The organism is Pseudarthrobacter sp. NIBRBAC000502770, assembly GCF_006517815.1.
GTDB classification, from domain to species: domain Bacteria; phylum Actinomycetota; class Actinomycetes; order Actinomycetales; family Micrococcaceae; genus Arthrobacter; species Arthrobacter niigatensis.
This window is the reverse complement of the sequence record NZ_CP041198.1, coordinates 4,135,373-4,191,622: the sequence shown is the minus strand read 5'-3', so window position 1 is coordinate 4,191,622 and position 56,250 is coordinate 4,135,373. Positions and strand designations below refer to the sequence as shown.

Below are 56,250 nucleotides of genomic sequence, written 5' to 3'. Positions count from 1 at the left end.
ACGACGACGGCGGAGGGGGGACCGCCGTCGTCGTACCTTTTGCCGCAAGGGCAGGAGGGTGGCTTATCAGGTGCGCTGGGCTACTTGGTGCGCTTTGCCGGCGCGACCACCTTGATGACGGCGGAGTCATCGGCGGCGGCGAGGCCCTGGGCCTGGCCCAGCAGGTAGAGCTGTTCGGCGGCGGCGGCAACGGGGGCTGCCAGGCCTGCGGCGCGGGTGGCCTTGCCCACGATGCCCATGTCCTTGACGAAGATGTCCAGGCGGGACAGCACCTCGGCGCCTTCCTCGTCGTAGGCCTCGAGGATGCGCGGGCCGCGGTTGGAGAGCATGAAGGAACCTGCCGCGCCTGCTTCCAGGGCGGCGAGGGTCTTGGCCTGGTCCAGCCCCAGGGCGTCGGCAAGGGCCAGGGCCTCGGCAGCGGCGGCAATGTGGACGCCGCACAGGAGCTGGTTGACCGTCTTCAGCGCTTGGCCGTCGCCGGGGTTGTCGCCCACCACGGTAAGCGTGGAGGCGAGCAGGTCCAGGGCGGGCGCGGCCTTTTCCCGGGCTTCGGGGGAAGCACCCACGACGATCAGCAGGTCGCCTTCACCGGCGCGCTTGGGACCGCCGGAGAGCGGGGCATCCACCAGGTCCACGCCGTATTCGGCCAGCTTGGCCACGGTGGCGGGGATGGCGTCGGTGCCCACCGTGCTGCCAAGGATCACCACGGCGCCGGGCTCCAGCACGGAGGCCACGCCGTTCTCGCCGAAGAGGACGTCGTTGAGCTGCTCGCCGTTGCGGACTGCCAGGAGGACGGCGTCGGCACCCTTGGCGGCTTCCCGGGCTGTGGTGAAGGTGGCAATCCCGGCTTCCCGGGCCAGCTCCAGGCGGGGCTCGGCGATGTCGAAGCCGTGGACGGTCAGCTGGGAAGCCAGGCGGGTGGCCATGGGCAGGCCCATGGCCCCGAGGCCTAGGACGGTGACGGTGTAGTTGCTGGTCATGGTGTTCTCCATTGAATTCTTGCGGGGCTTCTAGAAAGTACTGCTGAGCTTGCGGGTGACCTGGGCCAGGGAATCGTCGTCGCCCACGTTGCCGGCGAAGACGATGTACGGGATGCCCTTGGCGGGACCGTCCACGGGCTCCCAGAGGCTGACGATGCCGGGCAGCATGGGTCCGCGCACGATCGCGTGGCGGATTTCCAGTCCGTGGGCTGCGACGTCCGAGGACGTGATGCCGCCCTTGGCGATGACGAACCGCGGCGGGAAGGTCTTCAGGGTCCGGTTGACCACGGCGACGACGGCGGCGGACACCGTACGGGCGATCCGCAGGCTTTCGGCGGGGTCGTCGGTCTTGATCAGCAGGCGGCTGGTGTGGACGATGACGTCCCCGGCGTGGAGGGCCTCGACGACGGCGTCCACGGTCTGGTCCAGGTGGGCTTTAGCGTCCGGTTCGGCACCGAGGAGCTTCTCGACGTCGATCTCAATGATCCGCGCGGAGCCGTGCTCCGCGGTGAGGACGTTGAGCTGGCGCGTGGTGACGCCGACGTGCGAGCCCACCACGATCAGGCCGCCGGCCCCGGACGGGGTGTTGCCGGCGTAGGCCTCCCCGGCCGTGAGTGCGGTGCGTACTTCCTGGCCGATGCGGCCGCGGACGAACGGCGGGCCAACGCGGTACAGGAGCTTCTTCCCGCGGCGCTCGGCTTCTTCCAGGCCCAGGGCCAGCGCGCGGAAGTCGTTCTCGGTGACAATGTCCGCGACGATGGGGGTGGAATCGGTGGCCGGCTCGATGGCATCGGCGATCGCCTTGGCGGAGATGGCCGGGTCCTGCGCGGAGGCACCTGCACGGATGATGTTCAGGTCCAGGACGATCACGGAGTCTGCCGGGAACCGGCCCTGTGACTTCTCTGCGATGTAGTCGGCCATGACGGACGTAGTGAAGCCGAAGGAGGCGTCCTTGGCGAACTCCGTCTCGGAGACGGGGACCAGGGTTCCCGCCGCGTCACCGGTGCCGCGCATGTAATGGACGCCGCCAATGGTGAGCCGGCCGGCGTCGGGGAAGGCGGGGACCAGGACGACGCCGTCGGTCTTTTCGCCGCTGACTTCGGCAACCGTGGCTGCGATGACGTCCGGCTCCAGGGGGAAGTGGCCGCGGAGGGTGGAATCGCTCCGGCTGACGAATCCCAGCCGAAGACCGGAACCGGCGGACTCCGCCGAACCTGCCGCTTCAAGCGCGTTGCGGACCACTTCCTCGTTGCGGGCTGCAGCCTCGGCCGGGTCGAGGCTGCGGGTGTTGGTCAGGACATACACGGCGGGCTTGCCCTGGCCGAAGGCCCAGGTGAAATCTTCCACGTCCCAGCGGGTGAGTACCGGCAGGTCAGCCACGGACTGCGTGCCTGTGGGGTCGTCGTCGAGCACTACCAGGACGCGGGGAACGTCCGCGTTGGAAGCGGCCAGCGTGGCAGCAACCAGCCCGGCGGGAATCTCGAGGTCTGCCGGATAGGCGGCCAGAACGTCTGCTTCATGCGTCACAGTGCACTCCGTTGTGTAGCGATCCGGCTCGCGGATCCTGATGTAAAGAAAACTGTAAGATGTCAGACATCTTGCATTCGAAAATTAGTGTGGCACACGGCATACGGACGCGCAAGTACACTTGTCTGACATATCCGCCAGGAGTCGGCCGGACAGAGTGATCGGGGGGAACATGGCAAGGAAGTCGCTGGTGGGCGTGGTGGCCGATGAGCTGCTGGACCGCATCATCGAAGGCGAGTTTCCGCCCGGTTCCGTCGTTCCCGGCGAGCATGAGCTGAGCGCCCGCCACGAAGTCAGCCGCATGACCGTGCGCGAGGCCATGAAGACACTGCAGGCCCAGCGCATCCTCAGCGTGGAGCGGGGCAGGGGTACCTTCGTCAATCCCTTGAGCCGCTGGGCCTCGCTGGAAGCCGTACTCCGGGCCGCGTCGGAGGGCAAGAACGACGCCGATGCCTCCATCCAGCTCATCGAGCTGCGCAGGATGCTCGAAACGGGCGCCTGCGAACTGGCGGCCGGACGGATTGTCGAGGAGGACATCACATCCCTCTTCAACTACATTGCGGCGATGAAGGCCGCCCATGGCATTAACGACGTCGCAGCCTTCGTGGAAGCCGACCTCGCCTTCCACGACGTCATCCTGCGCGCCTCCGGCAACGTGTTCGTCTCTGTCCTCTTCGAGCCGCTGCACCGCGTCCTGGAAAAGCGCAGGGCCGAGACCTCCGCCGTTCCGGCAATCCAGGAGCACGCAATCGGCCACCACCAGAACATCGCCGAAGCGCTGGAGTCCCGCGATGCCGCCCGCTCACGCCAGGCCATGGATGCGCACATGCAGCAAACGCTCGATGACCTGAAGCAGCTGGTCCTGGACGCCAAGTAGCCGCTGTGCCCGCGGTTCCCGTTGCCATGGGACCCTGTTCAACGCTCCCGCAGGCCCACTAGGCTTCAGGGACGGCCCGCAACCGGGAGCATCGACGATCACGAGGAGCGAAGTTGTCCAACCACACTTACAGCATTTCTGAAATTGTCGGCACCTCTACCCAGGGAGTGGACGACGCCGTCCGCAACGGGATTGCCCAAGCCTCCAAGACCTTGCGGAACCTCGACTGGTTCGAGGTGAAGGAGGTCCGCGGCCACCTTGAGGACGGGAAGATCGCGGACTGGCAGGTGACCATCAAAATCGGTTTCCGGCTGGAAGAACACTAGGCCACGCAAACTGACCCGCAGCCGGCACCTTTCCAGCGCCGGCTGCGGGTCAGTCCTGTTTCAGGCGCCCCTAGTTCGCGGTGCCCGGGCTGCGCCGCCGCCATACGGTGGGCACGCCGTCAAACGCCGGAAAGACATGGCCTTCGAAGAAGGACAGGACGGTGTGTGGGTCCAGGTCCGGGCTCCAAAGACCCGAAGCCGGGCAGTGCGAACCGGTAGCGGTGGACGCGGCGCCGGCGGATGCCTGGCGTTCCTTCAGCAGGGCGATGCGTTTCATCGTTGAGACCATCCTGGGTGTAAAAAATGGGCGTGGGTAAGCATGTACTCCCACCCTAGGAAAAGGCCGGCCGCCCACCAATGGGCGGCTGGCCAGAATCAACCCACTTCGATGGACGAATGTACAGTGGCCCACACCCGGGTCCCGCCAGGACGGACCGCTCAGCCCGCGGCTTCGGCCTGGGTGGCGGCAGCGGCGTCCCGTTCCGGGTCCAGGTCCGGCCCGGCGCCGAGGCTTCCCAGCAGGGCCAGCGCGTCCGACGACGGCGACCCCGGCCGGGCGGAATACACCCTCAGCGTCTGGTCGGGATCCTCCGGCAGGACCAGGTTTTCAAAGTTCAGTTCCAGGTCCCCCACGGACGGATGATGCAGCCGGATGGTCCCGGCAGCCCGCGTGGCCACACGGTGCCCCGCCCACCACTGGCGGAAGTGTTCGCTGTGGACAGCCAGTTCGCCCACCAGATGGCTGGCCTGGGGATCATTGGGGTGCCGGCCCACGTCCAGCCGCAGGGATCCTGCCGCTTCGGCGGCAACCGTCTTCCAGTCCCTGAACAGCTCCCGCGCCGCGGGGTCCAGGATGGTCCAGCGGGTCAGGTTGCGCTCTGCGGGGGGCAACGAAGGGAAGTCGGTGAACAGGAGGAAGGCCATCCGGTTGCCGGCCAGGACATCGTTCCGGCGGCCCAGCACCATGGCGGGAACCTCCCCCACCGCGTCCAGGAGCTGGCGCAGCGCGGGCCGGACACCCTGAGCAGCGTTGGCACCGGGCTCGCGGGGAGCACCGGCGCAGTTCTCGAGCAGGTCCAGCATGTGCGCGTGCTCGCTGCTGTCCAGCCGGAGGGCCCTGGCTACGGCGTCCAGGACCGTGCGGGACGGGTGGATGTTCCGGCCTTGCTCCAGCCGGACGTAGTAGTCGGTGCTGACGCCGGCAAGCCGCGCCACTTCCTCCCGCCGCAGGCCCGGAACCCTGCGTGCCCCTGTGGTGGGTCCCGTCCCGGCGACATCCGGGCTCAGCCGGGACCGCATGGCTTTGAGGAATTTTCCGAACTCGGCGCTTTGACCCATGCAGACCATTGTGCCTGCGTGGGACGGCGCGCTCTACCACGAAGGTAGGACTGGCAGTCCTAGGAAAAACAGGAACAGCCTTGCCTGCTGACTTGCTGGACCGAAATGCATAGGCTCAGGAATGAGCCAGTGGAAACCGATTTCTCTTCCGCGGGGCAGCCGGCAGCAAACTCCGGCACCACCTTCCAAAAGGAGCACTCCCATGTCAGAGCTGACACTCAACAACGGCGTCACCATCCCCCAGCTTGGCTTCGGTGTTTTCCAGGTCCCGCCGGAAGATACCCAGCGGACCGTGGAGGACGCCCTGGAAGCGGGCTACCGCCACATCGATACCGCAGCCGCCTACCGGAACGAAGCAGGAGTCGGGGCAGCCCTCGCCGCCACAGGCATCGCACGCGAGGACATCTTCGTCACCACCAAGTTGCGCAACGGCGAACAGGGCAGGGCGCAGGAGGCATTCCAGAACAGCCGCAAGGCACTGGGCCTGGACTTCATCGACCTCTACCTCATCCACTGGCCGGTTCCGTCGCAGGGCCTCTTCGTCCAGGCATGGAAGGAGATGGAACGGCTTTACGAGAACAAGGAAATCCGCGCCATCGGAGTCTCCAACTTCCTCTCCGACCACCTGGACACCCTGCTGCAATCCACCGAAACCGTGCCGGCCGTCAACCAATTCGAGCTGCACCCCAGCTACCAGCAGGCAGACCTTGCCGCCAAATGCCGCGATTTGGGAATCGCCGTCGAGGCGTACAGCCCCCTGGGGCAGGGCGGGGACCTCAATGGAAACGCCGTCACCGCGATCGCCGCCGCCCACGATGCCACCACCGCCCAGGTGGTGCTCGCCTGGCACCTGGCCAGCGGCAACATCGTCATTCCCAAGTCCGCGAACCCTGCCCGCATCCGGGAAAACTTCGCGGCTTCGTCCCTGAAGCTGTCCGCGGACGAAATCTCCGCCATCACCGCACTGGAGACCGGCGCGCGCATTGGCTCCGATCCCGCCGTCGCCTCCTTCACCCAGATGTAGGTTCCAGCCTGCCCAACCACCGGCTTGGCAGGCTTACCCGTTGAAAGGATTTTCCATGCAGTACACCCATCTGGGCCGCTCCGGCCTGAAAGTCTCCCGCCTCTGCCTGGGCACCATGAACTTCGGACCGCAGACGGAGGAAGCGGACGCCCACAGCATCATGGACTCGGCCCATGAAGCAGGCATCAACTTCTTCGACACCGCCAACGTCTACGTCGGAGCCGACCACCGCGGCTGGACCGAAGAAATCATCGGGCGGTGGTTCGCCAAGGGCGGCGAGCGCCGGGAGCACACCGTCCTGGCCACCAAGCTCTACGGCACCATGACGGACCGCCCCAATGAGTCGAAGCTCTCCGCGCTGAACATCCGCCGCGCCCTCGATGCCAGCCTCAAGCGCCTGCAGACTGACTACATCGATGTCTACCAGTTCCACCACATTGACCGCGACACCCCGTGGGATGAGATCTGGCAAGCCATCGAGGTGGCAGTGCAGCAGGGCAAGATCCTGTACTCGGGGAGCAGCAACTTCGCCGGCTGGCACATCGCCCAGGCCCAGGAAGCAGCGCGCCGACGTAACTACACCGGCCTGGTCAGCGAGCAGTCCATCTACAACCTGTTCATGCGCCAGGTGGAACTGGAAGTCATCCCGGCGGCACAGCAGTACGGGCTGGGCCTCATTCCCTGGTCGCCGCTGCAGGGCGGACTGCTGGGCGGGGTACTGAAGAAGGAACGCCAGGGCGTCCGCCGCACCGAAGGACGGGCCGCGGAAACGCTGAAGAAGCATGAGGGCCAGATCCGCGAGTACGAGGACTTCGCGGACGAACTGGGCCACGAACCCGGCGACGTGGCCCTGGCGTGGCTCCTGCACCAACCCGCGGTGACGGCGCCGATCGTGGGCCCACGCACGCAGGAACAGTTGGACGCCGCCATCCGCGCACTGGATGTCACCCTTGGCGCCGACGCCCTCAAGCGGTTGGACGACATCTTCCCCGGGCACCGTACGGCACCGGAAGACTACGCATGGTGAGCCCAACCGCCACGGAGACGGTGGCGCCGAGGAGCATCCTCTTCATCGGCGGCACCGGGGTCATCAGCGCGGCGGCGGCAGAACGCGCCGCCACGCTGGGCCACCGGCTGACAATTTTGAACCGCGGCCAGTCAGGCAGGCCTGCCCCTGAAGGCGCGGAAGTGCTGCACGCGGACGTCCGTGACGCAGCGGCTGTGCGGGAGGTGCTGGGCGGGAGGGAGTTCGACGCCGTGGCGGACTTCATCTCCTACACTCCGGACCAGGCGCAAACCAGCATGGAGTTGTTCCGGGAGCGGACGGGCCAGTACGTGTTCATCAGTTCGGCCTCCGCATACCAGAAGCCGCCCACCAGGCTCCCGATCCTCGAGTCCACGCCTTTGAAGAACCCCTTCTGGCAATACTCCCGGGACAAGATCGCGTGCGAGGAGCTACTCTTCAGGGCCTACCGGGAGGACGACTTTCCGCTGACGGTGGTGCGTCCGTCGCACACCTACGACCGCACCAAGATCGCCATGGTGGGCGGCTGGACTGACATTCACCGGATGCGCGCCGGGCTGCCGGTCATGGTCCACGGCGACGGCACTTCCCTGTGGACGCTGACGCACAGCAGGGACTTCGCCAAGGCGTTCGTGGGCCTGCTCGGCCGGCCGCAGGCAGTCGGTGAAAGCTACACCATCACCTCCGACGAGTACCTGCCCTGGAACCAGATCTACCGGCTCTTCGCGAGGGCGGCCGGCGCCAAGGAACCCGAACTGGTCCACGTGGCGTCCGAAACCATCGCCGCCCACGACTCCGAACTGGGTTCCAACCTCCTGGGCGACCGGTCCCATTCGGTGGTCTTCGATAACGCCAAGATCAAGTCCCTGGTCCCGGACTACACGGCCACGATCCCGTTCGCGGACGGTGCACGGGAGATTGTTGAGTGGTACGACAGCCACCCGGAGCTGCAGCAGGTCAACGAGGCCTTCATGCAGCTCTCGGACAAGCTCACCGGCTGGGCGCGGCAGGGCGCCTGAGCCTGCGCTGCAGTCACCGCTGGGTCCTCCCGCATCCAGCGGTGGCCCGGCGGCGCCTGCCGGCTGTGCTAATTTCGGCGCATGACGTTGCCCCCTTCAGAACAGCCCGTCGACAAACCTGTCGCCGCCGCCATCGCGCTCCTGGCCGGCCAGGGTTTCGATGCAACGTCCGTTGAGGAACTTGCCGAAGCCTCGGGCATGAGCCGCAGCACGTTCTTCCGACGCTTCGGGTCAAAGGAGGACGTGGTCTTCGCCGACCACGAACGGATCCTGCGCCAGGTGAATGACCGGCTCGCGGAATCCAGGCTCGAGCCCCTGGCCGCCGTCGCGGACGCGGCACTGCTGGTCTTCGAACACCATGTGCGGAACCGCGATACGTCCCGGGCCCGGTATGGGCTCCTGCAGGCGGTTCCGGCCCTCAGGGACCGGGAACTGGTCACGTCGCACCGGTACGAGCGGGCATTCCTGCAATACCTGAACGAACGGCTGCCGCAGGACGGGCGGAGCGGGTACAAGGCCGTGGCCTTCGCCGCAGCCGTGGTAGCCGTGCATAATGCCTTCCTCCGGCAATGGCTCCGCGCCTCGCCCGACCCCGCGGATGCTGGGGATGGGGACCGGAAAAGGGCCGCAGCCCTCGCCGCCGAACTTCGTACCCTGGCAGAAACCTTCCGGCCCGCACTCCTTGGTGCCGCCGCCGCCGCACAACCCACGCCGACCGTCGTCGTCACCGTTCTCCCGGGCCAGGCCGGCAGGGAAGCGATCGCCCAGGCCGTCCTCGACGCCCTTCCCTAGCTCGCTGCCGCCGCCGTGGTACTCAGTTTCTTGACGTGGAACTGCGTTTCATAGCATCCTTGAACCGTGTGGTGCACGCCACACGGCCCCGGCCCCAGCGCCGCCGCTGATTCAAAGGATGCAGATACATGACGACGTCGTCACCCAGCCTCGCGCCCACCGGCACCGGAGACCCTGCCGGCTTCCCGTCCGGGACGGTAGAGCCGGAGTATGTCCTGACCGAAGCCCTCGGGACGGACCCCGCATCCATCCTGGCCGGCGTCAGCGACGAGGACCGCAGGTACTGGGACCGAGCCCGCAGCTTCGTCCAGGATGAGGTCCTCCCTGTCATTGACGGCTACTGGGAGCGCGGGGAATACCCGCTGCACCTCCTCCGCCGCCTGGGCGAACTGGACCTGCTCCGCGACGGCATCACGGTGGAGGGCTTCGCGCCCATGAGCAGCATGGCCGCCGGCCTGGTGAACATGGAAATCAGCCGGGGCGACGGATCCGTGGCCACCATGATTGCGGTCCAGGGCGGCCTGGCCCTTCGGTCGGTTGCCGAGTGCGGATCCGCGGCACAGCAGGAGCGTTGGCTGCCCGCGATCGCCAAAGGCACGGAATACGCGGCGTTCGCCCTCACGGAACCAACCCATGGCTCCGACTCGGTGGCCCTGGAAACCACTGCCACCCGCACGGAGGGCGGCTTCCTGCTCAACGGCGAAAAGAAATGGATCGGCAATGGTTCCGTGGGCGGCGTCAGCGTCGTCTGGGCCCGGGGCGACGACGGCCAGGTCCACGGCTACCTGGTTCCACAGGACTCCCCCGGCTACACCGCCAGGAAAATCGAGGGCAAACTTGCCCTCCGCGCCATCTGGCAGGCCCACATCCGCCTGGAGGCCGTCTTCGTCCCGGAAGAAAACGTCCTGCCGGGCGCACGTACCTTCAAAGACACAGCCCGGGTCCTGCTGGCGACCCGCCTGGGCGTCGCCTGGTCCGCCGTCGGCCACGCCACGGCCTGCTACGAAACGGCCGTCCAGTACGCCAGGCAACGCAAGCAGTTCGGCCGTCCGCTGGCCGCGTCCCAGATCGTCCAGGAACGGCTGGCCCGGATGCTCAGCGAACTGGCAACCATGCAGCTGATGGTGGTGCAGATGACGCGCCTGGATGAGGCCGGGACGCTCACGCCCGAGCAGGCATCGCTGGTGAAGTACACCTGCACCCGGACCGCGCGCGGTATCGCCTCCAACGCCCGTGACCTGCTGGGCGGCAACGGCATCCTGCTGGAAAACCGGGTTGCCAGGCACCTTGCCGACATTGAAGCCATCCACACCTACGAAGGCACCGAAACCATGCAGGCGCTCATCATCGGCCGCGGCATCACCGGTACCTCCGCCTTCGCCTGAGCCTTGACCACCCGGCTCCGCCACCCGCCATCCCCCCGAAAGGACTGTTCTTGAACCAGAACGCCAACATCCCCGTCATCCTGGGCGGCGCCCGCACCCCGTTCGGCAGGTTCCGCGGCGGCCTCACACCCTTTTCCTCCAGCGAACTGGGCGCCCATGCCATCCGTGCTGCGCTGGAACGCACGGGCGTGGCGCCGGAGCAGATCGGGGCCGTCATCGTCGGCCAGGTGATCCAGGCCGGGGCGGGCCAGGGCCCCGCACGCCAAGCCAGCCTGGCCGCCGGAATCGGTTGGGACGTCCCCACCATCACCATCAACAAGCTCTGCCTGTCCGGACTCACCGCCGTCATCGACGCTGCCCGGATGATCCGCACGGGGGAAGCCGACTTCATCGTAGCCGCCGGCCAGGAATCGATGACCAACGCACCGCACCTGGTCCCCGGGCTGCGCGCCGGCGTCGTCATCGGCGATGCCCCCATGCTTGACTCCCTGAACCACGACGGACTGCAGGACCCGGTCAGCGGGAAGCTGATGGGTGAGGCCACCGATTCCGGCAACGCCGAACGCGGAATCACGCGCGAAGAACAGGACGCCGTGGCGGCCCGGTCCCACCAGCGCGCCGAAGCCGCCCGCGCGGCCGGGATCATGGCGGAGGAGATCGCACCAATCGACATCCCGCAGCGCAAGGGACCTGCCGTGACGCTCGAACACGACGAGGGCATCCGTCCGGACACGACAGCGGAATCCCTGGCCCAACTCCGCCCTGCGTTCTCCAAGGCCGACACCGCCACCATCACGGCAGGGTCGTCGTCGCCCCTTTCCGACGGCGCCGCGGCGCTGGTCATTGCCAGCAAGGCAGCCGCGGAAGCAGCAGGCCTGGAGTGGATTGCCGAGATCGGCGCCCACGGCCAGACCGCAGGCCCCGACGGCTCCCTGCACTCCCAGCCGGCGCGGGCCATCGAACGCGCGCTCAAGGACCAGGGGCTGACCGTCCAGGAGCTGGACCTGGTGGAAATCAACGAGGCCTTCGCGTCAGTCCTCATCCAGTCCGCCAACGATCTCGGCATCGACGCCGAAACCGTCAACGCCGAAGGGGGCGCCATTGCGCTGGGCCACCCCGTGGGCGCCTCGGGCGCGCGCCTGGTGCTGCACCAGGCGCTGGCGCTGAAACGCCGCGGCGGAGGCATCGGCGTCGTGGCCCTCTGCGGGGGCGGCGGCCAAGGCGACGCCCTCATCCTCACCGCGTAACCATCCCAACGAAGAAGCAGGACATGACCAACACCAACTCCGCCGACGGCTTCGCCACCATCTCCGTCGCAGCGATCCTCGCTGAATCAGCCAAGAGGACTCCCGGCAGCATCGCCCTGGTTGTCGGTGAAGACCAGGTCAGCTACGGCGACCTCTGGCGCCAGACCCGCGCCTACGCCGGTGCGCTGCGCGCCCGCGGCGTTGGTCCGGGAGACGCCGTCGCCGTCCTGATCCCCAATGTGCCGGACTTCGCGCGGGTGTATTACGCCATCCTCTCGCTCGGCGCCATCGTCGTCCCGGTGCACGCCCTGCTGAAGGCCCGCGAAATCGAATACGTCCTGCAGGACAGTGGCGCCCGGCTGCTCATCTGCGCCGCTCCCCTGCTCACGGAGGGCGCTGCCGGTGCTTCGGCCAGCGGGGTCGATGTGCTGACGGTCATGGCGCCCGACGACGGCGGGTTTCCACGGCTGGAAGCGGAGGCGGCCGCCGCGGAGCCGATCCGGACGTACGAACCCTGCCGCCCATCGGACACGGCCACCATCCTGTACACGTCCGGCACTACCGGCAAACCGAAGGGTGCGCTGGGGACGCACTTCGCCCTGGTGGAGCAGACGTCGGTCCTGCTGACCAGCGTGATGGACTTCCGGCCGGGCGACACCCTCTTCGGCGGGCTGCCGCTCTTCCACACCTTCGGCCAGACGGTGGTGCTGAACACGGGCCTGCGCGCCGGGGCCACCATCGTCCTGATGCCCCGGTTCACGGGCCCGGATGCCCTGAAGCTGCTGGCACGGCACAACGTCAACATCTTCCTTGGCGTGCCCACCATGTATGTGGCGCTCCTGGAAGCTGCCAAGACCGTGGCGGAACGGCCCACCGCGCTGCGGTACGGCATCTCCGGCGGCGCATCCCTTCCACTCGCCGTGATGGACCGTTTCCGCGACGTCTTCGGCGTGGAAATCCATGAAGGGTATGGCCTGACGGAAACTTCGCCGGTGGCGGCCTTCAACCACGTGGGCATGCAGCCGAGGCCGGGCACCATCGGGATTCCCATTTGGGGCGTCGACATCGAGATCGCCCGTCCCGAGGTGACCGAGCGGATCGAGCTGCTGCCCAACGGGGAACTCGGCGAGCTGGTAATCCGGGGGCACCTGCTGATGAAGGGCTACCTCAACCGGCCCGATGCCACCGCCGAGGCCGTGGTGGACGGCTGGTTCCGCAGCGGCGACCTTGGCACCAAGGACGACGACGGCTACCTCACCATCGTGGACCGCAAGAAGGACATGATCATCCGGAACGGCTACAACGTGTACCCGCGGGAGGTGGAGGAAGTCCTGCTGACCCATCCCGCCGTGGTCAGCGCGGCCGTGTACGGCGTCCCGCACGACGTCCACGGCCAGGAAATCGCGGCCGCCATCGTCCTGGACGCGGGGGCGACAGTCACCGAGACCGAGCTGATGGACTTCGCCAGCGCCCGGCTCGCGGCCTACAAGTACCCGCGCGTGGTCAGGATACTTTCCGAACTCCCGCTGGGGCCCAGCGGCAAGATCCTGAAGCGGAAACTGGCGGAGGAACCGGTTTAGGCTCCACCGGCAGTAACCTGCGGGCCGTCCCGAATCGCGGGCACCGGGAGCCGGGACGGCCCGCAGGGGGCAGACTGGTCGCATGACACTTGCACCGCTCATCGACCTCAATGACGGCAACAGGATTCCGCAGCTGGGGCTTGGCACCTGGCCGCTGGACGACGAACAGGTGGCCGCCGCCGTCTTGCAGGCTGTTGAAGCCGGGTACCGGCACATCGACACGGCCGTGAAGTACGGCAACGAGCGCGGCGTGGGGAACGGCATCCGGGCCTGCGGCGTGGATCGTGGCGAGCTCTTCATCACCACCAAGCTCGACGGCGAGTTTCAGGGCCTCGACCGCGCGGTGGCCGGCCTGGAAGGGTCACTGGGGCGCCTGGGCCTGGATTACGTGGACCTGTTGTTGATCCACTGGCCGCTTCCCGGCAGGGACCAGTATGTTTCCACGTGGCAGACGTTCGAACGCCTGCAGGCTGAAGGGAAGGTCCGCTCCATCGGCGTGTCCAACTTCAAGCCGGCGCACCTGGAACGACTGATGGCGGAGACTGACGTGGTGCCGGCGGTGAACCAGATCCAGCTGAGCCCGGCTATCACGCGGCGCGCGGAACGGGAATTCCATGACCGGCATGGCATTGTGACAGAGTCCTACAGTCCGCTGGGCGGGTCGGGGGCAGGTTTATTGGCTGCTCCCATCCTCTCCCGGCTGGCGGAAAAGCATGGCAAAGCCCCTGGCCAAGTGGTCCTGCGGTGGCACGTACAAAACGGATTGGTAACGATTCCCAAGACGGCTTCCCCCACCCGGATGGCCGACAATCTGGACGTGTTCGATTTCGTCCTTGACCCGCAGGATCTCGCTGATTTAGCGGCCCTGGACGAGGGCCCAGGGGCAGGCAATGACTCGGACACGACGGGGCACTAAAACCGTCCTGAACTGCACTTTTTTCCAGAAACGGGGTTGGCAAAAAGATAGTAAGCATGATTACTATTGAGCCAGAAGGATGAAGTGCCTCCGGGACCCGGAGGCCTCCTTTACTTAGGAAGAGAGCTTCAAATGGGATTTATTGCATTTCTGATTCTCGGACTTATTGCCGGTGCGATCGCTAAGGCGATCCTCCCGGGACGCCAGGGTGGCGGCTGGATCATCACCATGGTGCTGGGCGTCGTCGGCGCTTTCCTCGGTGGCTGGCTGGGCGGGATGATCTTCGGCAGTGGACTGCAGGAGTTCTTCTCGATCCAGACGTGGCTGCTGGCGATCGTCGGCTCGCTGATCGTCCTTGCCATTTACGGCATGGTCACCAAGCGCAGCGCCCGCGGATAACTGCACGGGCACGCCAGGAAGCCGGCCTGGGGACATCATCCCCGGGCCGGCTTTCATTTTCCCCGGCAACTGGCGTCACGCCCCTTGCCGGGACTGACAACCTTCTCGCAGAGCAGGAGATCATCGTGAAAAACAAGCTTCTTTTGGGTGTAGGCGTTGCCGTGGGCTACGTCCTCGGATCGCGGTCAGGCCGTGCTGCCTACGACAAGCTGAAGGCCCGCGCGGCTGGCATCTGGGACAGCAAGCCGGTGCAGGACAAGGTCTCGGTAGCGACGGAAACCATCAAGGAAAAAGCACCTGAAGTGGCCGACCAGCTTGGGGAAGCCGCCCGCAGGGCAGGCACAGTGATCGGCTCTGCAATGCACCGCGACACTTCTGCGGGCCATGCTGCAGCAGGCACTTCTGCCGGGCCTTCAACGGGTACCGGCACCGCCGACGCCCTGGGCGAAGACCACATCCCCGCCCACAGCACCCACCCGGAGACCACCAACTTTGGTACCTCCGATGGGACCGCCACGAAGTCCTAATCGACGCTTCACCGGTCATCCATGACGCTGGTCCCGCCGCATGACATGGGAATGACCAGCCTTTGTGCTACAACTGAATCGCCTTGCCGGCCGTCGCGATCCTTGGGGGACGCGGCGGCCGGCGGTTTTTAACTGGCACACCCATCGCAGTTTCCCCGTTTTCCACATAGGGGTTGTGGGGTCTCTTCATTGTCAGTGGCGGCTGGCAGTGTGGTCATGGAGGCAGTTGGGGAGCAGCTGGATGAGTCGTTCGGTGTGTTGTACGGCGGGCTGTTCAGCGGGAACGCGGACGACGCCGGCAGCCGGCGGACGGGTCCGGCCCGCCTTCGCGCCGTCCCCGGCGGGGAGGGATCCGGCCCTGCCATCCTCGGGGCGCTTGCCGAAGAACTCGCCACCGCCGCCCTGGCCGCCCCCGGCCTGCTGGCCATCGCCACCTACAGCGAGGCGGCCGATTACGCCGGCCACGCCGAGGAACTGGCCCGCACCGTGGAGTATCTTCAGCTCCTGGCCGCCGGTGCCGTGGAGCGGACCCGTACCCAGGCCATCACCCAGGCCGCGGCCCGGACCACCCACGCTACCGTGCCCTCACCGGCCGATGACGGGTGCCGGAACACCGCAGAGTTCCTCCGCCTCCGGCTTCGGATCCCCATCCGCGAAGCCCGCCGCCGACTCACCCTCGCACAGCACACCCTCCCCGGCACCACACTGACCGGCGAACCACTCCCACCACCCCGGCCCCACCTCGCCGCCGCCCTCACACCCGGCACGGACTCCATCGACCCTTCCCGGATGATTCAGGGCACCGCCGTGTCCTCCCACGACGCGACCCTCATCACCGCCACCCTGGACCGGCTCCAACACCACACCACCCCAGAGACCCTGGACCGGATCGAAGAGCACCTCACCACCGCAGCCACCACCACCGACCCCGACTTCCTCACCCGCCTGGCCCAACGCTGGACCGACACCATCGACGCCGACGGCACCGAACCCACCGAAGAAGCCCTCCGCAACACCCAAGGCGCCTTCATCCGCAAACCCCGCCACGGCCTGCACCACCTCGAAATCTTCGCCACCACCGACCAATACGAACACCTCCTCACCGTCATGAACACCGCCACCAACCCCCGCACCACCACCCCAGCCACCAGCACCGGCGACTCGCCCGGCACCGGCACCGAACACAGCAGGCGAACAGCCGAAACAGCAGCCCTGCCCGACCTGCCTGACCTGGACCGGCGCACCCGCGCCCAACAACAACTCGACGGCCTCATCACCGCCGCCAAAACCGCCCTCGCCACCAACACCCTGCCCACCACCGGCGGCAACCGACCCCAAATCATCGCCACCATCCACTACCGGGACCTCTTCCCCACCCACGCCGCCACCTCCGCAAGAAAAGACCACAGCGCGGAAACAGGGACAGGAACCTTCGCGTTCACCGGCCCCGTCGCCGCGGCCACCCTGCGCAAAATCGCCTGCGACGCCGACATCATCCCCGCCCTCCTGGGCACCAACGGCGAAATCCTCGACCTCGGCCGCAAAACCCGCCTCTTCACCCCCGCCCAACGCACCGCCCTCACCGCCCGCGACCAAGGCTGCGCCTTCCCCAACTGCACCATCCCCGCACCCTGGTGCGAAGCCCACCACATCACCTACTGGTCACACGGCGGACCCACCACCACCCACAACGGCGTCCTGCTCTGCAGCCACCACCACCACCTCATCCACAAAGAACAATGGACCATCACCACCACCGGCACACCCGCCTTCATCCCCCCACGCCACCTCGACCCCACCCAAAAACCCCAACAAAACCACTACTTCAAACCCCCACCACCACCCCATCAACACGAATAGGGAACGCAGCCTGGTAGGGCGCAGCCTGGCGAACTGGGGTTTTCCGGACGGTTTAGAAGGATCGCTACGTGCGGTCCACGGCTGCTGTGCCTGGTTGGCTCGATCCTCCAGGCGGCAGGCCGGATACTGGGGAGGGGGAGGACGGTGTCAGTGGGTTCCTGCCGCCACGCGCCCGACGACCACGGTGCCGTCCACTTCCTCCGAATGGACTGTCCGTGTGCCGAACCCGGCGGCGGCCAGGATTGCGGAGGTGCCGGCAGCTTGCCGCTGGCTGGTTTCGATGATCAGGTGCCCGCCGGCAGCCAGCCATCCAATGCCCCCGGCGGCGACGCGTCGGTGGAAGTCCAGTCCGTCAGGACCGCCATCGAGGGATGCCGCAGGTTCGTACAACCGCGCTTCGGGGGGCATGGTTCGGATTGCCTCCGTGGGCACGTAGGGAGCATTGACCACGAGCACCCGGATTCGGCCACGCAGTTCACGCGGCAGGGCTGCGAACAGGTCACCCGCATGAACCTGGCCACCCAGGGGCTCCAGGTTCCGCCGGGCGCACCTTACGGCAGCAGGCTCGATATCCGCTGCATGCAGTTCCACGTGCGGGGCGCTTCGCAGGATGGCCGTTCCCACGGCCCCGGATCCACAACAGAGATCCACCACTACCGGAGGCGCCGGCAGTGCGGCGTCCGGCGGCAGGCCCAAGGCCTCGCCAAGCAGCAGATCCAGGGCCTCGCTGACCAGAAGTTCCGTGCGTCGCCGCGGCACGAAAACGCCGGGCTCAACCACAACACGGCCGCCGGCAAACTCAGCCCATCCAAGGATGTGCTCCAAGGGGACGCCTTCCACCCGCCGCTGGACACTGAGTGAAAGTTCCGCGGGGCCGGCGCGCCCAGCGAGGAGGAGCCGGGCCTCATCTTCGGCGAACACACAGCCGGCAGACCGCAACCGGGACACGATCTGGTTGAAGCCCAGCGGCGCGGACTGGCCATGGACAGCGCGCGAGCCGGGAGGAGGCTGAACACCGCCCTCCGGGCAGCCCATGGTCACCTCCACGCCGGTCAGGCCCAGGGCTCCGGAGAGCGCCCGGTGCGGACAATCGACATCAATTCAGCCTGAACCACGCCCGCCTCCGCTCTTACACTGCCGGAAACCCCATGCTAATCGGCCGCCCGGGGTACGGGAATAGGGGGTGAAACCTTGGCAGGATTGGACCATGACCAACGGCGCAGCCAACAACAGTCCAGCCACCAATATCCTGTGGATCGGCGCGTACACGCCCGACGGCGGCGGCCGCGCGGACGGTATCGGCGCCGTCCGCGCGCACCTGGACGGCAGCCTGGAATGGTTGGGAACGGCCGTCGAAGCACAATCGCCGTCGTTCGTTGCCGTACACCCAACCCTGCCGGTGGTGTACGCGGCGGCCGAACAGCGCGGGAAGGTCCAGGCGTACCGCCGGCAGGGCGAAGCCGCTTTGGAGGCCCACGGGGAACCGCAGCTTGCCGGCGAGGCGACCTGCCATGTTGCCGTTGACCCGCACGGCCGCTTTGTTACTGCCGCCTGCTGGCGCGACGGGCAGGTCCTCCTCTACGAGCTGGATTCCGACGGCGGCATGACCCGGCGGTTTCCCGCCGCACCATCGGTTGATCCCCACGCCGCCCTCCCGCCCGGAAGCCCCAGGCAAAGCCGTGCCCACGCCAGCCTGATGCTGTTGGACGGACGCATCATGACCACCGACCTGGGCCACGACACCCTCCGTATCTGGACCTACCAGGCAGGCGCCGGACTGGTGGCGGACCACGAGGTCGTCCTCCCCTATGGCAGTGGCCCGCGGCACCTGGTGCAGCACCCGAACGGGAACGTCTTCATAGTTTCGGAGTACTCCGTGGAAGTCTTCGTAGTCCGCCCCGAGGCCGGCACCTACGAGCTGGTATTCCGCGGACCCGCGACGGCGGGCGGAAGCCAGCAAGGCGACTCCGCAGCCGAGATCTGCCTGGGCCCGCAAGGAACCTTCGCCTATGCCGGCGTGCGCGGGTCCAACCTCATCAGTGTCCTGGAAGTCGCCGGGGACGGCACCGAACTGATTCCCGTCAAGGACTTTGACAGCGGCGGGAACTGGCCGCGCCACCACATGATCCGCGGGAACTTGCTCCACGTGGCGCATGAACGCTCACACAACATCGCCACGTTTGAGCTGGATCCCATCACCGGCCTCCCCGGACCAATCAGGCACACCGTTCACGTCCCGTCGCCCACCGCAGTGGTAGCCGCGGGATAGCGCTTCTGCCCCGGCGGATCCACCCAAAGGCCCCTTCCCTAAACACTGGAGTAATTCAGTGCAAGCGCTTACAGTTGTGACTCGGTTCACAGGGCAGCATGCTGTCCTTCGAACCCTCCTGCCGCATCCCCATGTCAACGGCAAGCCTGTACAGCAGCGCTGCTTCCCAGGAAGGTCTCACCCTTGCTATTCCGCACCCCTACCGGCGCTCCCCCACGCGCCCACCAGCCAGCCAGTCCAGCCGGAACAATGCACCCCTCAACAACCAAGCCAACCCGGAAACGCGTTGCATCCCGCTCCGCGGCCGGTCTTCTTGCAGCCGCCGTCGCCGTCTCCGCTGCAGTCCTCCCCGCCCATGCCGCCCCTAACGGCCCGGGTTCCAAGGACCCCGGCACCAAGAACCAAGGCTCTGCAGGAGCCCTGCATTCGCTCCGCGGTCCCGTTACCGACGAAAACTTCTACTTCGTCATGGCGGACCGCTTCAGCAACGGCAGCACCGCAAACGACCAGGGCGGCCTGGGACCCGACCCCATGGTCTCCGGTTTCGATCCCACGAAGAAGGGCTTCTACAACGGCGGCGACCTGGCCGGCCTCCGCAATAAGATCGACTACATCCAGGGCCTGGGCACCACATCGATCTGGCTGACCCCCAGCTTCAAGAACAAGGCAGTCCAGCCGGAGGACAAGTCTGCCGGCTACCACGGCTACTGGGTCACCGACTTCACCCAGATCGATCCGCACCTGGGAACCAATGACGAACTGAAGGGCCTCATCAACGAGGCCCATGCACGCGGCATGAAGGTGTACTTCGACATCATCACCAACCACACCGCTGACGTCATCGGCTACCAGGAAGGCGACCGCAAGGGCTACGTGTCCAAGGACACCGTCCCCTACAAAACAGCTTCCGGCGAACCCTTCGACGACCGCGATTACGCCGGCACCGGTGCCTTCCCCCAACTGGACGCGAACACCTCGTTCCCCTACAGGCCCGTCCTGGCACCGGGCGAAGAAAACCTCAAAGTCCCGGCCTGGCTGAACGACCCCACCCTGTACCACAACCGTGGCGACACCACCTTTACCGGCGAGGACTCCATGTACGGGGACTTCTTCGGCCTCGATGACCTGTTCACCGAAAACCCCAAAGTGGTGCACGGCATGGAGGACATCTACAAGTCCTGGATCGGCGATTTCGGCGTGGACGGCTTCCGCATCGACACCATGAAGCATGTGAACAACGAGTTTTGGCAGGAATTCGGCCCCAATGTCCTCACCTACGCCAAGGAGCACGGCAAGGACGATTTCTTCATGTTCGGCGAGGTCTTCGATACAAGCAAGAGCTTCACCTCGCAGTTCACCACCCGCAACAAGATGCAGGCAGTCCTGGATTTCCCCTTCCAGGACGCGGCCCGCAACTTCGCATCCAAGAGCCAGGACGCGGGGGCCCTGCAAACCTTCTTCGCCGGAGACGACTGGTACACCGACGCCGACTCAAACGTCTACGAGCTCCCCACTTTCCTGGGCAACCATGACATGGGCCGCATCGGCAGCTTCATCAGCCAGGACAACCCGGCAGCCAGCGACGCCGAGAAGGTTGCCCGCGACGAACTGGCCCACGAGCTGATGTACTTCTCCCGCGGCAACCCGGTGGTCTACTACGGCGATGAACAGGGCTTCACCGGCCCCGGCGGGGACCAGGACGCCCGCCAGACGCTCTTCGCCAGCAAGGTGCCGGAGTACCTTGACGACGACCTGCTGGGCACCGATGCCACACACGCCACGGACAACTTCAACCCGAGCCACCCGCTGTACGCCAAAATCCGTGAGCTGGCTGCCCTGACCAAGGAGCACCCCGCACTGCGGAACGGCGCCCACCAGCACCGCTACGCCTCGGATGGCCCCGGTATCTACGCCTTCTCCCGCACGGACGCCCAGGACCAGCGCGAATACGTTGTCGCGCTGAACAACAGCGCCCAGCCGCAGACAGCCCCCATCCCCACCTACATCGCCAAGCGCAGCTACACGCGGATCTACGGCGAAGGACCCGACGAGGCCAAAACCTCGGAGGATGCCAAGCTGACGGTCACCGTGCCGCCGCTCTCCGCCGTCGTCTACGAATCCGCAGGCCGGATCCCGCACTCGAAGGCTGCGCCCGCCGTCGCCCTCCAGCAGCCGGCCGCAGCCCCGGGCGACAACGGGCGCATCAACGTGACGGCCGACGTCGACGGTTCTTCGTTCAATGAGGTCACCTTCGAAGCACGGACGGCCGGCGGCCAATGGCAGCCGATCGGCACGGATGACACCGCCCCGTACCAGGTGTTCCACGACGTCGCGGCCCTGGACGCCGGCACTCCCCTGGAGTACCGCGCCACTGTGCTGGACAACGGCGGCCACACCGCCACCAGCCAGAGCCGCCAAGCCAGCGTCCCCGCGCCCGTCCTGACCCTGCAGAAGCCCGCCGAAGGCACCAGCGTGGAAGGCAAAGTTGAGCTGAGCGCCACCGCCGATCCCGAGAAGGCGAGCAACGTCGTGTCCTTCGAGCGCAGCGTCAATGGCGGGAACTGGAAGGCGGTGGGCACGGATTCGTCGTCGCCCGTGTACTCGGCAACCGACGATGTCTCCGCGCTGGCTGACGGCACGAAAGTCCAATACCGGGCCGTCATGGCCGGCACGGGCTTCAACGTCACCAGCGGCACCCGGACCGTCACCGTGGGCCAGGCCCCGCAACCCGATTCGGTCACTGTGGCCGGATCACTGAACCAGGCCATGGGCTGTACGGCGCAGTGGGATCCCACATGCCAGCAGGCAAAGATGGTCCTGGACCCGGCGGACCGCATCTGGCGGCTGACCGCCGACCTGCCGGCCGGGAAGTACGAATACAAGGCAGCGCTCAACGGCGGCTGGGACGAAAACTACGGTGCCGACGGCCAGTTCAATGGCCAGAACATCGTGCTGGACCATCCCGGCGGACCAGTCACCTTCCGCTACGACAACAGCACGCACCTGCTCAGCGCCGTCTACGCCTCACAGCAGCCGTCCGCCGTGGCGGCGGCGGGAAGCATGGACAGCGAGCTGGGCTGCGCCACCGACTGGGAGCCGGCCTGCCAGCAAGCCCAGCTGGCCCTGGACCCGGCAGACCTCGTCTGGAAGCTCACCGTACCGGACCTGCCGGCAGGGAGCTACGAGTTCAAGGCGGCCCTCAACAAGTCCTGGGACGCCAGTTACGGGGCCGGCGGCGCAACGCCAGGGGCCAACATCGTGTTTGAGCACGACGGCGGCCCGGTCACCTTCCGGTACGACCACGTCACCCACGTGATCACCGCAGGCTAGGCCAGCGGAAAAAGCACCATGGCCCCGCCGCTTGAGGAAGTGGCGGGGCCATCGTTCCCTGACCAGCTGCTCAGGATCCGTGCAGGGATCCCTCCACCGCGGCGAGCAGCGCGTTGAACCGCTTGTTGCCGGGAAGGTCGTCAAGGTAAACCGGCCTGCCGTCCGGGCCGCCCAGCGGAACCTGCCAGTTGGGATACAGGGCTTCCGTGGTACCGGGCTGGTTCTGGAGCCGCCGCTCCCCCACCGCGTCCACCAACGCCACGCCCAGCAATACCGACGGCGACTGGGCCAGCAGGAGGTGCAGCGCCTCGATGGTGTGCTCCTCCGCGGACTGCTGGCCGGCCCCGGCAGCAGTCCCCTCGGAGAGGTAGCCCCGTTCACGCAGCATGGCGAACATTTTCTCCAGGGATGCGTTGTGCTCGGCCCGCTCTTCCTCTTCGGACCGCTCGAGCAGGCCAAGACGGCTCCGCAGGCCCACATGGTCGCCGGCAAGGTAGCCGGCCGTGGGCGGAAGATCATGGGTATTTACGCTGGCGAGCGCCTGTGTACGGTACTTTTCCGGCGCAAGGGGCGAATCGCCGTCGTACTCGAACCATAGGATGGACGTGCCCAGGATGCCGCGGTCCGCGAGGTAGTCACGCACCCAGGGCTCGAAGGTGCCCAGGTCCTCCCCGATCACCACGGCGCCGGCACGGTGCGCCTCAAGGGCCAGGATGCCGATCAGGGCCTCGTGGTCGTACCGGACGTAGGCACCGTCCCCCGGCGCATTTCCGATGGGGATCCACCACAGCCGGAACAGGCCCAGGATGTGGTCCACGCGGATGCCGCCGGCGTGGCGCAGCACGTTGGACAGCATGTTGCGGAACGGTTCGTAGCCGGCTTCGGCCAGGCGGGCCGGGTGCCACGGCGGCTGGCCCCAGTCCTGGCCCTGTTGGTTGTACATGTCCGGCGGCGCGCCCACGCTGGTGTTTGGGGCCAGTACACGGCCCAGTGTCCACGCGTCGGCACTGTTGTGGTCCACGCCGACTGCGAGGTCGTGCACCACGCCCAGCCGCATGCCGGAGCGGAGCGCCGCCTGCTGCGCGCTTTCCAGCTGCTCGTCGCAGATCCACTGCAGCCAGCGGTGGAACCCGATCCGGTCCGCCAATTGCTCCCGCAATGCCTCCGCGGCCGGTGTTCCGATGGCGCACTCCGGATCCGTCCACAACGGATCGGCGGGAGCAAGGTCTTCGCGGATGGCGGACCAGAGCGCAAAATCGTCCAGGCCGGGGCCGGAGACGCGGCAAAACTCCTCGAAGGCGGCCTGCCGGGAGGGCGAACGCCGGGTGTGGTAGAGCATCTCCAGTGCCTGCAGCTTGGCCGCGTAGACGGCGTCACGGTCCAGCCGGGTGCCGTCCCTGTTCAGGCCGGCCACCTCCTCGTGCAGCTTTTCCAGGGCCGCGCGCTTCCGTGGCCGGAGGTATGCCAGCTCGGGGATAGCCTCGATCCGGATGTAGAGGGGGTTGAAGAACCGGCGGGTGGACGGCGAGTAGGGCGAGGGCTGGACGGGCGGGACGGGCTCCGCGGCGTGCAGCGGGTTGACCAGCACATAGTCGGCCCCGCGTGCGCCGCTGACGGCCGCCAGGTCCGCAAGATCCGCAAAGTCGCCGATGCCCCATGACCGCTTGGACCGGACCGAATAAAGCTGCGTGGCCAGCCCCCAGCCGCGGCGGTCCTCAAGGGGCTTGGTCGTGTCCAGCCTGGCAGGCGTGACCACCAGCGCGGCAGTGGCCGCGGCACCCTCCGACTCCGCGTGCAGGGTGTGCCACCCCAAAGGCAGGTCCTCGGGCAGGGAGAACGTGGCACGCCCGGTGGAAACGCCGTCCACCTCCCGGGGCTGGATCCAGATGTCCTGCTGGAGCGCCTCCCGCGATCCGGTTCCCCCTTCAAGGGTGATGGTGAGGCTCGCGGTGGCACCGTCCCGCACGTGGACCGGAACCTGGGCCGGTTCGCCCTGCTTGATGACGACGGCGGCCGGCAGCATCCGCCGCCAGGGCGCCAGTTCCACCTCGGCGAGGGCGGCTTCGATGTGCTGGTTGGTGTGGGCCTCCACCCCCAGCGCGGCAAGTACCTTGATCAGCGTGCCCTCGGCGACGGAGTGCGGCAGGCCGTCCCAGCCCTGGAAGGACGTACCCACGCCATGCGCGTCGGCCAGCTGCTGCAGCAGGTGCGGATCCACCGTCCCGGGGACAGCGGCAGGAGGATCTTCGGGCATCGTTGGCCGTGCTGCGTGCTGCTGGTCTGCTTCCGTCATGGGTGTCCGCCTCGTCTGTGATGGTCCCGGAACTTACAGTGCTGCCTGTCGTGCCGGGCGCTCACACCCCCGCGCACAACCGTTGGTTCAGATTATTGCAGGGCGGCGCAGGGGCGAAAGCCACGCAGCATGCAGCGGGGCGGGGAAAAGCTTGAGGGCGGATCCGGCCGGCTACGGATCGAAGTGCGTGGTCACCGGCCCGTCGCTCACCCGGCCAAGGACTTCAGCGGCCAGGTCCCGCAGCTTCTGGTTCCGGTGGCTGGAGGCCTTGGTGAGCAGGGCCATGGCTTCATCCTGGGTACACCGGTTCTGCGCCATGATCACCCCGCACGCCAGGTCGATCGTGGTGCGGTTCGCCATGGCGGCCTTCAGGTCATCCGCCAGGTTTTGGGCGTCGGCGATCCGCAGGGCCAGCCTCAACGCCCTGCCGGCGAGGTCGGCAAACCCCTCCGCCGTGCGGAGGACGTTGGGGGCAAAGACGCCGGGTTCCGCGGCAAAGAAGTTCAGCGCGGCGGCCTGGTCGGCGTCCAGCGCCAGGGGAACTCCCAGCACGCTGCGGCACCCGTTGTCAGCCAGCACTTTCTGGTATTCGGGCCACCGGGTATCGGTCTCAACGTCGGACAGGATCATTGGCTGCATGGCGTCCAGGGATGCGATGCACGGCCCCTCCCCGAGGACCTGCTCCAGTTTGTCCAGCACGGCTGCCCGTTCACTGCTGCCGGCAATGGTGGCGCTGCGCTTGCGGCGGCGGAGCGTAACCCCGCATTCGATGAAGACGCCTGCGGCATCGCTGAGCGTTGACGCGGCAACAGCCGAGAGTTCGGACAGGAAGTCAGCAACGTTGCTGCTGCCGATGATGAGGTCGTGCAACTGGACGAACGGTTCATCGTTATTGAGGGTGCCCATGCCTCAATATAAGCGCTGTTTCCGGCTGTTTGGGCGCCACAATTCGTCATCCCCGCTGCTCTGGTTACTCCGTGCGACGAAAAGAGAAGGACTAAAACGGAAATCTGTGCCGGCCTGCCGAATCTGTGTAGCGTCGTGACGATCCAGGGCATGGCCACTGAATGGAGGAGACCGGAGATGAGCCTGAGTGAACTGCGCGTGTTCGGGCGGTCGGGAACCCCCATCAGCCCCCTCACTTTGGGGACCATGAACTTCGGCGAGGGGACCGGCAACGGCCAGGGTGCCCCTACCGGCGCGGAGGAAAGCATCCGGATCATCCATGCGGCGCTGGACGCCGGCATCACCGCGGTTGATACCGCCGACGTCTACTCGCAGGGCGAATCGGAGCAGGTGGTGGGGCGGGCACTCCGGGGACGCAGGGACGACGTCTTCCTGGCCACCAAGTTCCATGGCCAGATGAGCCCCAACCCGGCCCACTCCGGCAACTCGCGGCGCTGGATCACCCAGGCCGTGGAAGGCAGCCTCCGCCGGCTGCAGACAGACCGGATCGACCTCTACCAGGCACACCGGCCTGACTACAACACCGACGTCCTGGAAACCATCACCACCTTGAACGACCTGATCCGCCAGGGCAAGATCCTGTACTACGGCACCTCGGTGTTCACGCCGGCCCAACTGGTGGAAGCACAGTGGCTGGCCACCACCAACCACCTGATCCCGCCGATGGGCAACCAGGTTCCGTATTCCATGCTGGTCCGCGGCAACGAGCGCGACGTACTGCCGATTGCCCAACAGTATGGCGTGGGTGTCCTCGCGTACGGCCCCCTGGCAGGCGGCTGGCTTTCCGGCAGCTTCGTCCTGGAATCCGGCCAGCCCGCCACCCGGGTGCACACGCTTCCCGGCCGGTACGACATGTCCGGGCCCACCAGCGAGCGCAAGCTGCTGGCCAAGGATTCGCTGGCCCGCCTGGCAGACAAGCTGGAGCTGTCCCTGGTGGACCTGGCCGTAGGGTTTGCCCTGACGCATCCCGCCATCAGCAGCGTGATCATCGGTCCGCGGAGCGAAGAACACCTCCAGGCGTACCTTCGCGCCGCCGACGTCCAGCTGGGCGAGACGGTACTCGACGCCATCGACGACCTGGTGCCCCCGGGTACCAACTTCGTGGAGCGGGACGCGGGCGCCATCGTGCCATCCATCGAGTTCGCGGAGTTACGACGACGTTAGCCGGCTTCCCGGAGCCAGGCGCCCGCCACGCGGCGGCGCCGGGTACGGCGGCGCCGCACCTGCCTATGATGGCCGGGATGGAGACGCTGTTCACGATCGGCCACGGCACTGGATCCCAGGAGGACTTCACAGCGCTGCTGCAGACCGCCGGCGTGACGTCCCTGGTAGATGTCCGGATAGGCCCGGGCAGCCGCAAGTATCCGCATTTCGGAAAGGACCGCCTGTCGGTGTGGCTTCCGGAGGCGGGGATCGGCTACCGCTGGGAGAAACGGCTGGGCGGCTTCCGCAAACTGCTCCCGGACTCCCCGGACACGGCCCTCCGGAATGACTCTTTCCGAGCCTATGCCGGCTACATGCGCAGTGAAGACTTCCTGGCGGCAGCTGCAGAACTGGCGGCCGGATCCCAGGTGGCCCGGACAGCGATCATGTGCAGCGAAACCCTCTGGTGGCGCTGCCACCGCCGCCTCATCGCCGATCATTGCGTGCTGCTGGCCGGGCTGCCCGTTAAACACCTCATGCCACCCGGCAAGGCCGTACCCCACGTACCCACCCATGGAGTCCGGGTTGTGGGCGATGAGCTGCGCTACGACGTCCCGGCATGAGGGCAGCCCGGGGGCGGCTGAAACTATTGACTAAGTGGTAGAAGGCTCCTACGGTTTGATACCGAAACCGCCTCCCAGGGAAGCAGGGGCCTGCCATGCCAATGTCCGACGAGGAGCGACGCCTGCTCAAGGAGCTGGAAATGGGGCTGATCGTGGATGATCCCCACCTGGCCATGGAACTGCTCTCCGGCTATCCGGCACGTCGTCTTCCTGCAGGCCTGTTCCCGGGCATGGCGGCGGCCCTGATCGGCGTGGTGCTCATCCTCGCCGGGGCCGGGATCCCCGCGCCGGGGGCAGTGGTGCTAGGGATTTTGCTGCTGGGGCTGGGGGCATGCCTGCTGCTGGGGCCCACGGTACTGGCCCGGAGCGCCCGGCGGCAGCACACCGGTTGATTCTGCCGCCGGAGGTCCTGCAGCACGCGGCTGCCCCGCTGGAACTTTTGCCGGGCGGGGGCGCGGCGCCAGGATGAACAGGCTGGCCAGGACGACGGCGGCGCCAAGCCACCCGGGTGCCGGGAGCCTTTCGCCCACCACCAGCACGGCCAGGACGGCTGCCACCGCGGTTTCCAGCAGGGAGATGCCGGTGGCGGTGCTTGCCCCCACCCGGGCCAAGCCCCAGCCGAACAGGAGGTACCCGGCAAACATGGGGACCACAGCCATGTAGGCACCCACACTGACGTTGCCCCAGGACTCCAGCAGCGGGCCGCCCGTCACCGCAAGGACGGGCATCAGCAGGAGTCCGCCCAGCCCGAAAATGCTCCCCATCGCAGCCCTGGACGTGACCCCGGTGGCCGCCAGGCGGTGCGCCGTCCAGGAGTACAGTGCGTAGGTTGTGCCGGCCAGCAGGCCAAGGAGGATTCCCGCCGTCGGACTCCAATCCGCGGCTGCTTCCGCAGCAGCCGGTGCGGCTGCTGCTGGGGCAGGCCCTGCCGGCGTGTGCCCGGCGAAGGAGAGCAGCGCAGCGCCGCCGACTCCCAGCAGTGCCCCAAGGATCCATTGCCGGCCCAGCCGTTTCCTGTCCGCGAAGCGTTCAATCAGGGCTGCCGCCACAGGGGCGGAACCGATTGAGACGACCGTTCCCACTGCAACGCCGGAGAGGTGCATGGAGCTGTAGAAGGCCAAGGGGTAGACGGCCACGGCCACGGCACCGAGCGTCGCAAGGCGCCACCGGCCGAGCAGGCTGCCCGCCTGGGCCGCGATGTGCCGTGCGGCGAAGAGTGCCTGCAGCAGGCCGCCCAATCCCATGGCCACGGCGCCAATGGCGAGCGGGCTCACGCCGGGGGCGAAGGTGGCCGCGGTCCCGGTGGTGCCCCAAAGGACGGAGGCCGCCACCACGCACATTGCTCCCCGGAGTTGGGCTTTGGGGTGGTGCGTGACGTTCACAGGGCGTCCAGCAGGTGCCCGGCAATGCTCCTGGCTTCCTTCAGCGGACCGTCATCGCCTTCCAGCCCGGCCCTGGCCATGGCACCCTCGAGCAGGAAAGCCAGGTGCGCCGCGGTGGCGGGGGCCAGCTCTTCCCGTCCCGGCAACAACCCCGCCACATGCGCGGCCAGGAGCTCCTGGACCTCCTCCTTGTGGCGGCGCACAGCTTCCCTCCCGGGATCGCCGGCCGGGAGTTCCGCGGCGGCGTTGAGCAGGCCGCATCCCCGGAAGCCGTGCCGGTAGGCGAAGTTGGCGTGGTCCAGGTAGGCATCGAAGACCGCCAGGGCCTGGTCCCGCGGCGTTTTCGCCGTCTCCAGCCGCCGGCGGTACAGGCCCAGCCATTCCTCATGCCTGGCCTCCAGGTAGGCGGCCACCAACTCCGCTTTGGAACTGAAGTTGTTGTAGAGGCTCTTTTTGGCCACTCCGGCCTCGGCCGTGATGGTGTCGATCCCGGTGGCTGCGACGCCGTTGGCATAGAAAAGCCGTGCGGCAGCTTCCAGCAGCAGCTCGCGGGCCGGGCGCCGTGCCGGGGCCGGGAGGCCTTGGGTTGGGAGGCCTGCTGCAGCCATGGTTCACTCCTCGCACGTTGGTAGGTAGACCAGTCTACCTACCAATGTGCGAGCGTGAAACCCCTGTCCCGGCCGGCTCGCCGGCGGTGGACTTGCCGCAACCCGAGACTCCCACCACGACCAAGGGTGGCAGTTGCCCGCTTATTGGGCCTGCCCGGCGTTGCCGAAGGAGAGGAGCACTTTGCCGGAGCGGGTGGAGTCCTTGGCTACCTCGAAGGCGCGGAGGGCATCGGCCAGCGGGAATTCGTGCGTGATGACGGGCTCGATGTGCAGGGACCCCTCGGCGAGGGCCGCGATGACGTCATCAATCTCGTCGTTGAAACGGAACGAGCCGAGCAGTTGCAGTTCGCGGGTGATCGCCAGGGAGATGGGCACCGGCTGCATGCCGGTGGGCAGCAGCCCCACCATCACCACGGTGCCCCCGCGCACCGCGCCGCGGATGGCAGAGGCCAGCCCATGGTGGTTGCCGGAGGATTCGATCACGACGTCGGCCTCCACGGCGGCGATGGCTTCGGCGTCCGCGGCGTTGATCACCTGGTCCGCACCCACGGCCTTGGCGATTTCCAGCGGTTTGGGATGGAGGTCGACGGCGGTGATATGGGCTGCGCCCGCGCGCTTGAGGACGGCGACGGCGAGGGCGCCGATGGGGCCGGAGCCGATGACCAGCGCGGTTTTTCCGCGGACGTCCCCGGCCCTGGACACGGCATGCCAGGCGACGGATGCGGGTTCGATCAGTGCTGCAGTGCGCAGGTTGAGGCTGTCCGGGAGCGGGCGGAGCATCCGGACGGGCAGCGTGACGTAGCGGCTGAAGGCGCCGTCCTTATGCGGGTAGCGGGCGGCGCTGCCCAGGTACGTGCAGCCCGGGGAGAGGTTGGGACGGTCCGCGGGATACCTGGCGGCGCCTGGACCGGGCGTTGCGGGGTGGACGGCGACGGCGGTTCCTGGCTGCGGCCCTGAGCCGTCCGCGGCCTGGCGCACCACCGTGCCGGAGATCTCGTGGCCCAGGACCAGAGGCGCTTTGAGGATGGACTCCCCCGCCGCGCCGTGCAGCCAGTAGTGCAGGTCTGAGCCGCAGATGCCGCCGTAGAGGACCTCGACCACCGCTTCGTCGGGTGCGGGCTGGGGCACCGGGACCTCGTCGATCCGCAGGTCGCCGGCGGCGTGGGCCACCAGCGCAGGACCCGTGGCCGGCAATGCGATATCAAGGGGCGTTGCCATCAGACCACCACCGTCATTCCGCCATCGATGAAAATGGTCTGTCCGTTCACGAAGTTGGAGCCATCCGAGGCCAGCCACACCACGGGACCGGCGAGGTCCTCCACGGTGCCCCAGCGGTGGGCGGGTGTCCGGCCGAGGATCCAGGAGTTGAACTCCTCGTCGTCCACCAGGTTCTGGGTCATCTCGGTGTGGATGTAGCCGGGTGCGACGGCGTTGATCTGCAGCCCGGAGGCCGCCCATTCGGCGGTCATGGCCCGGGTGAGGTTCCGCAGCCCGCCCTTGGCCGCGATGTACGGGGCGATGGTGGGGCGGGCCAGGTCGGTCTGCACAGAGCAGATGTTGATGATCTTTCCGCGGCCCCGGCCGATCATGTGGCGGGCCGCCTCGCGGCCCACCAGGAAGGCACTGGTGAGGTCCGTTGAGAGGACGCGTTCCCAGTCCGCCACATCAAGATCCAGCATGGGGACCCGATGCTGGATGCCGGCGTTGTTCACCAGGATTTCCAGCGGGCCCACGTTGTCCTCGATCCAGCGGATGCTGCGGGCGGCGGCGTCGTCGTCGGTGACGTCGAAGGCCACACTGTGGATCCGGCCGGGCGGGAAGCCTGCCGCCATGGCCGTCTCGGCGTCCTTGAGCCGCTCCGGGTTTACGCCGTTGAGCACTACTGTGGCACCGGCGTCGGCCAATGCCTTGGCAAGGGCCGAACCGATGCCCCTGCTCGAACCCGTGACCAGGGCTACGCGCCCCGTGAGATCAAAAAGCCCTGTCATGTCCTGGTTACTTCCTCTTCATTGTTGTGTCGTGCCGCCGTATGCATTAAATCCCGGCAGCCGTTTAGACCGAGCCCTGCTCGAAGGGTCCCTGCTGCACCAGGTTGGCCGGGGTTTGCCCGGCCGCCAGGGCCTCAAGCTGCTGTTTCAGGAGTTTCAGGATCCGGGGCTCAAAGGCCGAGGCGTTCCCGCCCACATGCGGGGTGATGAGGGCGTTCCCGGCGGACCACAGCGGGTGGCCGGCGGGAAGCGGTTCGGGATCGACGACGTCGATGGCGCACTGGAGGCGGCCGGAGACCACTTCGCGGGTCAGGGCCTCCGTGCTGATGACGGCGCCGCGGCCTACGTTCACTACCAAGGCACCATCGGGCAGGGCGGCCAGGACGTCCCGGCCCACCAGGTGGTGGGTGTTACCGTTCAGGGGCAGGACGGAGACCAGGATGTCGTGGTTGGCGGCGAGGGCCACCAGTTCGTCCGGGCCGTGGACCTGCCCTTCGGCGTCCGTGCGGGCCGTGCTTCCCACCCGGGTGATGGTGACTTCGAAGGGTGCCAGGCGGCGGGCCAGTTCCTTGCCGATTCCGCCGATGCCCAGCAGCAGGACCTTGCGGTCGGCCAGGGACTGGCGGCGCTGCGGCTTCCAGCTTTCAACCTGCTGGTCCCTGACGGCCTGGTCGATGCCGCGCAGCTTGGCGAGGATGAGGCCAACGGCCAGCTCTGCGGTGGCAGCTGCATGGACGCCCGAGGCGTTTGCCACTGCGGCGCCCGGACCGGCGGCCTCGCAGACGCCGTCGTACCCTGTTGACTGCGTCTGCACGAACTTGAGGTCCGGGACCTTGCCCAGGGAGCCCAGCACTGCCCCGGCGTTGAGGTAGGGCAGGATGACGCCGTCGATGCCGCCCAGGTCCACGCCGGGTGCCTCCTTCATGTCCCAGACCACCCCGCGCAGGCTGCCGGGAAGCGGCGACAGGTCGGCCAGGAGCTGGGAATCGGGAAAGCTGACGGTGTGCACGTGCTGCATTGGTGGGGACCTATCGGTTGGTGGTAGGTGGACGGGGCGGGTGTCAGGCGGTGGGCTCGCGGCGGTCGAAGGTCAGGCCGCCCGGGACCTGGAACGTGGGCATAAGCTCAAGCATGCCAACATTCACGTGCCGCGGGGTCTCAATGGCGTAATCAAGGGCGTTGACAATGTCGTCGGTAGTGAGCGACTCGTAGCCTTCGTAGAACGTCTTCCAGGCTTCTTCCATGGCTGCGGGGCTGCCACCCATGTTGCGGCCGAAGATTTCGGTTTCCACCCGGCCGGGGCAGATTTCGGTGACGCGGATGCGCTTGCCCACGGTGTCGTTGCGGAGCTGGCGCGAGATCTGGTGCACCGCGGCCTTGGTGGCGTGGTACACGGTGTGGCCGTAGAAGTTGTACACGCCCGCGATCGAGCTGATGTTCACCACGTGGCCCAGGTCCCGCTCCACCATTCCGGGCAGCACCAGCCGGGTGAGCTGCAGCAGCCCGCGGAGGTTCACGTCCACCAGTTCGTCGATGTCCTGTTCGGAGGAGTCTAGGATGTTGCCGGGCCGGGACACGCCGGCACAGTTCACCAGGACGTCCACCTTGAGGTCGCGGACGACGGCGGCGAGCGCAGCAGTGTCTGTCAGGTCCACCACGTGCGGGACTGCTCCCGTGCGGTCGGCCAGTTCGGCGAGGCGTTCCTCGTTGCGGGCCACCGCGTGGACGGTGAGGCCCCGCTTGGCAAGCCGTTCGGCGATGGCGGCGCCCATGCCGGTGGAGGCTCCGGTGACCAGGGCTGTGGTGTAGTCGGAAAAAGGCATTTGATACTCCAAAGTGGGAATGGACAGGCTCTTGCGTCCGGCAATGGGCTGGACGCAGTGGTGGGCAGGGGGTTAGGGATCGCGCAGCACTTTGTGGGTGCGGTCCTGGGCGGTGGGACGGGCATTCATGACGTTCAGGCTCCTGACGCCGGGCTGAGTTCGTACCAGCGCTCGCCGGCGCCGACCCCGAGGAGTCCGAAGACTGTGTTGATCGTCTTCCGGAGTCTGTCCAGCTCCAGGCAGGCAGTGCGGTGCATGGCTGTTGCTTCAGCCACGGTTGTCTTTCTGAAGGTGACGGTGTGTCCAGGCCTGGACTGTGCCAGGACATCCAGGGAGCGGCTCGTAACGACTCCCAGGACCGGATAGCCCGCGGTAACGCCGCGTCCCCGGTGCAGGACCAGCAGTTCGTCCCGGGACGGAACCTCGATGGCCCCCACCGGGACACCGCGGGACAGGACCTCGGAGGTGAGCTGGCGTTCGGGCAGTGCGCCGCCGAGCCGGAGTCCTATGTGGTTGCTTCGGGGGCTCACGGTGTACTGCGAGGTGAAAAGCAGGCCTGCGGTGTCGCCGAATTCGGCTACGTCCGGCCCGTCGGTGACGTCGATGACCGGGTGGGTGGTGAATTCCGGCTTTGCCAGCCCCAGCCGGAACAGGGGCAGGCCGAAGTATGGCTGGGTGAGGGGTGCGGTGGTCTTTTGCGTTGCAAGCCGGGTGCCCTCAACAAGTTTCAGTCCGAAGCCCACCACCGTGTCCGGTGCGCAACTGCCCAGCAGCGTGGGGACAGTGAAGGATCCGCGGACGGCGATGTAGGCGCGGAGACCGGTGCGGATTCCGCGGACCGTCACTGTTTCGCCGGCCCGGACGGAGACGGGCTCCCACTGGGGGCAGCCGCGGCCGCCCACAGAGAGGTCCAGCGGCGCGCCGGTCACGGCGATCAGCAGGTCCGTGGTGGCGCGCATCCTGAAGTCCAGGGCGGTGAGTTCCAGCAGCGGATCGTTGTCGCCGTTGCCGGCCAGGATGTTCGCGGCCTTGGCCGAAAACTGGTCCAGGGCGCCGTTGACGGGAAGTCCGAATGCAGGACCCTTCGTCCGGCCAAGGTCGGTGACGACGGAGTGTCCGGGCTGAAGGACGATGAGTGACCCGGTCATGGCCGGGCCTCCAGGAACTGCCCCTCGTACTTTCCGAAGTCCTCCTGAGGAATGCGGTAGAAGCGCAGTTCATCGCCGGGGACGTAGGGCACCAGGGGTTCGCGTGCTGCGTCCAGGACCGTCAGGGGGGTCTGGCCGATGACGCACCAGCCTCCTGGTGCGACGGCGGGCGCGATCACGGCTTGGCGTCCGGCCACGGATACTGCACCGGCGGGTACGGACAGCCGCGGGTCCTTGAGCCGGGGGACGGGGACCGGGAAGTCTGGTCCGTCCATCATGGGCGAGCCTGCCGGCGCTCCGAGGCAGCGGATGACGTAGGTCTTGGCCGTGTGCCGGGTGATCACGTCCTGGACATCCAGGCCCTGGTGGTCTGCCACGCTTTCCAGGTCCGGCCCGTAGCTGCCCCCGTAGACGACGGGTACTTCGAAGCGGCGCGGCTCGCGCAGGGTGGTGCCCACGAAGTCCAGCTGGCGCATCCCCAGGAGGATGAACGCCCTGACCTGGCGGGCGGAGGTGAGGTAGGGGTCGTATTCGACCAGGACGGAGTCGTAGGTGGGAACGGCGCCGTGGATGCCTTCGACACCGACGGTCGCCAGCCAGCCGGCCAGGGCGTGGACCGTGGCCCAGTTGGCTTCTGCGTCACCGGACTGTGCCACCACGCGCAGGGCGGCGTCGCCCGACTCGTAGATGTCCAGCATTGTCCGGCTGGTTGTCGTTGGGGCGGCCATGGTCAGGAAACCTTTTGCTTTGCGGCGAGCACTTGCGCCAGCGGGGCAATGGTGACGCCCGCGGCGATCAGTTCGCTGCGAACCAGGCGGGCAAGTTCGACGGCGCCCGGATTGTCGCCGTGGAGCAGCACCGTGTCGGCATGGACGGCGATGTCGCTGCCGGAGACTGTTTCGATGAGTCCTTCGGTCACCATCCGCACAGTGCGCCGGACAATGACGGAGGGGTCGTGGATCACGGCGCCGGGCCGGCTGCGCGGCACCAGGGTCCCGTCATCCTGGTAGGCGCGGTCCGCGATGCCAACGATGGCCACCCGCAGGCCGCGCTCCGCCGCCGCAGTGGCGAGTTCACCGTCCTGCGCCAGGATGATCAGTTTCGGGTCCACCCGGGCGGCGGCATCCGCTACGGCTCGGGCGTAGTCCGCGCGGGTGGCCACCAGGTTGCCCAGGCGGCCGTGGGGAGCCAGGTGGGAGACGGTACCGCCGTGGTAGGCGGCAAACGCCGACAGGGCACCCAGCTGGTAGATGACATCGTTGCGGACTTCGTCAGCCGTGAGGTCCATGGCCCGGCGGCCGAAGCCGCGAAGATCCGGGAAGCTCGGATGGGCGCCGATGCCGACTCCCGTCCTGACACATTCAGCCACGGTGGCGTCCATGATGTCAGGGTCCCCTGCGTGGAAGCCGCAGGCGATGTTGGCGCTGGACACGATGTCCAGGAGGGCGTTGTCGTCGCCGATCGAGTAGGCGCCAAAACCTTCACCAAGATCCGCTACGAGATCAACTGTGGGCATTGCGGGCCTTCCTCTGCTGGTGCTGCGGGTGTAAATCAGTGTGGCATCGGGATTGGAGCCACACAAAGACGAATGCGGTATCACGCTATAGGGAACAGTTATGACCTTTAGAGGCGCTATTGGTGACCCAAAAAATGCAAACGGCCCTTATTTCGTGACAACAAGACTGGCTTTTCCAATAAATTGTTTCCCTGCTTATGCACAAAACATATGCCGGCATCAAAACCGGCGATGGCTTAGGTCGGGATAGAATGCTCTGGTCATTGGAAAGTCATCTGCAATTAACCTATGCCCGAGACTCGGATCACACAAAGACGTATTGCCTGTCCCGCCATAGCGCCAACGTATGACCCCGCAGGCTGTGCCGTCCCCGGCTGGAAAAGAGGAGCGCTATGGACACCCGGAAGCTGGCGTACTTCGTGAAGATCGTCGACTCAGGAAGCATCACGAAGGCGGCCGCCGCCCTCCACGTCGCCCAGCCGGCGCTGAGCCAGCAGGTGTCGGCGCTGGAAACGGACCTGAAGCAGCGGCTCCTGATCCGGAGCAAGCAGGGCGTGGAGCCCACTGCGGCGGGCCATACCCTCTACCGGCATGCCCAGACCATCCTGCGCCAAGTGGAGCAGGCAAGGATCGATGTGGCAGCTTCAGGAGCGGCACCTTCCGGGCGCGTCTCCATAGCAATCGCCCCCTACAGCATGGCCTCAAGCCTTACCCCTCGGATTATCCGCGAAGTAGGGCGGCGCTATCCCGACATCGTGCTGCACCTGACCGAGATTTACGGCGGCGTACTCAGCGAGGCCATCAAGAACGGGCGGCTGGACATGGCCCTCATCTATGAACCGGGGCCCATTCGGGGTGTGCAATTCACCACCCTCATCGTCGAGGACCTGTACTTGGTGGTCAACGCCGCGCGGGAGCTTCCGGTGGACCCCGGGGCCGGCACCATCGCCCTGGAAGCGGCGGCCACGCTGGGCCTGTTCCTGCCCGAACGGATCCACACCCTGCGCCAGGTGGTGGAGGCGGGCTTCGACAGCAGGGGCCTCACGCTGCACCTGGTGGGGGAAGTGGAATCCGTGCCGTCCCTGACCAGGCTGCTGCGCAGCGACCTGGGTGCGACCATCCTGCCCAAGTCGGCCGCGGATGCCCTGTTCCATGAGGAGGACTTCCGGGTCCTCCGGATCACCGGACCTGCACTGCAGAGCAAGATCGCGCTGTGCACTCCGGACCACGAACCGCTCTCCGAGGCCGGTTCCGCCGTTCTGCTGGTACTGAAGGAAATGCTCCAGGAAATGCTGCGCAGCAAATACCAGCCGCTTTCCAGCGGAACACCCTCAGCTGGCGCGGATGCATCATAAGCGGGCCTTATCAGGTCACGCTCCATTAGTCTTATCCATAGATTTTGCTGCGTCCTAGGATAAAAGCCATAAAGGTTCGCCAACGGCGTTTACCCGGCACAAATGATTCCCTTGGAGCCCAGCATGAAAAAGATCACCAGCCTGCAATACCGGAAATCCTCGGAACGAAGGATCCAGCTTAAGGCCAGCACCGGTTCGCATTGCCCTACCAATGGTTTCTGGCGGGCCGAGGACGGCGCTGCCTCGGATCCGGTGTTTGTCTTCGAGGGCAGCATGATGCCGCCGGGCAAGCGGGGATCCACCATGTGGTACCTGGACGACTGCCAGGTGGGGCCGCCTGCGTACCTTCTTCCCGGGATGAACTGAGGTGGCTTGAACCACCGCACCGCCGGCGGCCAAGAGAAGGCCCGGAGTTCCAGAAGGAACGCCGGGCCTCTGTGGTTTAACCCCATCGGCGTGAAGCTACAGCGCGGGCTCCAATTCGGCGTCTTCCACCAGCAGCCCCTTGGCCTTCAGGACCTCAGTCAGCTTGCACAGCTCGATGGTGGTGCCACCCTCCTTGTAGCGGCGGATGAGGTCGTCCTCAGCGTCCACGCGTGCCTGCGACAGCTTGATGACTTCCTCGATCTCATCCTTGCGGACTACCACCACACCGTCGGCATCACCCAGCAGGACATCGCCCGGGTAGACAATTTCGTCGCCGAACACCAGGGGATGGTTGATCGGGCCAATGGTTTCCTTGACGGTCCCCTTGATGCAGACACTGCCGGAGAACACCGGCAATCCGAGTTCAATCAGGTCCTTGGTGTCGCGGACCCCTGAATCCGTGACCATACCGGCCAGGCCTTTCGCCTTCATGGCGTTGCCCAGCACGTCGCCGAATGTCCCGGCTTCCTCGTACTCACCGGCTGCCACCAGGACAACGTCGCCCTTCCGGGCGTAGTGGATGGCCACCTGAAGCATCAGGTTGTCCCGCGGTGCACAGACCACTGTGACGGCGGGGCCGCAGAAGGACATGCTGCGGTCAATCGGCTTGATCTTCGAATTCAGGGCACCTTTGCGGCCCTGCGCTTCATGCACTGTGGCAGAGGAGAACTTGGAAAGTCGCTGAACGGCATCTTCGGAAGGCCGGTCGAATTTCGTTTTGACATGGATCATGAGGTGCTCCTGTTTTGTAGAACGCGTGGGCAACGTGGTGGTTTGGTCAGGCCAGCGCCCTGACGGCCTTTTCGATGGCAGCGATGGCATCCTCGATCACCGGCAGCCCGGTGGCATAGGAAATCCGGAAGTAGGGGCTTAGTCCATACGCCGACCCCTGGATGACGGCAACAGACGCCGCTTCCAGCAGGTACAGCGTGAAGTCCTCGTCGTTGCTGATCTGCCTGCCATCGGGCGTCGTCTTGCCGATGACCCCGGCGCAGTTGACGTACGCGTAAAAGGCGCCTTCCGGCGTCGCGCACTGCAGGCCGTTGACCGCGTTCAGCCCGGACACTGCCGCGTCACGCCGCTCGCGGTACACGTCAACACTTTCGCGGACGAATGCTTGGTCTCCGGTGAGTGCCGCGGCGGCAGCTGCCTGGCTGATCGAGGACGGGCAGGAGGACATTTGGGACTGCAGCTTGTTGATGGCAGCCACCAGGGGGGCCGGTCCGCCGGCGTAACCCAGCCGCCATCCGGTCATCGCGTAGGCCTTGGAGACCCCGTTGGTGACCAGCACACGGTCCTTGAGCCCAGGGGCAACGGCCACGAGACCCGTTATGGGCTCTTCGCCGAAATGAATCCCGTCATAGATCTCATCGGTGAGGACATAGACGGCAGGGTGGTCCATGAGGACGGCGGCCAGGCCTGCCAGTTCTTCGCGGGAGTACACCGCTCCTGTGGGATTGGAGGGCGTGTTGAGGATGACCCATTTGGTGTGCTCCGTCAGTGCGCCTGCGAGTGCCTCAGGGGTTAGCTTGAAACCGGTGTCCTCACCACAGGAAACGATGACGGGGGTGCCTTCGTTGGCGAGCACCATGTCCGGGTAGGAGACCCAGTATGGCGCGGGAATGACGACCTCGTCGCCCGGATCGAGAGTGGCCATGAACGCGGTGAAGATGACCTGCTTGCCGCCTCCCCCGATGGTGATTTCGCCGGCGGTGTATTGCTGGCCGGTTTTGCGGTGCAGCGTCTGCAGGATGGCTTTTTGCAGTTCGGGCGTCCCGGTGACCGATGTGTACTTGGTTTCACCACGGTCGATGGCCGCGACGGCAGCGTCCTTGATGTGCTGGGGCGTGTCGAAATCCGGCTCGCCGACCGTCAGGTCCAGGATCCGGCGGCCCTCGGCCTTGAGCTCCCGGACACGGGCCGCCGCGGCAACGCTGGGTGAGGATTTGATACGGGTTACGCGTGACGCGGGCACGAATTCAGGCATGGTGTCTTCCAGGCTTCCGGTAAGGATGAGGGTGGTTCATTCGAGCCTAGGGAAGGAGCCTGCCCCTTGGATAAGACCTAAAGTGCGTGGACAGATAAGCAGCCCTTATGACGGAGCACATAGAACTTTCGCCTATTGCTCCACGCACTTTTGGTATTGCCCTGCCGGCTTGCCTGAGGCGTAGCCTGCAGGGTGGATAACTGGCCCAATGAAGGCACACCGCCGGCCCCCGCGGCGCCTCCAAGGCCGACGGGCCGGCCCGCAGGAGGGGTACGCCTGCCGGCGGGAAGCCGCGCGGGCAGTGAAACACTAACGGAGACAAGGAGCAGAGGTGCCCGGCAGAGAAATTCACGTTCGGATACCTCCGCGTTCAGCCAGCACCGGGACGGGTGCGGCCGGCGCGGCAGCGTACCGGTACCGCGGCGTCCCGAAGCCGGACCCCGCCACGGCCCGAGCCCAACAAGCCCTGGCCATGCTGGCCCAGCTGAGGACGACCCTGGCACTTCGGTCCAGCAGGGTACGTGCCCTCACCGCCGAGTTGGGTGATTGCCTTGCCCAGGCCGTGTGCGATGGCGTGAAGGTTGCCGCTGTCGCGAAGGCCGCCGGACAGCCGGCAGCCAGTATCCGGTCTGCCACACTGGCACGCGGCGAGCTGTACCCGTCCGGCCAAACCCGAAGCGGGCATCTTCACCTCATTGCGGGATTGGCTTCGGAGCTGGCGGCAGCAGAAGGCGCCCGCAGTGACGCGGAAGAACAACGAACGCAGGTACTGGCCCTGGCCAGGAAGTCCCGGCTCCTTGACGACTACCAACTTGCCGGGGCAAGCGGTCTCAAGTCCGACGAAATCCGCAAAATGACCAGGGGCGTCGGCTTGCGTGTGGCTCAGCCCAGTAATCGTCCCGCCTGATCCCCTGCCGGCGGCCTTACGCTCTGCCATCCCCGTTCCAAGGCGAGCTTCCTGTTGTCCCAGGTCCCCGGTTCTTCTACTCCAAGCCATAACAAATCGCTATGTAGGTACATAAAAGCGGACTTTGTGTGACCCACACCGCAAACGTTAACTTGATGTTTGAGGCCGGTCCGCAAAGCCGTAAACACGATTTGCGAGAGAGCTCACAGCAGGACCAACAGGACATTCCACTCAAGATCTCTTTCCGAGAGCCCGGGTTTAGCGGCAACCGGTGTTCACCCATCACCCACGGAGACGAAATGACAGAAACCACACTTCCCAGGAAGACCCCGGTCAAGGCCGCAATCGCGGCCTGGATCGGTACGACGTTGGAGTACTACGACTTCGCGGTGTACGGCACCTCGTCGGCGTTGGTTCTGAACGTGCTCTTCTTTTCACCCGAGCTTCCCCAGGGCCTCAGCGTACTGCTCGCCATGATCACCTTCGCGGTCGGCTACGCGGTGCGCCCCCTCGGCTCCCTCATCCTGGGGCCGCTGGGCGATCGTCGCGGCCGCAAGTTCGTCATGATGATCACACTGTTCGGCATCGGCGGCTGCACCTTCCTGATCGGGTGCCTGCCCACATACGCCCAAATCGGTCCTCTTGCTCCAGTCTTGCTCGTGCTGATCCGCGTCATCCAGGGACTGTGCCTTTCCGGTGAGCAGCCCAGTGCCATCACCATGAGCCTGGAGCATGCTTCCGAAGGCCGGCGCGGGTTCCTCGCGAGCTTCACCACCTTGGGTTCCTCCTCCGGCACGCTGCTTACCCTGTTGGTCTTCATCCCGATCGCCGCCATGCCCTCGGAGCAGTTGCTGAGCTGGGGTTGGCGGCTGCCGTTCTGGGCCTCCGCCCTCGTAGTCGTAGCTGCCTACCTGATCCGCCGCCACATCGAGGAGCCGCCGGAGTTCGTAAAGGCCCAGGCCGCCAAGGTGAACGTTGCTCCCCTCCGGCATCTTCTGCGCTTCCACTGGCGTGCGGTGCTGCGGATCGTGTTCTGTGCCCTCATCGCGGGCACGAGCTACATGATGCAGACCTTCTCGGTGGCATTCGGTACCGCCGGATACAAGCTGGATAAGCCGACCATGCTCCTGACGACCACGGTCTCGGCCGTAATCGCGCTCGGCATCACGCCCCTGGCAGGATTCCTTGTGGACAAGATCGGCCGCAAGACGATGTTCCTCATCGCAACAGGCGGCGTGGGCGTCACGATGGTCCCCTACCTGTGGTCAATCACGACCGGGAACTGGTCGCTGATCTTCCTGTTTGGCATCATCAACTACTCCCTCTTCTACTCAATGGTGAACGCGTCCTGGCCGTCATTCTTCGCGGAGATGTTCCCCGGCCGCCTGCGCGTCTCCGGGCTCGCTCTTGGCACCCAGGTCGGCTTCGCCATCTCGGGCGTCATCGGCCCCGTTCTCTCGACAGCACTCGCCGGCCCCGACCTGAAGGACTGGGTCGGACCGTCCATGGTCGCGCTCGGGTTCATGGTCCTGGCAGGAGCCTCAGCCCTCACCGCCAAGGAGACCAGGAAGTTCACCCTCAAGGAGCTCGACGAGGTGCAGCAGAGCGAGCGGGAAACGTCCGTGCTCACGGCCGCGGCCATGTCCCCAAGCCCAGCTGCCCGCGGCCTCGCTGGTTAGACCCAAGAGCGGGATGACGGGATATCTCTCTTGAAATGATCACGGACTCGCGGTACGTCCCACAACGTTGATTCCGTTGTGAACAAGTGAAGACCTCTTAGTGACGGCACCAACAGCCAACCACTAAGAGGTCTTCCTGTTGCCAGGGCCGCCGCACCACCAATACCCGCGTACCCTGGTTCCGGTCCGGAAGACCCTGGCCAGCCGCCCCGAACAGGTGCTGGGATAGTGTCGTCAACTGCTGGCGATGTGGAGGCGATGGCATGGCACGGCTGGACGGGCGTATTGCGTTGGTGACCGGTGCCACCGGTGGGATAGGGCGGGCAGTAGCTGCCGGCCTCGCCCGCGAAGGTGCAACGGTGGTGGTCGTGGGCCGGAGTGTGGCGCGGGCCCAGGCGGTGATGGCGGATATCCGCACCCACGTTCCGGGAGCGGACCTTGAGCCACTCGCCTGTGACCTGTCACTGCAGTCTTCGATTCGCTCTGCCGTGGACCAGTTCCGCTCCCGTCACGGCAGGCTGGATGTGCTGGTGAACGCGGCCGGCGTGTTCCGCAAAGAACGCCACGAAACTGCCGAAGGGCTGGAACTCACCTTCGCCACGAACGTGATGTCCTACTACCTGGTCACCGGGCTCCTGCTGGACGACCTCAGGAAGGAAGCGTCCGCCGCGCTGCCGTCACGCGTCATCAATATTGCGTCCAAGTACGGTAACGTCCGGATCCCCTTCGATGACCTGCAGACAGCGACGGGGAAATACAGCTTCCTGCGTTCCACGCCGCCCACCATGCTGGGCCGGGTCCTCCTGACCCAGGAATTCGCCGCCAGGCTGCGTGGAACCGGGGTGGTGGTCAACGCCGTCCATCCCGGACTGGTGAAGAACACGGGGCTGTTACAGGACGTGGGCGGCCCGTTCCGGTGGATCACGAACACCTTGGGAAAGTCGGCAGAGAAAGCTGCCGACACGCCCCTCTGGCTGGCAACCTCGCCCGAAACGGCGGGGCTGACCGGCAAGCTGTGGGCAGGCCGGAAGGAGCTTCCCACCCCCGGCATGGGTTCTGACCCGGAGGCGCGGCGGCGGTTGTGGGACGCCTGTGCCGGGCTGGCAGGGAACGACTTCCGGTGACCAACGCCGTTCGCGCCCGCCTCAGGGGGCCGGATGCCGGGGCACGGGAATTAGTTGCGCCCATCCGGCGTTGTCGATCTGTTCAGAACAATCTGGACAACTAAAGCTCGACAGGAGAAAACACCACATGTCAGTTGACTACGACGCTCCGCGGGTGGCTCCCGAGGAGGAGCCGAATGTCGCCCTGGAGGAGCTGAAGTCCGATAAGTCCGGCCGCCGGGAGGCCGCTCCCGACATGGATGAAACGGACCTCGCGGATAGCTTTGAGCTGCCCGGCGCCGATCTCTCCAACGAGGAACTCCTCATCCAGGTGGTTCCGGTGCAGGCCGACGAATTCACGTGCATGTCCTGCTTCCTGGTGCACCACCGCAGCCAGTTGGCCCGTGAGAAGGACGGCAAGAAGTACTGCAAGGAATGTGAAGGCTAGCAGGGGGACAATGGCGGCCAGGTTTGGATTTCAACTAATGGAATCCGGGCTCGTGGCCCGGGCGTGGGACGGCCATGCTGGAACTCACGCTCCGGCAAGGCCGGCCGACTGGAAAGAAGGAAACCATGTCCCTCAGCGTTGAGGAAATGAACACGCAGCTCCCGGTGGCCAACGCGCTGCCCGGCGAGGCAGTCCCGTATTACATGGCGTCGGGCGAAGGCGCGCGCTACGAAATCAACGGCCAGTTGGTCACGGTCATTGCCCGCACCGCCGACACCGGGGGCATCTTCAGCGCTGCCTACATCTCCGGCGGCATGGGAGCCGAATCCCCGTTCGTCAGCCACAAGGTGGAGCACAAGACGCTCTACGTTTTCGACGGGATCCTGCATGTCTGGCTGCCGGGCGAGAGCCGCATCCTGACCCCCGGCGATTCGGTGGTCATCCCGCCCAACACCCCGCACGCCTACCGGATGGCCAGCCACTACACCCGCTTCCTGAACTGGATGACCCCTGGCGGCGGCGAGGCTTACTACGAGCGGGTGGGCACGCCCATCGATTCGCACGTCCCGCCGGTGCGCGCCGGCCACAAGGCCAGCCTGCAGGAGCAGGCAGAGGTGGGCGCCGAGTTCGGCATCACGTTCCCCGACGTTGAGCGTGTGGCGCCGTCGTTCAAGCACGACGCCGGGCTGCCGCCCACACAGAGCCCGTACTTCCTCAGCGCCGGAGAGGGTGAGCGCATGGTCAGCTACCAGACCATGTTCACCTACCTGTCCCGGCCCGCCAACACCGGCTCCAACTACTTCGCCGTGCACACCAAGGGCGCCAAATCCCCCTACATTCCGCTGCACTTCCACTCGCAGCACACGGAGAACTTCCTCTGCACCGAGGGCCGGATGTGGCTCTACGCCAACGGCCGGGAGATGCTCCTGACCAAGGGCGACTTTGTGCATGCCCCCGCCGGAACCGTCCACTCGTTCGCGCTCGATGCCCACAACACCCAGATGGTGGGTTTCCTGACGCCGTCGGTGTTCAACGGGTTCTTTGAGTACTTCAACAAGCCCACGGAGGACTACATGTACACCGAGGGCGGCGAACCGTACATGGACATGGAGGGCTTCGGCCGTGCCCAGGCCGAGATGGACCTGACCGTCGTCGGCCCTCCGCCGCAGCGCCGCGCGGCCCTGGACATCCCCTAACCCCACCCAATACGTAAGGCCCGGACTTCCGAGAGGAAATCCGGGCCTTACGTATTTGTGGGAGGGTGGGTCAGGGGGTGGCTTGCCTGACGAGTTCGCGGCCGTAGTCGTTGCCGTTGGGGGTGCGGACCACGGTGTGCATGTGGAACGGGGCGGGCTCATCGTTGCTGAGGAACACGCCGGTGTGGTGGTCCAGTTCCAGCACCACCACCGGGCTCTGCACCCGGAAGTAGAAGGCCTCCTCCCCCTCCCAGCCGCCGATCCAGCTGAAGAACGTCTCTGAATAGTGTTCCTGGATCTCCCGGCGGCGCGCGGCCCGTGGACCGTCGGGCAGGTAGGCGATGAAGTCCTCCACCACCGCGTCCAGCAAGTCACGGGCCCCGGCCGGCAGTTCCGCCACCCGGATGCCCTCGTACGGAATCACCCGGTTGTCCTGGAAACAGCCACCCAGGTGCCGTTCGTCGCCCGGGTGGAGGCGGCCTTCGGGCATGGCAGGATCCACCATCTCCGCGTAAACAACAGCACGGTCCCGCAGGTCCACAGGCAGGGCGGCCATCAGCTGCCGGGCCAGGGTGATGCGCTCCTTGAACACTATGACGCCCTTATGCGGGCCGGCGTCGATCATGTCCGGCTCTGCGCCCATGAACACCGGCGAGACCACCAGCTGCGTCCCGGCCACCAGGCAGTTCAGCGCCGCGTGGTGGCCGAAGAGCTGCCACCCCCACGGCGCCGTCTCGGACGGCTCCCCATACAGGGCGAAGTTGTAGCTGAACTCGTTCATGAGCAGCGGCAGCTCCACCAGGTCACCCAGGAACCCGTTGATGCGCATCAGGTTCCGCACCAGCTCCAATCCGGAAGCGCTCAGGCTTGCTTCCACCACGCCCAGGGCGGCGTCGCGGACCGGTGGTTCCAGCTCGTCCAGCCGCAGCCCGGTGTCGTGCTGCATGAACTCGGGGTTGGCCCAGCTCTGCCACTCCGGCGCGTCCACGGCGTAGCGAAGCTTTCCGGCCTGGTCCGCGGCGGCGGCGCCAAGCAGCTTCCGCGCCGCAGCCACCATGTCCGCGGTGGGTGCTTCCTCCCCGGGGCGGGCAGGCACCAGCGGATAGAGGGCCTCCCGGCGGACGCCGTCGCTGGTGATGCCCGTGAACGGCTGCGGGTAGAGCTTCCGCCAGCCTTCGATCATGGGCCCGGCGAACGCATCGGCCTTGGCCGCCTCGGCGTATTCGCGGGCAGCCAGCCCCCGAATGTCCGCTACGCGGGGATGGTCCGGGGCAAAGAGGAAATCACGGAATGACGGCGTCGACACGGGCGCTCCTGGTTTGGATGGAAGGTGCAGATTCTTCGGGACGTGCGGGCGGGAAAGCCGGCGCCCAGCCCGCGGCGACGGAGAGCGCGGCGGCGGCCTCCACCGGGGAGTTGCCGCGCCAGGCCACGTGCTGGTCGGGACGGACCAGCACGGCGGCGGCACCCCACAGCTGGGACAGGGGGGTTCCGTCCTCGGAAGGCCCGACGGCGGCGACGGTCACCGGGATGCCCTGCCGGGCACCGGCGGCCAGGACCGGCCCGAAAACTCCGCCCGCGTCCACCCCGCCCAGCGATCCGGCGTCGGCCAGCAAAGTGAAGCCCGCACCAAGGGCGCTGTACAGGGAACGGGAATCCGCCAGCCAGGCGTGCGGCAGCAGGGCCCCCGGAGCAGCGGACGGAACGTAGCGGATGGGGTCCTCATCGGGGAGGGCTGAACCGTCCGGCACCACCACGGGTGAGCCGCCGTAGTCGTAGCCCAGCACCAGGCCCAGGGAATCAAACTCGCTCTGCTTCACGGCGAGTGCCCGGTGCGCAGCCCGGCGGGCCGCTTCCCCCGCAGGGCCGGCCGCAACGAGCTCCAGGTCTGCGAAGTGGTAGGCCAGGGCCTTGCCGTTGGTGGCGGCGTCGCGGATGGTGCGCGCAGCCACCGGGCGGCGTTCTGTCCCGTAGCTGGCAAGCAGCCCGGGGCCGGCCCAGCCGTTGACGGTGGCGGCGAGCTTCCAGGCCAGGTTGGCGGCGTCGCCGATGCAGGTGTTGAACCCGTGGCCTCCCCAGGGCGGGTTGAGGTGGGCGGCGTCCCCCACCAGGAAGACGTTGCCGCGGCTGTATTCGGGCGCGAGCAGCATCCGGGCCGTCCAGGGGTCGGTGGCCACCACCTCGATGTCCACGGCCGGGCCCACCAGGGAGCGGACCATCGCGGCTGCCTCCCCCGCGGTGGGGTTGACGGACGGATCCACGCCCTGGACGATCGCCCACCACATGCCGTCACGGTCCATGGGTCCCACCATGCCGGCGGTCTCCGAGCCCACTACCCAGTACTGCACGGCCGGGGCCAAGGACACAGCGGACGCCAAGGACGCCGAGCGGAAGAGGATGCTGATGTTGGACAGCTCGGCGGAGCCGCCTTCCAGCCGCAGCCCCAGGCTGCGCCGCACGGCGGAGGATCCGCCGTCGGCCCCGATGACGTACTCCGCGGCGGTGGTGCGTTCGGCCCCGTCAGGATCCCGGACGACGACGGCGCAGGGTTCCGTGGCTGCCCCGCCTTCCGGGACACTGACGCCAGTGACGGTCCAGCCGGCCAGGAACGTCACCAGCGGGTGGCTTTCGACGGCGGCCCGGAGCACCTCCTCGAGGACGGGCTGGGGCACCTGCTGGCCGCACTCCGGCTGCGGCCCGTACCGGCCTGGAACCAGTTGGAAGGCGTTGCGGAACCGCCGCAGCTCATGGGCAGAAGGGCCGGTGAGGCCGGTGCAGAAGATGACGTCCTGTGCGTACTCCACCGGCAGCGGCGCCGCGTCCCGGAGGACCTCGGCGAGGCCCAGCCGGCGCAGGTGCGTCATGGTGCGGGCATTGGTGGTCTTGGCACGCGGCCGGGTGTGGTCCAGCGCTGTCCGCGGTTCGATGACGGTACTGGGCACCCCCCGGGAGGCGAGGTCCAGGGCGAGGAAGAGTCCGCTGGGTCCTCCTCCGGCAACCAGGACCTGCACCTCCGACGGCAGGTCCGCGGCGGTATGGAAGCCGTTCATCAGGCACGGCTCCGCAGGGAGATGTCGCCCACCGGCGTGGTCAGGGTGCCGAGCTTCTCGATCTCCACTTCCACGGTGTCGCCGGGCTGGAGGAGCCACTGCGGGGTACGGGCGTAGCCCACGCCTTCGGGGGTGCCCGTGGCGATGACGTCGCCCGGGTGCAGGGTGAAGGTTTCGCTGATGAGCGAGATGATGGCCGGGACGGAGAAGATCATGTCCCGGGTGTTTCCGTTCTGGGCTTCGATCCCATTGACGCGGGTGCGGACCTGGAGCCCGTTGCGCAGGTCGCCCACCTCGTCGCGGCTCACCACGGGACCCAGGGGGCCGCTGAAATCGCCGTTCTTGCCCAGGGTCCACTGCGACGTGAGCTTCTGGGCCCTGCGGGAGGTGATGTCGTTGAACGTGGAGTAGCCAAAGACGGCATCGGCAGCGGTGTCCTCGCCGGCGGACTCCACGCGGCGGCCGATGTAGGCGGCCACTTCGCCTTCCCAGTCCAGCCCTGCCTCGCCCGCCGGGACCGGGACCGGGACGTTGCCCACGGACAGGGAGGCCGTCCAACGGGCAAACAGCGTGGGGTACGGCGGAAGTTCCTGGTCCTTGAAGCTGCCCTCGGCCACATGCGCCTTGTAGTTCAGCCCGACGCAGATCACCCGCGCGGAGGCCGGGACCAGCGGGACTTCGGTGACGCTGCCGCGCTCCAGCCAGCCGTCGTCGTCGGAGGCTCCAGCATGTGCAGCGCCGGCAACCAGGGCTGCGGCCTTGTCCTGCCAGCCCTCGGCGTCGGCCCAGAATTCGTCGACCGATGTGAGCGGGAGGACGCGGGAGCCGGCCAGCGCCGCTGCCCAGGGTCCGCCGTGGTGGGTGATGCCGATGAACTGCATGGGAGGCCTTTCGGTCTGGTCCGGGGTGCGCGTATTGCCCCCGCATGGTGGTGGGAAATCAGTGCTGTTCCGACTGGCGGCGGAGGAAATCGATGGTGGCGGCAATGGCCCGTTCCGCGGCGCCGCTGTTGCCGTCCGGGCTGGCCCACATGTGGTCCGCACCATCCAGCAGGAGGAGTTCGACGGCGTTGCCCGCGCCTTCGAGCGCCGCGGCCAGCGAGGTGGACTGCTCCACGGGGACGAAGCGGTCCGCCGTTCCATGGATGAGGAGGAAGGGCGGGGCGCCTGCGTGGACGTAGCCGAGGGGGCTTGCGGCCCTGGCCTTGTCCGGGGCGTCGGCGGGCTGCGCGCCGATCAGCAGTGCTTCGCGGGAACCGGGGTCATCCGCCCGGGCTACGGCGTCCGGCCGTGCCTGTCCCCCCATCCGGAGCAGGTCAGTGGGCGGGTACCAGGCCACGACGCCGGCAACTGAGTCGTCACCGTCCGGCCCGTCGTTGCCGCCCCGGCCTGGAAAGTCCGGGGCCCCCGCGGTCAGGCCCACGAGGGCGGCGAGGTGGCCGCCGGCCGAGTCTCCCCAGGCGTAGATGCGGTGTGGGTCCACGCCGTATTCGGCCGCGTGGCTGCGGAGCCAGCGGACGGCCGCCTTGGCGTCCTCCAGCTGGGCAGGAAACGTGGCACCCGTGCTGAGGCGATAGTCGGCAGAGGCCACCACGAACCCGGCATCTGCCAGCTGCCCGATGGGGCTGAGCCCTAAACCGTCAACAGCGGGGCCCAGCGAAGACCGCTCCCCCGTCCGCCAACCGCCGCCGTGGAAGTGGACCACCGCCGGCCGGCCGCCCGGGTGCGTTTCTCCTGTGGGAAGGTAGAGGTCCAGCAGCAGCGGCTCCGCGTTCTGTGGCCGGGCAAACTCGATCCCCTTGAGGATCTGCCGTCCCGTCATCGTTGACTCCATGTGTGGCGCGCCGTTTCTGTGCTGTGTTGGCCGGACTGCTGAATGGGCTGGGCGGGCCCGCAACGGGACCCGCATCCATGGATTCAACTCTGTGGCATGGGCAGGGATGCACGCGCTGGCAGTTTCACTGATTGAAACTGGTTCGCCCGGAACAGGGCGCTGGGAAGATCCGGGTGCGCCGGCGGTTGCACGGGCAGGCGGCCCGGGAGCTGCTGAGGGTTCCCGCAGCTGGCGCTTAGCTGACCAGGACCTGCGTGGCGGATTCCTTCAGTTTGCCGTTGGCCCATTTCATCTGGCGGATGGTCTGCGGGTGGCACTTCTGTGCCAGGGCCAGCAGGTTCTTGTCCTTCATCCCCTGGGCGGCCTGGGCCAGCAGTTCCCAGTCGGCTGACACCCCGCAGGCCTTCAGGTAGAGCTCGCGGAGGTCGCGCAGCAGCAGCATCCCGGTTTCGGGGCGCCTGCCCACCATCTCGCTGCCCTTTTCCCTGATGGTTTCCATTAGCCCTGCCTCGCCGCGGGGCTCCGGGTCCAGGTTTTGGCCGTAGTTTTTGGCGATGTCCGCGATGTCCCGGACGTGCTGCTGCGACCAGCGTGCCAGGTCCCGGGCCAGGTGGTGGATCTCGTGGTCTACCTTGTGCCGCTCGGAGATGACCAGCAGGTGGTGCGCCAGGTCGTTCTCGGAGCGGTGCATTTCCTCCAGTACCAGCCCGAATTTCATCGTGCCCCTCCTGCCGTTTCGGTGGCCTCGCCAGTTTCGGTGGCCTCGTCCGCCAAAGCGGTGGGTATGCCCTTGGTCCTGGCGTCTTCCGGGAAGTACCCGGCAGGTGCCGATGCCGTGGTGGTGGGCGCCGGAGCGGGTCCGTCGCCGCCGGAAACGCGGGTGATGCGGGCGGCCGCCGTTTTGAAGATGGGCTGCTTGGACGCCGCGTCCCAGTCGGTGATGGTCAGTTCGTTCGCAGCCCTGCCGGCCCCGTCCGGCTGGTGTCCGCCATCGGTGTCCCAGTAGCCGTAATGGAAGGGCAGGAAGAGGACGCCGTTGCGGATGCCGCTGATCCGCACCTTGGCACGGACGGACCCGCGCGGTGTCTCCACCTCCGCAAGGTCGCCTTCGGCAATCCCGTACGCGCCGGCGTCGTCTGCTGACAACTCAACCCACACGTCGGGCGCGGCAGCCTGCAGCTCAGGTGCCCGCCCGGTCTTGGTGCGGGTGTGGAACTGGTAGAGCGTGCGGCCGGTGATGAGCTGGAGCGGGAAGTCCTGGCTGGGCAGCTCGTGCGGCGGCATGTATTCGGCGGCCTTGATGATGGCCTTGCCCTCGGGGTTCAGGGCCTTGTACTCCGTGGGTTCCACTGGCGCACCGGTGATGAGGTCGCGGCCGTAGGTTTCGCAGTACCCGGGGTGCGCCCAGAACTTCCCGTCAGCGTAGATGCGTTCCGTACCGTCCGGGTTCTCCTCGTTGCAGGGCCACTGGATGCCTGAGCCGCCGCGCAGTTTGTCGTAGGTGATGCCGGTGTAGTCGCAGGGCCTGCCGCGGGTGCATTCCTTCCAGGCTTCGAAGGCCGATTCGGGGTCGTGCCACTTGATCAGCGGCTGCCCGTCCTTGTCCTGCAGGCCCATGCGGTGGGCGTAGTCGATGAAGATCTCCAGGTCCGGCCGGGCCTCGCCCGGCGGGTCAACGGCTTTCTCGGAGAGGTGGACGGTGCGGTCCACGTTGGTGAAGGTCCCGGTCTTTTCGCCCCAGGTGGCGGCGGGAAGGACGACGTCGGCCAGCTGGGCCGTCTCGGAGAGGAAGATATCCTGCACCACCAGGAACAGGCGGTCCTGTTCCAGGATGCCGCGGATGCGTGCCAGCTCGGGCAGCGAGACGGCAGGGTTGGTCCCGCTGACCCACAGCATCCGGATGGAACCGTCCTCCGCGTACCGCATCATCTGCATAACGTGCGTGGGCGGGGAGTAATGCGGGATGGACATGGGATCGACGTTCCAGACCCGGGCCAGGTCCTGGATGTGCGCGTCGTTGGACCAGTTCCGGAAGGCGGCAAGGTCGCCGTCGGCCCCGCATTCGCGGGTGTTTTCGGCAGTGGGCTGGCCGTTCATTTGCAGGATGCCGCAACCGGGCCTGCCGAGCATTCCGCGAATGATGTTGACGTTGTTGACCTGGACCGCTGCTGCGGTGGCCTGGTTGGACTGGTAGAAGCCCTGCAGCACCGTGGACAGCAGCCGCTCCGCGTGGCCGATGATGCCGGCCGCCTCGGTGATCTGCTCTTCCGGGACACCGCAGATTTCCGCCACGAGTGCCGGCGGGTAGTTCTTAACCTCATTTTCGAGTTCGGAGTACCCCACGGTGTGCGCCTGGATGTACTCCCGGTCCACCCAGCCGTTGGTGATGATCTCGTGCAGGATGCCGTTCATCAGGGCCACGTTGGTGCCTGGCCGCGGCGCCAGGTGCACGGTGGCGGCCCTGGCCACGGGCGTCATGCGCGGGTCCACGCAGATGATCTTGGGCGGGTTGGCGCCGGCCAGCCGGTCGAGCATCCGGGTCCAGAGGACGGTCTGGGTTTCGGCCACGTTGTGCCCGTACAGGGCGATGACATCGGCGTGGTCCACGTCCGTGTAGGAGCCGGGCTGCCCGTCGCAGCCGAAGGATTCCTTCAGCGCCTCCCCCGCCGTCGCCGTGCACAGCCGGGTGTTGCCGTCCACGTGGTTGGTGCCGATGCCGCCGTGCGCCAGCGTGCCCAGGGTGTAGTACTCCTCGGAGAAGAGCTGGCCGGTGGTGTAGAAGCCGAGGGCGCTGGGGCCCTGCTCCGCCAGCAGCGCCTTGGACTTGTCCACGACGCGCTGCATGGCGGTGTCCCAGTCTGTTTCCACCAGCTTCCCGCCCTCGCGGATGAGGGGTTTGGTGAGCCGGTCCGGGGACGCGTTCGCCTGCCAGCCGTACAGGTCCTTGGGGCCCAGCCGGCCGTGATTGACGCGGTCTACGGCCCGTCCCCGCACGCCAACGATTCTGTTGTCCTTGACCGCGATGTCCATGGCGTCGCCGTTGGAGTGCAGGAGCGAGGCCGTCTGGACCCACCGGTCCACGTCCTCCGGAGCCACTCCTTCGGCCAGGTGGGTGTCCACCCTGACGGGCCAGTCACCGCCGCTGCCGTACGGTGTCCGTGTCCCCCATGGTTCAGCTATCCGGTCGATCCGAGCCATCTGTCCATCTCCTTACGGGAACTGGCGGACAGCGTCGAAACAGCGCTGTCCCTACCGGATCCTGTACCCGGAATGGCGGGCCGGAAACGCGCCCCTTAGGCCTGCGTGTCCTGCAGCGGCCGCCGGGCGAGCCAGGCGGCCACGATGGCACCGGAGATGTTGTGCCAGAGCGAGAAGACCGCGGACGGCAGTGCAGCCAGCGGGGTGAAGTGCGCGGTGGCGAGCGTCGCCGCCAGGCCGGAGTTCTGCATGCCCACTTCGAAGGCGAGGGCGCGGCGGGCCTTGTCATCCAGGCGGCCCAGCTTGCCGGCCAGGTACCCAAGGCCCAGCCCGAAGCCGTTGTGCAGCACCACGGCAAGGAACACGATGGCCCCGGCGTCGATGATCTTGTTGGCGCTGCCGGCCACCACGATGGCCACGATCAGGGAAATTACGACGGCGGACGCCCACGGCAGCGCGGGCAGCACCTTGGCGACGAGCTTCTTGAGGAAGACCCGGGCGAGGAGGCCGGCGACCACCGGCAGCAGCACGGTCTTGACGATGTCCAGGACCATGCCGGCGGCGTCGATCTGCAGGTAGGAGCCGGCCAGGAACAGGACCAGCAGCGGGGTGACGATCGGGGCGATCAGGGTGGAGACCGAGGCCACCGCCACGGAGAGGGCAACATCGCCCTTGGCCAGGAAGGCCATGACGTTCGAGGCTGTGCCGGAGGGGGCGCAGCCCACCAGGATCACGCCGACTGCCAGTTCGGGCGGAAGGTTGAGGGCGCCTGCGATCAGCCAGCCGGCGCCGGGCATGATGACGTAGTGCGCCACGATCCCCAGGGCCACGGCCCACGGCCGCTTGGCTACCGCGGCGAAGTCCGGCGGAGTCAGGGTCAGGCCCATGCAGAACATGATGATGCCGAGCAGGTAGGGCACGCTGGGGGCCATGGGCTTGAAAAGGCCGGGGAGCAGGAACCCGAGAATGCCTGCGACAACCACCAGGATGGGGAACACTGTCACCGCGATGCGGGCGATTTTGCTTTCCGCTTCGAGCGCGGGGTTGACGGGTATCCCGTCCGAATTCTGGGGTTTAGTTGCCTCAAGCATCCAATCATGGTGGCACCGGCTGGTATGGTTCCGCCAATTGATGACCGTGAACGGTAACAACGGCGGAACCATACCGGCGGCAGTCCCGGAGGGGGTTCCGCCCTTAGAGCTGTTTCCGGAGCTCCATCTTTCGGATCTTGCCGCTGGCGGTACGCGGCATCTCCTCCACCACCACCATTGACTTGGGGATCTTGTAGCGGGCAAGCCTGCCGTCGAGGAAGCTGCGCAGCTGCTCCGCAGTCAGCGATTCCCCCTCCCGCAGCGTCACGATCGCTTGGGGGACCTCGCCCCATTTGTCATCCGGGACGCCGATGACGGCGACGCTGCCCACAGCGCTGTGCTCGGAGATGACCGCCTCCACCTCCGCCGGGTAGATGTTCTCCCCGCCGGAAATGATCATGTCCTTGAGCCGGTCAGAGACGAACAGGAAGCCTTCCTGGTCGCGGTAGCCCATGTCGCCCGAGCGGAACCAGGCGCCGTCCGCATAGCTGGCGGCTGTGGCCTCCGGCCGGTTCCAGTACTCCTTGATGACGTTGGGTCCGGAGATCTGGATTTCCCCCACCTCGCCCGGTTCCACCGTGCCGCCCATGGGATCGGCGATCCGGACGTCGGTGAAGAAGTGCGGCAGTCCGGCCGAACCCGCCTTTTCCCGCGACCGGTCCACGGGGAGCATGGTGACGCCGGGGGCTGTTTCGGTCATGCCGTAGCAGCTGGTGAAACCGATGCCGCGGTCCTCGTACGCGTCCAGGACCCGGCGGGGAATCGCTGAGCCACCGCAGGTCAGCTTGTCCAGGGAGCTGAGGTCGGCCGCCGCCCAGCCCGGATCTTCGCAGAGCAGCTGGAACGTGGTGGGCACTCCGTTGAGGGTGGTCACCTTGTGTTTCCGGATGAGTTCCAGGACCCGGGCGGGATCGAACTTCGCCTCAAGGACCACGGTGGCCCCCTTGAGGAGCATCGGCAGCAGCCCCATGTCCAGGGACGCCACGTGGAACAGCGGCGAAATCATCAGCGCCACGTCGTTGCGGTTCAAGTCCATGTCCACGATGGTGTTGATGCAGTTCCACGTGATGTTCCCGTGCGTCAGTAAGGCGCCTTTGGGTTTGCCCGTGGTGCCGGAGGTGTACAGGATCATGGCGCCGTCGTCGTGGCCCACCGGCACGTCGATGGGTTCGCCGGCTGCCCCCTGCAGCGCCTCCCCGTAAGACACAACCACTGCAGAATGTTCGACGGCGGCCGGTGACGTGGCGGCGGAAGGTTCCGCCCCGCCGTCGGCCGTTACGACCATGCGGTGGGTTACCGCCGTTCCTTGCACGGCAGCGGAGGCGGAGGCCTCCAGGGCGCCGGCGTTGACCAGGAGCCGGGCTCCGGAATCCTGGAGCTGGAACTGCAGCTCCGGCGGTGCCAGCCGGGTGTTGAGCGGGACGAAGATGGCGCCGAGGAGGCCGCAGGCGAAGAACGTTTCCACGAACGAAGGGTGGTTCTCCCCCAGGTAGGCCACCCGGTCCCCCTTGGCCACTCCGCGGTCGCGGAGCGCGTTGGCCAGGCGGTCCGTCCGTTCGGCGAGCTCTTCGTAGCTCAGGGTGCCCGCTGCTGACAGCAGGGCCGTCTTGGCGCCCGACTTGCGGCGGCGGCGCTGCAGCCAGGAGCCAACTCCGTTGTTGTCCATGGTTCTCCTAACGGACCGTGGTGAGGTCGTTGTTCTTAGATTCCCGCGTCAGGGCGATGAAGACAATCGAGACCAGCGCCATGACGGACAGGAACACCACCACCGGGAGGATGCTTTGCCCGGAGTCCTTGTAGAGGCCGGCGATGATGCCCGGCGTGAAGCCGGCGCCGATGAGGGTGGCCAGCTGGTAGCCCACCGCGGCACCGGTGTAGCGGGAGGTGGTGCCGAACTGTTCGGACACGAATGCTGCCAGCGGCCCGTAGAGGGAGGAGTGCAGGATCAGCGCCACAGTGAAGGCCACGAACACCATGGCAACGTTGCCCGAGCCAAGCATCCCGAACATCGGGAAGAGGTACGCAATGAACAGTGCCAGGCCGGTGATCATCACCGGGCGGCGGCCG

General features: G+C 66.8%; 52 protein-coding genes (1 of these 52 running past the window's edge). 25 read left to right on the top strand and 27 right to left on the bottom strand.

What is annotated here, in order from left to right; all coding sequences use genetic code 11:
- Positions 1–80 precede the first annotated feature (80 nt).
- Together NIBR502770_RS19955 and NIBR502770_RS19950 are read right to left on the bottom strand one after the other, a co-directional pair.
- Entirely contained in the window at positions 81–980 is a 900-nt protein-coding gene (locus NIBR502770_RS19955; RefSeq protein ID WP_141158434.1) for an NAD(P)-dependent oxidoreductase, read from the bottom strand.
- A 30-nt stretch (positions 981–1,010) separates the two neighbouring features.
- On the bottom strand, positions 1,011–2,507 hold the full coding sequence (locus NIBR502770_RS19950) for a four-carbon acid sugar kinase family protein (RefSeq protein WP_141183108.1): 1,497 nt from the start codon (positions 2,505–2,507) through the stop codon (positions 1,011–1,013).
- A gap of 172 nt (positions 2,508–2,679) precedes the next feature.
- On the opposite strand from NIBR502770_RS19950, the gene NIBR502770_RS19945 reads away from it, so the two are divergent.
- A complete protein-coding gene (locus NIBR502770_RS19945; protein WP_141158436.1) occupies positions 2,680–3,384 on the top strand; it encodes a FadR/GntR family transcriptional regulator in 705 nt (234 codons plus the stop codon).
- Positions 3,385–3,497: 113 nt separating this feature from the next.
- Entirely contained in the window at positions 3,498–3,710 is a 213-nt protein-coding gene (locus NIBR502770_RS19940; RefSeq protein ID WP_141158437.1) for a dodecin, read from the top strand.
- Between the two features lie 70 nt (positions 3,711–3,780).
- Here NIBR502770_RS19940 and NIBR502770_RS19935 read toward each other — a convergent pair whose 3' ends face one another.
- A complete protein-coding gene (locus NIBR502770_RS19935) occupies positions 3,781–3,987 on the bottom strand; it encodes a hypothetical protein (protein ID WP_056331347.1) in 207 nt (68 codons plus the stop codon).
- A 161-nt stretch (positions 3,988–4,148) separates the two neighbouring features.
- Positions 4,149–5,048, bottom strand: coding sequence for a helix-turn-helix transcriptional regulator (locus NIBR502770_RS19930; protein WP_141183107.1), 900 nt, complete (start codon positions 5,046–5,048; stop codon positions 4,149–4,151).
- Positions 5,049–5,250: 202 nt separating this feature from the next.
- Between NIBR502770_RS19930 and NIBR502770_RS19925 the strand changes: the two genes are divergently transcribed.
- The 11 genes from NIBR502770_RS19925 (at position 5,251) to NIBR502770_RS19875 (ending at position 16,821) form a co-directional block, all read left to right on the top strand.
- The gene (locus tag NIBR502770_RS19925) at positions 5,251–6,072 is read left to right on the top strand and encodes an aldo/keto reductase (protein WP_141158439.1); all 822 of its coding nucleotides are present in this window, start codon (positions 5,251–5,253) and stop codon (positions 6,070–6,072) included.
- A gap of 55 nt (positions 6,073–6,127) precedes the next feature.
- On the top strand, positions 6,128–7,099 hold the full coding sequence (locus NIBR502770_RS19920; protein WP_141183106.1) for an aldo/keto reductase: 972 nt from the start codon (positions 6,128–6,130) through the stop codon (positions 7,097–7,099).
- Positions 7,093–8,115 (top strand): SDR family oxidoreductase, encoded by a 1,023-nt coding sequence (locus NIBR502770_RS19915; protein WP_141183105.1) that lies wholly within the window; start codon positions 7,093–7,095, stop codon positions 8,113–8,115. Before NIBR502770_RS19920 ends, NIBR502770_RS19915 begins: the two co-directional genes overlap by 7 nt.
- A gap of 81 nt (positions 8,116–8,196) precedes the next feature.
- A complete protein-coding gene (locus NIBR502770_RS19910; protein WP_168223201.1) occupies positions 8,197–8,907 on the top strand; it encodes a TetR/AcrR family transcriptional regulator in 711 nt (236 codons plus the stop codon).
- A gap of 128 nt (positions 8,908–9,035) precedes the next feature.
- Positions 9,036–10,292 carry an acyl-CoA dehydrogenase family protein gene (locus NIBR502770_RS19905; protein WP_141183104.1) on the top strand — a complete coding sequence of 419 codons (1,257 nt, stop codon included), beginning with the start codon at positions 9,036–9,038 and terminating at the stop codon, positions 10,290–10,292.
- Between the two features lie 50 nt (positions 10,293–10,342).
- On the top strand, positions 10,343–11,539 hold the full coding sequence (locus NIBR502770_RS19900) for an acetyl-CoA C-acetyltransferase (protein ID WP_141158444.1): 1,197 nt from the start codon (positions 10,343–10,345) through the stop codon (positions 11,537–11,539).
- Between the two features lie 23 nt (positions 11,540–11,562).
- On the top strand, positions 11,563–13,119 hold the full coding sequence (locus NIBR502770_RS19895; RefSeq protein ID WP_141183103.1) for a long-chain fatty acid--CoA ligase: 1,557 nt from the start codon (positions 11,563–11,565) through the stop codon (positions 13,117–13,119).
- 82 nt (positions 13,120–13,201) lie between these two features.
- Complete coding sequence (locus tag NIBR502770_RS19890; RefSeq protein WP_141183102.1) at positions 13,202–14,035, top strand: aldo/keto reductase; 834 nt, start codon at positions 13,202–13,204, stop codon at positions 14,033–14,035.
- A gap of 132 nt (positions 14,036–14,167) precedes the next feature.
- Positions 14,168–14,434, top strand: a complete 267-nt coding sequence (locus tag NIBR502770_RS19885; protein WP_141158447.1) for a GlsB/YeaQ/YmgE family stress response membrane protein — start codon at positions 14,168–14,170, stop codon at positions 14,432–14,434.
- Positions 14,435–14,559: 125 nt separating this feature from the next.
- Positions 14,560–14,961 carry a YtxH domain-containing protein gene (locus NIBR502770_RS19880; protein ID WP_141183101.1) on the top strand — a complete coding sequence of 134 codons (402 nt, stop codon included), beginning with the start codon at positions 14,560–14,562 and terminating at the stop codon, positions 14,959–14,961.
- 216 nt (positions 14,962–15,177) lie between these two features.
- The gene (locus NIBR502770_RS19875; RefSeq protein WP_141183100.1) at positions 15,178–16,821 is read left to right on the top strand and encodes an HNH endonuclease signature motif containing protein; all 1,644 of its coding nucleotides are present in this window, start codon (positions 15,178–15,180) and stop codon (positions 16,819–16,821) included.
- 147 nt (positions 16,822–16,968) lie between these two features.
- On the opposite strand, the gene NIBR502770_RS19870 is transcribed toward NIBR502770_RS19875, so the two are convergent.
- Positions 16,969–17,856, bottom strand: coding sequence for a putative protein N(5)-glutamine methyltransferase (locus tag NIBR502770_RS19870; RefSeq protein WP_141183099.1), 888 nt, complete (start codon positions 17,854–17,856; stop codon positions 16,969–16,971).
- A gap of 172 nt (positions 17,857–18,028) precedes the next feature.
- On the opposite strand from NIBR502770_RS19870, the gene NIBR502770_RS19865 reads away from it, so the two are divergent.
- Together NIBR502770_RS19865 and NIBR502770_RS19860 are read left to right on the top strand one after the other, a co-directional pair.
- The gene (locus NIBR502770_RS19865) at positions 18,029–19,090 is read left to right on the top strand and encodes a beta-propeller fold lactonase family protein (protein WP_141183098.1); all 1,062 of its coding nucleotides are present in this window, start codon (positions 18,029–18,031) and stop codon (positions 19,088–19,090) included.
- Positions 19,091–19,339: 249 nt separating this feature from the next.
- Positions 19,340–22,420, top strand: coding sequence for an alpha-amylase family glycosyl hydrolase (locus tag NIBR502770_RS19860; RefSeq protein ID WP_246857336.1), 3,081 nt, complete (start codon positions 19,340–19,342; stop codon positions 22,418–22,420).
- Between the two features lie 70 nt (positions 22,421–22,490).
- On the opposite strand, the gene malQ is transcribed toward NIBR502770_RS19860, so the two are convergent.
- Positions 22,491–24,713, bottom strand: coding sequence for a 4-alpha-glucanotransferase (gene malQ / locus NIBR502770_RS19855; protein WP_210418892.1), 2,223 nt, complete (start codon positions 24,711–24,713; stop codon positions 22,491–22,493).
- A gap of 171 nt (positions 24,714–24,884) precedes the next feature.
- The gene (locus NIBR502770_RS19850) at positions 24,885–25,619 is read right to left on the bottom strand and encodes a GAF and ANTAR domain-containing protein (RefSeq protein WP_141183096.1); all 735 of its coding nucleotides are present in this window, start codon (positions 25,617–25,619) and stop codon (positions 24,885–24,887) included.
- A gap of 177 nt (positions 25,620–25,796) precedes the next feature.
- Between NIBR502770_RS19850 and NIBR502770_RS19845 the strand changes: the two genes are divergently transcribed.
- From NIBR502770_RS19845 to NIBR502770_RS19835, 3 genes are all read left to right on the top strand, one after another.
- Complete coding sequence (locus NIBR502770_RS19845) at positions 25,797–26,843, top strand: aldo/keto reductase (protein ID WP_141158453.1); 1,047 nt, start codon at positions 25,797–25,799, stop codon at positions 26,841–26,843.
- A gap of 77 nt (positions 26,844–26,920) precedes the next feature.
- Positions 26,921–27,445: a DUF488 family protein gene (locus NIBR502770_RS19840; protein ID WP_141158454.1), complete on the top strand. Its 525-nt coding sequence runs from the start codon at positions 26,921–26,923 to the stop codon at positions 27,443–27,445.
- Between the two features lie 95 nt (positions 27,446–27,540).
- Positions 27,541–27,837 carry a DUF3040 domain-containing protein gene (locus tag NIBR502770_RS19835; protein ID WP_246857335.1) on the top strand — a complete coding sequence of 99 codons (297 nt, stop codon included), beginning with the start codon at positions 27,541–27,543 and terminating at the stop codon, positions 27,835–27,837.
- On the opposite strand, the gene NIBR502770_RS19830 is transcribed toward NIBR502770_RS19835, so the two are convergent.
- The 9 genes from NIBR502770_RS19830 to NIBR502770_RS19790 all read right to left on the bottom strand — a co-directional run bounded on the left by NIBR502770_RS19830 (position 27,748) and on the right by NIBR502770_RS19790 (position 35,910).
- Positions 27,748–28,785, bottom strand: a complete 1,038-nt coding sequence (locus NIBR502770_RS19830) for a DMT family transporter (protein ID WP_210418972.1) — start codon at positions 28,783–28,785, stop codon at positions 27,748–27,750. The two genes, NIBR502770_RS19835 and NIBR502770_RS19830, sit on opposite strands and share 90 nt — an antisense overlap.
- A 38-nt stretch (positions 28,786–28,823) precedes the next feature.
- Positions 28,824–29,435 carry a TetR/AcrR family transcriptional regulator gene (locus NIBR502770_RS19825; RefSeq protein ID WP_141158455.1) on the bottom strand — a complete coding sequence of 204 codons (612 nt, stop codon included), beginning with the start codon at positions 29,433–29,435 and terminating at the stop codon, positions 28,824–28,826.
- Between the two features lie 141 nt (positions 29,436–29,576).
- Entirely contained in the window at positions 29,577–30,653 is a 1,077-nt protein-coding gene (locus tag NIBR502770_RS19820) for an L-idonate 5-dehydrogenase (protein ID WP_141158456.1), read from the bottom strand.
- Positions 30,653–31,423 (bottom strand): SDR family oxidoreductase, encoded by a 771-nt coding sequence (locus NIBR502770_RS19815; RefSeq protein ID WP_141158457.1) that lies wholly within the window; start codon positions 31,421–31,423, stop codon positions 30,653–30,655. Before NIBR502770_RS19815 ends, NIBR502770_RS19820 begins: the two co-directional genes overlap by 1 nt.
- A 64-nt stretch (positions 31,424–31,487) precedes the next feature.
- The gene (locus NIBR502770_RS19810) at positions 31,488–32,441 is read right to left on the bottom strand and encodes a 2-hydroxyacid dehydrogenase (protein ID WP_141183095.1); all 954 of its coding nucleotides are present in this window, start codon (positions 32,439–32,441) and stop codon (positions 31,488–31,490) included.
- A gap of 43 nt (positions 32,442–32,484) precedes the next feature.
- A complete protein-coding gene (locus NIBR502770_RS19805) occupies positions 32,485–33,246 on the bottom strand; it encodes an SDR family oxidoreductase (protein WP_141183094.1) in 762 nt (253 codons plus the stop codon).
- A 134-nt stretch (positions 33,247–33,380) separates the two neighbouring features.
- Positions 33,381–34,394 (bottom strand): biotin-dependent carboxyltransferase family protein, encoded by a 1,014-nt coding sequence (locus tag NIBR502770_RS19800; protein ID WP_141183093.1) that lies wholly within the window; start codon positions 34,392–34,394, stop codon positions 33,381–33,383.
- Positions 34,391–35,122, bottom strand: coding sequence for an allophanate hydrolase subunit 1 (locus tag NIBR502770_RS19795; protein WP_141183092.1), 732 nt, complete (start codon positions 35,120–35,122; stop codon positions 34,391–34,393). Before NIBR502770_RS19795 ends, NIBR502770_RS19800 begins: the two co-directional genes overlap by 4 nt.
- A gap of 2 nt (positions 35,123–35,124) precedes the next feature.
- Entirely contained in the window at positions 35,125–35,910 is a 786-nt protein-coding gene (locus NIBR502770_RS19790; RefSeq protein WP_141158462.1) for a LamB/YcsF family protein, read from the bottom strand.
- A gap of 392 nt (positions 35,911–36,302) precedes the next feature.
- Here NIBR502770_RS19790 and nac point away from each other — a divergent pair, with 392 nt between their 5' ends.
- Both nac and NIBR502770_RS19780 read left to right on the top strand, forming a co-directional pair.
- Entirely contained in the window at positions 36,303–37,265 is a 963-nt protein-coding gene (gene nac / locus NIBR502770_RS19785; protein WP_141183091.1) for a nitrogen assimilation transcriptional regulator NAC, read from the top strand.
- 123 nt (positions 37,266–37,388) lie between these two features.
- Positions 37,389–37,631, top strand: coding sequence for a hypothetical protein (locus NIBR502770_RS19780; RefSeq protein WP_141183090.1), 243 nt, complete (start codon positions 37,389–37,391; stop codon positions 37,629–37,631).
- 96 nt (positions 37,632–37,727) lie between these two features.
- On the opposite strand, the gene NIBR502770_RS19775 is transcribed toward NIBR502770_RS19780, so the two are convergent.
- Both NIBR502770_RS19775 and NIBR502770_RS19770 read right to left on the bottom strand, forming a co-directional pair.
- Positions 37,728–38,423, bottom strand: coding sequence for a 4-carboxy-4-hydroxy-2-oxoadipate aldolase/oxaloacetate decarboxylase (locus NIBR502770_RS19775; protein ID WP_141183089.1), 696 nt, complete (start codon positions 38,421–38,423; stop codon positions 37,728–37,730).
- A gap of 46 nt (positions 38,424–38,469) precedes the next feature.
- Positions 38,470–39,678 (bottom strand): aspartate transaminase, encoded by a 1,209-nt coding sequence (locus NIBR502770_RS19770; RefSeq protein ID WP_141183088.1) that lies wholly within the window; start codon positions 39,676–39,678, stop codon positions 38,470–38,472.
- A gap of 331 nt (positions 39,679–40,009) precedes the next feature.
- On the opposite strand from NIBR502770_RS19770, the gene NIBR502770_RS19765 reads away from it, so the two are divergent.
- The 5 genes from NIBR502770_RS19765 to NIBR502770_RS19745 all read left to right on the top strand — a co-directional run bounded on the left by NIBR502770_RS19765 (position 40,010) and on the right by NIBR502770_RS19745 (position 45,011).
- Positions 40,010–40,585, top strand: a complete 576-nt coding sequence (locus tag NIBR502770_RS19765) for a hypothetical protein (protein ID WP_246839796.1) — start codon at positions 40,010–40,012, stop codon at positions 40,583–40,585.
- A gap of 299 nt (positions 40,586–40,884) precedes the next feature.
- Positions 40,885–42,264 (top strand): MFS transporter, encoded by a 1,380-nt coding sequence (locus tag NIBR502770_RS19760; protein WP_141158467.1) that lies wholly within the window; start codon positions 40,885–40,887, stop codon positions 42,262–42,264.
- 263 nt (positions 42,265–42,527) lie between these two features.
- Complete coding sequence (locus NIBR502770_RS19755; RefSeq protein ID WP_141183087.1) at positions 42,528–43,388, top strand: SDR family NAD(P)-dependent oxidoreductase; 861 nt, start codon at positions 42,528–42,530, stop codon at positions 43,386–43,388.
- A 127-nt stretch (positions 43,389–43,515) separates the two neighbouring features.
- On the top strand, positions 43,516–43,815 hold the full coding sequence (locus NIBR502770_RS19750) for a DUF4193 domain-containing protein (protein WP_141158469.1): 300 nt from the start codon (positions 43,516–43,518) through the stop codon (positions 43,813–43,815).
- A 125-nt stretch (positions 43,816–43,940) separates the two neighbouring features.
- Positions 43,941–45,011: a quercetin 2,3-dioxygenase gene (locus NIBR502770_RS19745; protein ID WP_141183086.1), complete on the top strand. Its 1,071-nt coding sequence runs from the start codon at positions 43,941–43,943 to the stop codon at positions 45,009–45,011.
- A 70-nt stretch (positions 45,012–45,081) separates the two neighbouring features.
- Here NIBR502770_RS19745 and NIBR502770_RS19740 read toward each other — a convergent pair whose 3' ends face one another.
- The 9 genes from NIBR502770_RS19740 to NIBR502770_RS19700 form a co-directional block, all read right to left on the bottom strand.
- Complete coding sequence (locus NIBR502770_RS19740) at positions 45,082–46,317, bottom strand: DUF3500 domain-containing protein (protein WP_141183085.1); 1,236 nt, start codon at positions 46,315–46,317, stop codon at positions 45,082–45,084.
- Positions 46,295–48,061: an FAD-dependent monooxygenase gene (locus tag NIBR502770_RS19735; RefSeq protein WP_141183084.1), complete on the bottom strand. Its 1,767-nt coding sequence runs from the start codon at positions 48,059–48,061 to the stop codon at positions 46,295–46,297. The genes NIBR502770_RS19740 and NIBR502770_RS19735 overlap by 23 nt, the downstream gene beginning before the upstream one ends.
- Positions 48,061–48,942, bottom strand: coding sequence for a fumarylacetoacetate hydrolase family protein (locus tag NIBR502770_RS19730; RefSeq protein WP_141183083.1), 882 nt, complete (start codon positions 48,940–48,942; stop codon positions 48,061–48,063). Before NIBR502770_RS19730 ends, NIBR502770_RS19735 begins: the two co-directional genes overlap by 1 nt.
- 58 nt (positions 48,943–49,000) lie before the next feature.
- Complete coding sequence (locus tag NIBR502770_RS19725; protein WP_141183082.1) at positions 49,001–49,969, bottom strand: alpha/beta hydrolase; 969 nt, start codon at positions 49,967–49,969, stop codon at positions 49,001–49,003.
- A 160-nt stretch (positions 49,970–50,129) separates the two neighbouring features.
- Positions 50,130–50,612: a hypothetical protein gene (locus NIBR502770_RS19720; protein WP_141183081.1), complete on the bottom strand. Its 483-nt coding sequence runs from the start codon at positions 50,610–50,612 to the stop codon at positions 50,130–50,132.
- Entirely contained in the window at positions 50,609–53,092 is a 2,484-nt protein-coding gene (locus NIBR502770_RS19715) for a molybdopterin oxidoreductase family protein (RefSeq protein WP_141183080.1), read from the bottom strand. The genes NIBR502770_RS19720 and NIBR502770_RS19715 overlap by 4 nt, the downstream gene beginning before the upstream one ends.
- Positions 53,093–53,187: 95 nt before the next feature.
- A complete protein-coding gene (locus tag NIBR502770_RS19710) occupies positions 53,188–54,183 on the bottom strand; it encodes a bile acid:sodium symporter family protein (protein ID WP_141183079.1) in 996 nt (331 codons plus the stop codon).
- A gap of 103 nt (positions 54,184–54,286) precedes the next feature.
- The gene (gene menE, locus NIBR502770_RS19705; protein WP_141183078.1) at positions 54,287–55,849 is read right to left on the bottom strand and encodes an o-succinylbenzoate--CoA ligase; all 1,563 of its coding nucleotides are present in this window, start codon (positions 55,847–55,849) and stop codon (positions 54,287–54,289) included.
- Positions 55,850–55,856: 7 nt separating this feature from the next.
- Positions 55,857–56,250 carry the end of an MFS transporter gene (locus NIBR502770_RS19700; protein ID WP_141183077.1) on the bottom strand. The gene runs 932 nt beyond the window's last position, so the window shows 394 of its 1,326 coding nt (coding positions 933–1,326); its start codon lies beyond the right edge, outside the window; the stop codon is at positions 55,857–55,859.

Excerpts from the sequence above, each read along its gene's own strand:
- NIBR502770_RS19920 (WP_141183106.1), top strand. The coding sequence starts at position 6,128 with ATGCAGTACACCCATCTGGGCCGCTCCGGCCTGAAAGTCTCCCGCCTC.
- NIBR502770_RS19885 (WP_141158447.1), top strand. The coding sequence starts at position 14,168 with ATGGGATTTATTGCATTTCTGATTCTCGGACTTATTGCCGGTGCGATC.
- NIBR502770_RS19810 (WP_141183095.1), bottom strand. The coding sequence starts at position 32,441 with ATGCAGCACGTGCACACCGTCAGCTTTCCCGATTCCCAGCTCCTGGCC.
- NIBR502770_RS19730 (WP_141183083.1), bottom strand. The coding sequence starts at position 48,942 with ATGCAGTTCATCGGCATCACCCACCACGGCGGACCCTGGGCAGCGGCG.
- menE (WP_141183078.1), bottom strand. The coding sequence starts at position 55,849 with ATGGACAACAACGGAGTTGGCTCCTGGCTGCAGCGCCGCCGCCGCAAG.
- NIBR502770_RS19715 (WP_141183080.1), bottom strand. The coding sequence starts at position 53,092 with ATGGCTCGGATCGACCGGATAGCTGAACCATGGGGGACACGGACACCG.
- NIBR502770_RS19895 (WP_141183103.1), top strand. The coding sequence starts at position 11,563 with ATGACCAACACCAACTCCGCCGACGGCTTCGCCACCATCTCCGTCGCA.
- NIBR502770_RS19795 (WP_141183092.1), bottom strand. The coding sequence starts at position 35,122 with ATGGCCGCCCCAACGACAACCAGCCGGACAATGCTGGACATCTACGAG.
- NIBR502770_RS19750 (WP_141158469.1), top strand. The coding sequence starts at position 43,516 with ATGTCAGTTGACTACGACGCTCCGCGGGTGGCTCCCGAGGAGGAGCCG.
- NIBR502770_RS19865 (WP_141183098.1), top strand. The coding sequence starts at position 18,029 with ATGACCAACGGCGCAGCCAACAACAGTCCAGCCACCAATATCCTGTGG.
- NIBR502770_RS19805 (WP_141183094.1), bottom strand. The coding sequence starts at position 33,246 with ATGCCTTTTTCCGACTACACCACAGCCCTGGTCACCGGAGCCTCCACC.
- NIBR502770_RS19945 (WP_141158436.1), top strand. The coding sequence starts at position 2,680 with ATGGCAAGGAAGTCGCTGGTGGGCGTGGTGGCCGATGAGCTGCTGGAC.
- NIBR502770_RS19755 (WP_141183087.1), top strand. The coding sequence starts at position 42,528 with ATGGCACGGCTGGACGGGCGTATTGCGTTGGTGACCGGTGCCACCGGT.
- NIBR502770_RS19935 (WP_056331347.1), bottom strand. The coding sequence starts at position 3,987 with ATGAAACGCATCGCCCTGCTGAAGGAACGCCAGGCATCCGCCGGCGCC.
- NIBR502770_RS19830 (WP_210418972.1), bottom strand. The coding sequence starts at position 28,785 with ATGTGCGTGGTGGCGGCCTCCGTCCTTTGGGGCACCACCGGGACCGCG.
- NIBR502770_RS19910 (WP_168223201.1), top strand. The coding sequence starts at position 8,197 with ATGACGTTGCCCCCTTCAGAACAGCCCGTCGACAAACCTGTCGCCGCC.
- NIBR502770_RS19845 (WP_141158453.1), top strand. The coding sequence starts at position 25,797 with ATGAGCCTGAGTGAACTGCGCGTGTTCGGGCGGTCGGGAACCCCCATC.
- NIBR502770_RS19835 (WP_246857335.1), top strand. The coding sequence starts at position 27,541 with ATGCCAATGTCCGACGAGGAGCGACGCCTGCTCAAGGAGCTGGAAATG.
- NIBR502770_RS19790 (WP_141158462.1), bottom strand. The coding sequence starts at position 35,910 with ATGCCCACAGTTGATCTCGTAGCGGATCTTGGTGAAGGTTTTGGCGCC.
- NIBR502770_RS19770 (WP_141183088.1), bottom strand. The coding sequence starts at position 39,678 with ATGCCTGAATTCGTGCCCGCGTCACGCGTAACCCGTATCAAATCCTCA.
- NIBR502770_RS19720 (WP_141183081.1), bottom strand. The coding sequence starts at position 50,612 with ATGAAATTCGGGCTGGTACTGGAGGAAATGCACCGCTCCGAGAACGAC.
- NIBR502770_RS19800 (WP_141183093.1), bottom strand. The coding sequence starts at position 34,394 with ATGACCGGGTCACTCATCGTCCTTCAGCCCGGACACTCCGTCGTCACC.
- NIBR502770_RS19925 (WP_141158439.1), top strand. The coding sequence starts at position 5,251 with ATGTCAGAGCTGACACTCAACAACGGCGTCACCATCCCCCAGCTTGGC.
- NIBR502770_RS19725 (WP_141183082.1), bottom strand. The coding sequence starts at position 49,969 with ATGCGGGTCCCGTTGCGGGCCCGCCCAGCCCATTCAGCAGTCCGGCCA.
- NIBR502770_RS19820 (WP_141158456.1), bottom strand. The coding sequence starts at position 30,653 with ATGGCAACGCCCCTTGATATCGCATTGCCGGCCACGGGTCCTGCGCTG.
- NIBR502770_RS19745 (WP_141183086.1), top strand. The coding sequence starts at position 43,941 with ATGTCCCTCAGCGTTGAGGAAATGAACACGCAGCTCCCGGTGGCCAAC.
- NIBR502770_RS19955 (WP_141158434.1), bottom strand. The coding sequence starts at position 980 with ATGACCAGCAACTACACCGTCACCGTCCTAGGCCTCGGGGCCATGGGC.
- NIBR502770_RS19710 (WP_141183079.1), bottom strand. The coding sequence starts at position 54,183 with ATGCTTGAGGCAACTAAACCCCAGAATTCGGACGGGATACCCGTCAAC.
- malQ (WP_210418892.1), bottom strand. The coding sequence starts at position 24,713 with ATGACGGAAGCAGACCAGCAGCACGCAGCACGGCCAACGATGCCCGAA.
- NIBR502770_RS19850 (WP_141183096.1), bottom strand. The coding sequence starts at position 25,619 with ATGGGCACCCTCAATAACGATGAACCGTTCGTCCAGTTGCACGACCTC.
- nac (WP_141183091.1), top strand. The coding sequence starts at position 36,303 with ATGGACACCCGGAAGCTGGCGTACTTCGTGAAGATCGTCGACTCAGGA.
- NIBR502770_RS19840 (WP_141158454.1), top strand. The coding sequence starts at position 26,921 with ATGGAGACGCTGTTCACGATCGGCCACGGCACTGGATCCCAGGAGGAC.
- NIBR502770_RS19870 (WP_141183099.1), bottom strand. The coding sequence starts at position 17,856 with ATGGGCTGCCCGGAGGGCGGTGTTCAGCCTCCTCCCGGCTCGCGCGCT.
- NIBR502770_RS19760 (WP_141158467.1), top strand. The coding sequence starts at position 40,885 with ATGACAGAAACCACACTTCCCAGGAAGACCCCGGTCAAGGCCGCAATC.
- NIBR502770_RS19890 (WP_141183102.1), top strand. The coding sequence starts at position 13,202 with ATGACACTTGCACCGCTCATCGACCTCAATGACGGCAACAGGATTCCG.
- NIBR502770_RS19815 (WP_141158457.1), bottom strand. The coding sequence starts at position 31,423 with ATGACAGGGCTTTTTGATCTCACGGGGCGCGTAGCCCTGGTCACGGGT.
- NIBR502770_RS19735 (WP_141183084.1), bottom strand. The coding sequence starts at position 48,061 with ATGAACGGCTTCCATACCGCCGCGGACCTGCCGTCGGAGGTGCAGGTC.
- NIBR502770_RS19915 (WP_141183105.1), top strand. The coding sequence starts at position 7,093 with ATGGTGAGCCCAACCGCCACGGAGACGGTGGCGCCGAGGAGCATCCTC.
- NIBR502770_RS19775 (WP_141183089.1), bottom strand. The coding sequence starts at position 38,423 with ATGATCCATGTCAAAACGAAATTCGACCGGCCTTCCGAAGATGCCGTT.
- NIBR502770_RS19860 (WP_246857336.1), top strand. The coding sequence starts at position 19,340 with ATGCACCCCTCAACAACCAAGCCAACCCGGAAACGCGTTGCATCCCGC.
- NIBR502770_RS19825 (WP_141158455.1), bottom strand. The coding sequence starts at position 29,435 with ATGGCTGCAGCAGGCCTCCCAACCCAAGGCCTCCCGGCCCCGGCACGG.
- NIBR502770_RS19930 (WP_141183107.1), bottom strand. The coding sequence starts at position 5,048 with ATGGGTCAAAGCGCCGAGTTCGGAAAATTCCTCAAAGCCATGCGGTCC.
- NIBR502770_RS19780 (WP_141183090.1), top strand. The coding sequence starts at position 37,389 with ATGAAAAAGATCACCAGCCTGCAATACCGGAAATCCTCGGAACGAAGG.
- NIBR502770_RS19875 (WP_141183100.1), top strand. The coding sequence starts at position 15,178 with ATGGAGGCAGTTGGGGAGCAGCTGGATGAGTCGTTCGGTGTGTTGTAC.
- NIBR502770_RS19905 (WP_141183104.1), top strand. The coding sequence starts at position 9,036 with ATGACGACGTCGTCACCCAGCCTCGCGCCCACCGGCACCGGAGACCCT.